Source organism: Aeromonas sp. S2(2024) (assembly GCF_041402505.1).
GTDB lineage: Bacteria > Pseudomonadota > Gammaproteobacteria > Enterobacterales > Aeromonadaceae > Aeromonas > Aeromonas media.
Genome location: NZ_JBGLRL010000010.1, coordinates 114681 through 172351, shown reverse-complemented (window position 1 = coordinate 172351; position 57671 = coordinate 114681). Strand labels below are relative to the sequence as shown.

Here is a 57671-nt window from a genome sequence, read left to right as displayed (position 1 = left end):
CCGATGCGCAAGGAGCTGACCGACCTGCTGACCTCTGCTTACGCCGCCACCGGTATCCCGTCTGGTGTTGCAAGTAAGATTGCCCGGAACATGATTGTTCGTGCAGCGGATAACGAAGGGCAGATTGACGCCAACATCTTCAACCAGATGGACGCGAAATCGACCGCTGAACTCAAGGCTTTCCTGACTCAGGCGAACGTGGATACCGATGAAATTGAGTCCCTGCTCAACCTCATCCACACCCAGAACGCCAAGAAGGCAGCCCCCGGCATGCTCAAGCGCCGTACTGACATTGACCTGTCCATGGGGAGTCAGAACTTCCAGCTTATCGACTTCGTTGATACGAATATCGAGCGAGTGATGCGGACGTACAACGTGGAAACCTCTGGCCGTGTTTCACTGGCTGCCAAGGGTATCCACAGTCGCGCTGATTGGGATGATATGGCTGCCGCTGTGGTGAATGACATCCACCGCAGCAACCCGAACGCCAGTATCAGCGACACCCAGCGCGCTCTTGAGGACGTATGGGAGGCATTCACTGGCTCCGCTGTCCGTGGAGGTATCAACAAGCATGCTGGCCGACTGATGGGCTGGACTCAGGTTGCTATGCTGGCAGGCTCCGGTCTGGCACAGCTAGGCGAAACCTCGAACATCATTGCTCGGCACATGGTCAACGGTGGTATGCGCAACATGCCAATCATTGGGGAGATGGCAGGACTAGCCCGAACGAAGCCTGACGCGCCGCTGCTCAAGAGCATCGCCGCTGCCGGTGGGCCGCTGTGGGACAACATGGCGCTACACAGCAACGACATCAGACTGGACTGGAACGGCACTATCTCAAACCAAGCCGGTAAGATTCTCGACCGTGCGCTGGCGCTGGGGCAGGGGACTATGTCCACTATATCCGGCCTGCGGGTTATCACCAGCTACCAACGCCGACTGGCTGCGGTGCTGGAAGCTGATGCGCTGGTTCGTCTAGCTAATGACGGTCTGCCAACTGACGACAAGGCTATCCGCCGACTGGAGACCATGGGCCTGACCTTTGGTTCTGGCGGTAACTGGGAGAGCATTGCCGAGGCTCTGCGCCTGCACGGTAAATTCGATGGTAAGGGTGTGCTGGAAGACATCGACTTCAACGCTATGCCGGAAGGCACCCGCGATGACATTCTGTTCATCATCAAGCGGGCAGTTGGTCAGCAGATTCAGGAGTCGTTTATCGGTGAAACCCCGACCGCAATGCACTCCACTACCGGCAAGCTGTTCAGCCAGTTCCGTAACTACCCGATGCTAGCCATGGATAAGCAGACCGCTCGCCAGTTCGCCATCGGTGACACGGAGGCGTACTTCACCGTGATGATGGGCCTGACCCTGAACGCCATGATTGCCCCTGCTCGTATGGCCCTTGCCGGACGCAGCGAGGAAATCAACACGGGCACCATCGCAGCTCAGGCCATCCAGTACCTGCCGTTCTCCGGTCTGCTGCCGGATGCGCTGAACGTCCTCGTGGCTCCGGGTTTCGTGCCTGATTCCATGTCCCTGATGAACTGGGGGCAGGAGCAGGAGCGGAATATCTCACTCGTGGACACCGTGGCCCCGGTCGGTATTCAGTACGGGTACAAGCTGCTCCGTGCTGCTGAAATTGCCGGTGAGCGGGCATCCCCTTGGACTGAGAAGGACGAGCTCTCGGCCTCTGACATCCGTGCCCTCCGTGGTGCAGCCCCTCTGGGGAGTCTGCCGGGTATCACACTGGCCACGTCCATGATGTTCCCGGCGAACAGCAACTAATAGCAGGAGTAAGACGCCCTTCGGGGCGCATCCTTTTTAATTCGCAGTCCTCTTGGCTGCTTTCTTCCACCTGCCCGAAATGAGTTTTCACCACCAAATTTTTTTTCTGAGGGTCGAACTTCTGGCAGGGAATCCAATTTATTTACCAAACAGGGCAAGGTACTGCTGCATGTACTCAGACGAGAGCATGCTCTCTACGGCCCGCAACTGATGGGGCAGGGTGTGCCCGGACGAGTACAATCCGTATGACAGCGTGAGCCCCTTGGTGCTATGCCCGACGAGCGGCGCAGTCACGTCCTCCGGTATCCCCGCCCGCTGGTAGCCAGTAATCGCCATCCCTCGCAGGCTGTGGAATCCTTTCACCCGGTCACGGCTGCCGGTCACTTTGGCCTTGACGACCCCGAACTTGTTCGACCATTGCGATGCATTGGTGTCCCCGTTCTGTAGGTGCCACAGCCTGCCGACGACCTGCGCCCGCAACTCTTCCCACAAAGGTTTCGGCAAGGGCAGGGAACGGATAGCGCTGGCAGTCTTACCCGCCCGGATTCTGAGCACATGCACTCCGTCCTCAATCTCAAAGTCAGCCTCACGCAGTCCGACTATCTCCCCGAGACGGCAGCCAGTGATTAAGCCAAACTTCACCAGCACCCGGAGCGCGGTGTCTGACTCCCTGACAATCCCAGACATCTCTTGCAGGCTCAGCGGCTCGTATGATTGCAGGTCGCCGGTAGACTTGAAGCCGGTGTTCTTGAATGGGTTGTCCCCGTCCACCATCCGCAGCAGATAGCAATGCTCCCACACGAGGGACATGGCGCTCAGGTACTTCTTCCGGGTGTTGTCGCTCTTCTCCCCAGCTAGCGATGCAATCCATAGGGTTACGTCCCGGCGCTCAATCTCTCCCAGCGCCTGCTTGCCAGTGAACTCGGCTATCCCCACGGACGCATTACGAACCCGGCTCAGTGTGCCCTCAGTTATCGGCTTGCCTTGGGCAGCTCTGCGCTCGGCTTCCTTGAGGAACTCAGCGGCTGCTTTCTGCACGGTCACGCCTTTGGATGTTGACTTCGGCTTGGCAGGCTTAGGGGTGGGCTTAGGTGCTGGCTTGGGGGTGGGTTTCCTGACTGGCCTGATGGGGGCGGGGGATGCAGTAGTCGCCCCGGCTACCGGGATACTGGCCCGTAACCCGGCGAGGTACTGCGAGAACTTCTGCGCTGCACTGGCTGCTTCGTTCGCTTCGGCTTCCAAGAGGTGCTGCCCGAAGGATGCAATGATGCTGTCCCGTCTGAGTTGGGCTTCTCGTAGGTCTCCGGTCTGGAGCGTCTTGGTGTAGAGCCTGCGGCCACTGAACAGGGGCAGGCATTGAATGCTCTTCGGTACGGCCCAGCTCAGATACCAAACATGGGCTTTCTTTTGGAGCGACCACGTAGGTCTTGATGTAGGTCTGGCAGTGGGGCTGGTTGTGGGTCTGGCTGTGCTTACTTTCATGGTGTCTCTCAGAGTCACCTAGTAAATCACCCTGTTTATCACCCTATAAGAAGTGTTTCGCATGCACCATCTAAGCCATTGAATTTCCTACACTTGGCGTCCGCATGCGCTTGCAGGATGGCATTGATGGTCATGTTTTGGTTCCGTTCATATGGGTAAAACGACCCGCGTGGGCGAGTCGCGCTAATGAGGGGGCGGAATATAGCACAAGTCCCTGCTTTTTGTCAGGCTACCAGCAAGGGGTGGGCGGATACGCTGGCGAGTGCTTTTTGATGGCAGATCGCTAGAATGAGCCTCCCTTTTGGATAGCAGGACAAGCTCACCGTGCTGGCTCACCGTTTTCGACAACTGGACTGCTTGCTGACCGACGAGAGACGCTGGTGGCAATATCAGCCCTATCATCATCTGAGCCTGGCCTTCGCCGATGAGGCCCCCGAGCTTGCCGCCTGCCTCAATGGCCTCGACCTTGACGAGATAGCGCGGCTCGACGCCGACATGGGCGCACTTTGCACCCTGCTTGCCCCCTGGATCCCGGCAGGGGCCGAGCTCCATGCCCTGAGCGAGCTAGACACCTTTGTCCCCGAACCCATTCACTGCGCCAGGACCATGGCGATGTACATGCCGGGGCGCAAACAGGCGCAGATAGAAGCCTTCACCGGCTGCCTGCCCGCCCATCAGGGCCCCTATCTGGAGTGGTGTGCCGGCAAGGGCCACCTGGGGCGCCTGGTCTCTCTGCACCGGGGGGCCGAGATCCTGAGCCTCGAATTGCAGCGCACGCTCTGCGAGGAGGGGCGACAGCTCGCGGCGCGCGATGGTGCCCGCATGCAGTTTGTGGAGGCCGACGCCTTCGCCGCCGAGTCGGGGGCGCTCATCGCCCCGCACCATCACGCCATGGCGCTCCATGCCTGTGGTGAGCTGCATACCCATCTGCTGGAGCAGGTGGCCGAGCGCGGTGCCCGGGGCGTGACCCTCTCCCCCTGTTGCTATCACCTGATCCGCACCTCTCATTACCGTCCCCTGTCGCAGGCCGCCAAGGCCAGCGCCCTGCACCTTGGCAAGAGCGACCTGAAGCTGCCGCTGCAGGAGACGGTGACCGGCGGCGCCCGCATCTCCCGCCTGCGCGAGCAGGAGGTGATCTGGCGTCTCGCCTTCGATTGCCTGCAGCGTGAGGTGCGCGGGGTGGATGAGTACCTGCCGGTGCCCAACCTGCAAAAGAGCCTGCTGGCGGGCAGTTTCGAGGCCTTCTGTGACTGGGCCGCCGAGCGCAAGGGGATGGTGCTGCCTGGGGCGATAGATCATGGAGATTTTCTCGCCAGGGGGGAGCGGCGCTTTGGGGACGTCGCCCGCATGGAGCTGGTGCGCCATCTGTTTCGCCGTCCGCTGGAGATCTGGCTCGCCCTGGATCGCGCCCTCTTCCTCGAGGAGCAGGGCTACCAGGTCGAGCTGGGGACGTTTTGCGACAAACCCATGACACCTCGCAATCTGCTGATCCGGGCGGTGCGTGTTCGCGGCGCATAAAAAGCGAGCACCTTGAGGTCAAAATGAGGCTGTTGTGCGGTTTCATCTGAGTGCAGAGTGAAATGGCTCACAAAATCGCCAAACTCTTAATTCTTGTCGTGAATTTAGTTGTCAGGATGCCTATGCTCGCCCTGACATTTTCAAGACAAGGATGGTTACCCATGTTCATGCTCAAGCGCACCGCCTGGCTGGTTGCGGGGCTCTGCGCCTCGCCAGCTTATGCGGCCATGACTATTCAGTCCGACCCACAAAATAGCGGTGGCTATGTGATTGCCGCCTCCGATGTAGCGGCCGTTGAAAAGGCCAAGACGGCCAACCCCATGTATGGCATCTGGTCAAAGGCATTGGCCACCCGCCCCAACATCCTGGTGGAGGCGATTGTGCCGAGACGAGCCGACAACCCGGACAACGTCAAACGGGTCGAGCGGGTATTTACCGAATCGGACTGGGACTTTCTGACCCAGATGGCGGCCCCTGAATATACCTATGAGCGCTTCTTGCGGGCGGTCGGCAAGTTCCCCGCCTTCTGCGGCGACTACACGGACGGGCGCAATGCGGACGCCATCTGCAAAAAATCCATCGTCACCGCCTTCGCCCACTTTGCCCAGGAGACGGGCGGCCACATCGCCAGGGAGAATGTCTCCGACAACCCGCTGGGGCTCGAGGAGTGGCAGCAGGCGCTGGTGCATGTGCGCGAAATGGGCTGGGCCGAGGGGCAACTCGGCTATACCACCGGCTGTGGCCAGAATGACTGGCAGAACAGGAAATGGCCCTGCAGCACGGGGCAGGGCTACTTTGGCCGTGGTGCGAAACAGCTCTCCTATCACTTCAACTACGGCGCCTTCTCCGAGGCGATGTTTGACGGCAACGCCACCGTGCTGCTGAACAACCCCGGCCTGGTGGCCGACTCCTGGCTCAACCTCGCCTCCGCCATCTGGTTCTTCCTGACGCCGCAAGCCCCCAAACCCGCGATGTTGCACGTCATCGACAGAACCTGGGTGCCCTCCCAGCGCGAGCTCGCGGCGGGCATCGGCTATGGCTTTGGCACCACCATCAACGTCATCAACGGTGGCATAGAGTGTGGCGAGCAGAACAAGAACAAAGGGCAGCCGGTCAACCGCATCCGTTACTGGGAAGGGTTGGCCGCCCATTACGGGATCCCGCTGCTCCCGGACGAGAAGAACACCTGCTGGCAGCAGACCCCCTATGGCAGCCTCAACCTGAACGGCGCCACCGACGTGCTCTACACCAACTGGGACGGCAACTGGAAATATTATGCCGACAGGCCAGGTGGCTACTCGTTCGAGTGCGAGCTGGTGGGATTCCAGACCGCCTATTCGGCCCTGGTGCCGGGGGATTACGAGAAGTGCGTGACCAACGTCTACGGCTCCCACGCCAACTGGCCCAAGGTACGGGTGGTCGCCAAACTCGATCCTGCGCCCGTTGATCCGACCGACCCGCCCGTGGGGGATGTGCCCGCCTGGGAGGCCAGCAAGGTCTACACCGCCGGCAACAAGGTGAGCCACAAGGGTGTCATCTATCAGGCCAAGTGGTGGACCCAGGGTAACGAGCCGGGCAAGGGAGATCCCTGGGCACCGGTGAACTGAGCCCGATGAGGGCGCGTCATCAGTCATGATGGGGAAGGGGGGTGATGGGTCTCTCTTCCTCTCTTTCATGAGGACGGGCCCGCAGGCACATGGAACAAGTCGAGGGTGTTCGGGTGCTTATCCCGCACAGAAGAGTGACAGATGAATATCGCCTCCACTTTGAAATCCCGGTGCAGGATCTGGAGAGGGCATCCGCTTCTGTGAGGGGGTCTTCGAGATAGCTCTCGAGCGGGTGCACATAGATGGCAACGAGATTGCGCTGTTCCCGCTCCTTGACGGGGTGGCGGGCTGCTCCGGCGCCCTGGCAAAGGGAAGAGTTATGTGCCTAGCCATGATGGCACCCGGGTCTATCTCCAGGTGACTAACATCGAAGGGGCCATGGCCCGGGCTCTCGCATCGGGCGGAGTATGCCTCTATCCCGTCACCCGGGTGGTGGAGCGAGTCCGGGTGGCGAAATTCAGGGATTGCGAGGGTAATCGCATCGCCCAGCAGGATCAGAACTGAACCTGATGCCGATGAGGGCATCCCTCGATGGGCTCGCCTGCCAGGTGGGGGGCAAGACCCCTCGGCAGTGGCGAAACCCCGGGGGAGCAGCTACTCATTTGATGCTAAATGCGGCCGGCATCCTGCCGACTCGGACCTTGAAGAGAGGAGCTGGATATGCAAGGAACCTGTCTGTGCGGTGGGATCACCGTCTCGAGCGGCGATAAGAACGAGGTGAGCCTGTGCCATTGCGCCATGTGCCGGCGCTGGTCGGGTGGGCCCATGTTCGCGGTGCATGGTGGCAAGGGGGTCAGTTTCAAGGGGCTCACCCCTGTGGCCTACCGCTCGTCCGAATGGGCGGAGCGCGGCTTCTGCCCCACCTGCGGCACCCACCTTTTCTACCATCTGCTGCCGACGGACGAGTACATCCTCTGTGCCGGCCTGTTTCAGGAACAGGGGTTCGAGCTCACCGGGCAGATCTTCATCGACGAGAAACCGGATTTCTACGAGCTGAAAAACGACACCCCGACCCTGACCGGGCAGCAGGTGTTCGAGCAGTTCGCCCCCAAGCCCTGAACCTGTCGCCACAACTCTGGAGAGCCAATCATGGATGAGCAACAGAAGGTGAGGGGGCCTGCCTCCTATTTCCCCTCCATCGAGAAAACCTATGGGCAGCCGATTGCCCACTGGCTGACCCTGCTGGCGGGGCGGGAGGAGCACAAACACATGGCGCTGGTGGCCTGGCTCAAGGCCGAGCACGGCATGGGACACGGCCATGCCAATGCCCTGGTGGCCCACTTTTTGGCGCAGGGCTGAACCGCCCGTATCGGCTCTGTCCGCTTTAGTGGGTCAGGGCTTTCGACCACGGCTGATGAAACAAGGATGAAAGATGGAACTGGTGGTGATCCGCCATGGCGAAACCCGGGCCAATGCCGAGGGGCGCTATCTGGGGGCGTTGGATATGGGGCTCAACGAAACAGGGTGGGAGCAGGTCGGCACGTTGGCGCAGGAGCTCGTCAGGGAGAGGCCGTTTCAGCGCCTGTTGAGCTCCCCCCTATTGCGTGCCAGACAGAGTGCCGAAGTGATTTCCCGTGCACTGGCATTGCCCGTTCAGGTTATCCCGGCCTTTCGTGAGCGGCACGTGGGGGTGTTCGAGGGACTGACGCAGGCAGAGGCGAGGATCCGTTACCCCGAGCTCTGGGCGCGCAACATCACCCGTCGTTGGGACGAGGCACCCACCGACGGTGAGTCGCTGGATGCCGTGATCGCACGGGTGTCGTCAGGGTTGATCACGCTCGCCGATGAGGCGCGGGGCGAGCGGGTATTGCTGGTGGCGCACGGGGTGGTGGCCAAGGTGATCCGAGCCCTCACGAGCTCAGGTTTTGCCGACTTCTTCGAGTGGCAACTGCATAACGGCGGCAGACTGGTGGTCAATATTCCCCAGGCTCAGTCACCGATCCGCTTTCACCGCCCAGCCGGGCAGGATTAACCCGCGTCTTGCCCTGCGCAGACGATAGGAGCCGACCATCTGTGGCCGGGCTTCACGGGAACAACCGTCAAGGGGCGACACCCATGCTTCACATGGGCGTCGGGAATCGAGGCAAGAGGAGAAGAGAGATGACGATAAGCGTCAGTGTCCGGGTCGAACGGCCAATCGCTCTGGTATGGGAGGGGTGGAATACCCCCGCCAGCATCATGGCATGGAATGCAGCCTCCCCCGAGTGGCACTGCCCCGGCAGCCGGGTGGATCTGCGGATCGGCGGGCGTTTCTGCCACCGTATGGCCGCCCGGGATGGCAGCATGGGGTTCGATTTCGAGGGCTCCTTCACCGAGGTGGTGCCGCCAACCTCCCTGGGTTACGTCATGGACGACGGTCGGGCCGTCAGGGTGAGGTTCGTGGAGGAACAGGGAGGCACCTGGGTGCACGAGGAGTTCGACGCCGAATCCGAACACAGCAGCGAGCAGCAGCGTGCCGGCTGGCAGAGCATACTCGACAACTTCAAACGCTATATGGAAAGCGCGCCCTGAGGCGCGCGTTTCGATCAACCATTTCCTGCCCGACGCCGGGTTACTCCTCGATATCCAGCAGCACCAGGATGGCGCTCTCGCCGCCCCATTCCCGCGGGGCCTGATGGAAGGCGCGCACATTGGGGTGCTGGGCCAGCCAGCTCGGGATGCGCTGCTTGAGCACGTGCTTGCCGATGCCGTGCATCACCGAGGCGACGTGAATGTTCTCTTTTTGGCACAGGGTGAGCAGGGCAGCCAGCTCCTGCTTGGCCTGGAGCTGACTCATGCCATGGAGATCCAGATAAATCTCCGGCGGATAGAGGCCGCGCTTGAGCTTTTTCAGCTCGAATTTTGACACGTCTTCACGCACAAAACGGGTCGGGCCCTCTTCGTCCAGATGAGGCTGGTACTCGTCGCTGAAAAAGTGGTCAACCCCAAGCTTTTCGCGGCTTTCACGCAGTTCGCGTTTCTGCTTGACCGGGCTTGAGGAGGCCCTTATGGTATCTTGCTTAATTTTCCGGGTACCTTTGACAGCATCACGAAACAGCAGGCTTTCCTCGTCTGTGGGTGAGGGCGTTTTTTTCATCAGGTACTCGTCTTGCTCGCTGTATAGAATTCTCGGGCCGGATATTACTCGACTTGGAGGTGGATTTGGACAAGATATTTATCGACGAGGTGGTTGCCGAGATGCACACCATCCAGGACATGTTGCGCTGGGCCATGAGTCGTTTCAACGACGCCGGGATCTTCTACGGACATGGTACCGACAACGCCTGGGATGAGGCCGTGCAACTGGTGCTGCCCGCGTTACATCTGCCGCCAGACGTGGATCCCGGCATGCGCCACTCCCGCCTGACCACCAGCGAGCGCCACCGCATCGCCGAGCTCATCATTCGCCGGGTGCAGGAGCGGGTGCCTGCCGCCTACCTGACCAACAAGGCCTGGTACGCGGGTTGGGAGTTCTACGTGGACGAGCGGGTGCTCATTCCGCGCTCCCCCATCGCCGAGATGGTGGCCAACCGTTTCGCCCCCTTCCTGAAAGAGGAGCCGACCCGGATCATGGACTTGTGCACCGGCTCCGGTTGCATCGCCATCATCATGGCCCACGAGTTCCCCCATGCGGAAGTGGATGCCATCGACATCAGCGTCGATGCCCTCAATGTGGCCGAGCGCAACATCAACGATCACGGCCTCGAGCAGCAGGTCATCCCGATCCGCTCCGATCTGATGCGCGATTTGCCCGCCGGCGACAAGTACGATCTCATCGTTTCCAACCCACCCTACGTGGACTCCGAGGACATGTCGGATCTGCCGGAGGAGTTTCGTCATGAGCCGGAGCTGGCCCTGGCATCGGGCTCCGACGGCCTCAAGCTCACCAAGCGCATCCTGGCCAATGCCGCGGACTTCCTCAAGGATGACGGCGTGCTGGTGGTCGAGGTGGGCAACAGCATGATCCACCTGGAAGCCCAGTTCCCCGAGGTGCCCTTCACCTGGGTCGAGTTCGAGAACGGCGGTCACGGCGTCTTCGTGATGACCAAGGCAGAGCTCGAGCAGTACCAGGCCCATTTCGCGATTTACAAGAGCTAAGCAGCAAGGAGCACCCATGGCAGGGAACAGTTTTGGCCAACTCTTTCGGGTCACCACCTTTGGCGAGAGCCACGGCCTGGCGCTTGGCGCCGTGGTCGACGGCTGCCCGCCCGGGCTGGAGATAAGCGAAGCGGATCTGCAAATCGATCTGGACAGACGCAAGCCCGGCACCTCCCGTTACACCACCCAGCGCCGCGAGGCGGATGAGGTACGGATCCTGGCCGGGGTGTTCGAGGGACGCACCACGGGCACCTCCATCGGACTGCTCATCGAGAACACCGATCAGCGCTCCAAGGATTACTCCGAGATCAAGGACCTGTTCCGCCCGGGCCACGCCGATTACACCTATCACCAGAAGTACGGCCAGCGTGACTACCGCGGCGGCGGCCGCTCCTCGGCCCGCGAGACCGCCATGCGGGTGGCGGCGGGGGCCATCGCCAAGAAGTACTTGAAGCAGATGCACGGCATCGAGATAGTGGGTTTTCTCTCCCAGCTCGGTCCCGTCAAGGCCGAGGCGTTTGACCAGAGCCAGATCGAGCAGAACCCCTTCTTCTTCCCCGATGCGGGCAAGCTGGAGGCCCTCGATGAGTACATGCGGGCCCTGAAAAAAGAGGGCAACAGCATAGGCGCCAAGGTGGCTGTCATTGCGCGCAACGTGCCGGTGGGCCTAGGGGAGCCCGTGTTTGACCGCCTCGACGCCGACATCGCCCACGCCATGATGGGCATCAATGCGGTGAAAGGGGTCGAGATAGGTGACGGTTTCGCCGTGGTGGAGCAAAAAGGCTCGGAGCATCGCGACGAGATGACCCCGGCCGGCTTTGCCAGCAACCATGCGGGCGGCATTCTGGGGGGCATCTCGTCCGGTCAGGATATCGTGGTGAGCATGGCGCTCAAGCCCACCTCCAGCATCACTGTGCCTGGCAAGACCATCAACACCAGCGGCGAGGCCACCGAAATGATCACCAAGGGTCGTCACGATCCTTGTGTCGGCATCCGTGCGGTGCCCATCGCCGAGGCCATGCTGGCCCTGGTGCTGATGGATCACCTGCTGCGCCATCGTGCCCAGAACCAGGATGTGCATACCCAGACCCCGCTGCTGCGCTGATCCGCAAACAGCGCTGTTAGCTGATCACCATGCTCGGCAAAAAGGCGACCCCAGGGTCGCCTTTCTCGTTTGTGCGGTGTCGTCAGGATCAGTCCTGAGTGCTTTCCTCCCGGGGCTGGCTGCCATCGAAACGGCACTCCGGCGGGGCAAATGCCGTGTCCAAAGGGGGGAGGGTGGCGATGGCCGCATCGATGCGGGCGAGCTCCTCTTCGCTGACCGTCTCCCTGGCCAACATCAAGCTGACCGGCTGCTGGTGCAACAGCACCTGACACGAGGTGAACCCCTCTGCTCCTAGTTGGGCCAGCCGATGCCGGGCGTATTGCCACTCGATGATGACTCCATCGAGTCGCCGTGCCAGCAGGAGGGCGATCAGCCTGTCGTCCGAGTTGTATTCGCTCGCCTGCCGAAGGGAGGGGCAGGCGTCGCTCAGGGGCAGGGGACGGGTGCCCCGCAGCTTGCCAAGGCGCAGCCCGGTCTGCTGGCACAGGTCCGCAAGATGCGTTATTCCCTGCCAGCGATCTGCGCTCCCGGGCGCAGGCTCATGGCTGAGCAGCACGAAGCTGGCGCGTCTGTAGGGGGCAGAGAAGCGAGCGAAACGCGCCCGCTCCGGGGTCTTCAGGGCCCCCATGGCGACATCCAGTTGCTGGCGTGCCATGAGGTGAAGGGCCCGGGCCCAGGGGAGGTTGCGAAACGCGGGCTCAAGATCGGCGCCACGGAGGATCTGGCGGGTCAGTGCCACGTCCAGCCCGCCGAGTTCGCCATCGGCCTCGATCTGGCTGAAGGGGGGCCAGTGGCTCCAGGCCACCGACAGTGTCTCTTTGGCGCCCAGAGGTAGGTTCGGTGCGAACAGCAGGCCGAGGCTCAATGCGCAGTGAATAGCGGTCTGGATATGTTTCCTGATCAAGCAGAACCTCCCTGTTCTGTGTCGTGGATCCCTGAGTACGCGTCCCAAGATGGGGCGGGCCCTGGCGAGCGCCATCATCGCCATTCTGCCCCGCCATAGTGGGCTTTTCCACCCAGGCTGGGAGGCGCATCACATTTTTCTCGTGTAACGGCGCCAACTCCGTTAGACTGCGCCTCTATTCTTTCCCCTTTGCTCTGCTCCCCGGGGAAATCGTTGTTTTCTCTATAGGCCCAGATCCTGTGAGATGGCATCGGCTCAGCAGAGGAGCCCCACCACAGATCCCCGGCGCCCCTATCCCTAGCAGGTAACTATGAGTTTTACTTCCCTCGGTCTGGCCGAACCCTTGTTGCGTGCCGTTGCCGAGCAAGGCTACGACACCCCGTCTCCCATCCAGCAACAAGCGATCCCGGCCGTCCTGGCTGGCCGTGACCTGATGGCCGCCGCCCAGACCGGGACCGGCAAGACCGCAGGCTTTACCCTGCCGATGCTGCAGCGCCTCACCGAGAGCAAGCGCAAAGTATCCCCGAACCGCATTCGCGCCCTGGTGCTGACCCCGACCCGCGAGCTGGCCGCCCAGGTGGGCGAGAGCGTGCGCAACTACGGCAAGCACCTGCCGATCCGCAGCCACGTCGTCTTCGGCGGCGTCAGCATCAACCCGCAGATGATGGCAACCCGCCGTGGTCTGGACGTGCTGGTGGCCTGCCCGGGTCGCCTGATGGATCTCTACAACCAGAACGCCGTCAAGTTCGACGAAGTGGAGATCCTGGTGCTGGATGAAGCGGACCGCATGCTCGATATGGGCTTCATCCGCGACATCCGCCGCATTCTGGCCCTGTTGCCGAAGAAGCGCCAGAACCTGCTCTTCTCCGCCACCTTCGCCGAGGAAATTCGCGAGTTGGCCACCGGCCTGCTGGATAACCCGGCGGTGATCGAAGTGGCGCCGCGCAACAGCACCGCCGAGCGTATCGAGCAGCTGGTGCACCCGTGCGACAAGGCCAACAAGATCGCGCTGCTGAGCCACCTGGTCACCAGCAACGACTGGCAGCAGGTACTGGTGTTCACCCGCACCAAGCACATGGCCAACCGTGTTGCCGAGACCCTCGACAAGAACGGCGTCAGCGCCGCCGCCATCCACGGCAACAAGAGCCAGGGTGCTCGTACCCGCGCCCTTGCCGGTTTCAAGGAAGGTAGCGTCAAGGTGCTGGTCGCGACCGACATCGCCGCCCGTGGTCTGGACATCGACAAGTTGCCGCAAGTGGTCAACTTCGAGCTGCCGAACGTGGCGGAAGACTATGTGCACCGCATCGGCCGTACCGGCCGTGCCGGCGCAGCCGGTCACGCCATCTCCCTGGTCGCCGCCGATGAAGGCAAGCTCATCAAGGCCATCGAGCGTCTGACCAAGCAGAACATTCCTTGCGAGCAGGTGGCCGGTTTTGAAGCCTCCCGCGAGACCCTCGACAACATCGCTCGTGGTATCGGCGCGCCGCTGCGCAAAGAGCCCCGCGATCCGAGTGAGCAGCGCCGTGCGCCGCGCCCGCAGGGTCAGGGCCAGCGTCAGGGTGCCGGTCGTTCTGCCTCCAATGGCAATGCAGGTGGTGCCCGTACCGGTAACGGTGGCAAACCCAAGCCGCAAGGTGGTCAGCGTCCCGCCGATGGCGCCGCCAAACCGGCCCAGGCTCGTCGTCCCCGCCGCGCCAGCCACAACCAGTAAGCGACTCGGGAGCCAGGCTCCCCAGTTATTCGCTGATAAAAAAGCCCCGCCATTCTGGCGGGGCTTTTGTTTTTCTGGCCGGCAGTGAAGCGGTCAAAGGAGGAGCGCCGTGATCAAGATGTACGCCGCACTTACCAGGATCACGCCGAAGGTCAGCCCCATCCCCACCACCCGGTAGCGGAAGTTCTCCGGTGTGCGGCTCATGCCAAAGGCGTGACAGAGGCGACCACACAGCAAGCTGGCCCCCAGCAGATGGATGAGCCAGGGTGTCTGGCTGGAGGTTTCGACAAAATAGATCAGCAGTAGGGCCAGGGGAACATATTCGGCAAAGTTGGCGTGCACCCGCATGGCCCGCAGCATGGCGGGATCATCGCCATGCCCCAGCGCCACTCCCCGACGGTGGCGGGTGCGAATGGTACGCTCGCCGAGCAAGACGAAGAGCAAGGCGAGCAGGGCCGCGTAGATGGGCACTATGGTCATGGTATCTGGCTCTCTGGTTGATGTGTTTGCCTGGATATTGCTTGGCGCCTCAATGGCTTGCCTCTGAGGGTAGCAGCAGGATGTGGCGAGTGGCGCAACCAGCTGCTGAGGGCGCCTGGGACCAGATCACAAAAAGCCCCGCCAACTTATGCTGGCGGGGCTTTTCAATGTGGGACATTCAAGGCGGGTAAGGATCAGAGCGCGGGCAGCATGCCGAGGCTGACGCTCACCTGGACACCGACGATCAGCACCCCCATGGCGCCGGCGAGACCCAGCGCAACCACGCCGCCCGGAACCCGGTAATGGTGCGCCTCGGCCTGCTTGCGGCTTTGCCACACCAGAGCCACCGGCAGCAGCACCGCCAGCACCGCCAGGGCGATGGCAGCATAACCCAACGCCATGATGAAGCCCTGCGGGAAGTAGAGGGCAAACAGCAGGGGCGGCACGAAGGTGATCATGCCGGTCTGGCTGCGGCCCTGCCAGTTGTCCTTGCGGCGGGTCACCTTGGCCATGAAGTCAAACAGCCCGAGCGTCACCCCGAGGAAGGAGGTGGCGAGCGCCAAGTCAGCAAAGAGATGCATCGCCTGATTGAAGGCGGGCCAGTTCACCAGGTTGCCGACGCTGGCGAGCAGGCTGTCGAGCGCCCCGCCGGTCTGGATCAGGCTCTGCTGGCCGAGCAGGCCCAGGATCGCCACCTGCCACAGCACGTAGAGGATAAGCGGCAGGGCAGAGCCCCACACGAAGACTCGGCGCAACTGCTTGGGGCAGTCGCCGAGGTAGAGCATGACGCTCGGGATGGAGCCGTGGAAACCGAACGAGGTAAAGATGACCGGCAGCCCCGCCAGCAGCAAGCCCTGGCCGAGCGGCATGGAGAGCAGGTGCTGCCCCTCGGCGCGGGGCAGCAGCAGCGCCAGCACCCCTACCATGATCACCAGTTTGACGGTGAACATCAGTCGATTGAGGTAATCCACCTGCTTGGTGCCCACACACACCATGCCACCGAACAGCAGGGTGAAGGCCCAGGCCGCTTGCTCCTGGCTGACGGTGGTGCCCGCATCCGCCAGCGCCTGGGCCAGCAGGCTGCTGCCGCCGCTGATGTAGGCGGAGGCCAGGGAGTAGAACAGCATCAATATGCAGAAGGAGGCGATGCGCTTGCCCCAGGGGCCGAGCAGGTGATCCGCCAGTTGGTGCAGGTACCACTTGCCGGTATTGAGGCTGGCCTCCACCTGCAGCATGGCGGTGAAGGCCATCAGGGCCCAGAGCCCGACCATCAGCGCCAGGGTGGCGGGGCCGCCCAGAGACGAGGAGGCCAGTGGCAGGGCCAGCATGCCGGCGCCTATGGTGGTGCCGGCTATCAGCAGCGTACAACCCAGGGTTTTGGTATTCATGGTGTCCATCCAGATAGAGAAACTGCGTAGTAAAAAAAGCGTGCCAGTGGCGGTGTCAGCCAGGTGCCTCCGGGGGCGGGACCGGAGGCTAGCAATATCGGAGTGGACGCATCGTTACGAAAAATCCGTGGGTTGTAAAAGATGGTTGCCACGTTAACGGATCAAAAAAGTGGAAACAAGCCTGTAAAGGCGGATTTTGTACTGCGAGGTGGCAATAGGTGGAAATAAAAGATGACAGCAGACGGTATTGACTGGTGGAAAAGCGCGCCGGCGTGGCAGGAGAGCGCCGGCACGTGAGGGGCGTCAGCGGCGACGCTTGAGGGTGCGGCTCACACAGTGCAGGCCAGCGCGGTAGTGGCCGTTGATGGCCTCGAAGGCGAGGGCAAGGGCCTGGGCAGCCAGGGCGTCGTGCTGCTGGGGCAGGGAGTTGATGCCAAAGGGGAGGAAGTCCAGCAGCCGATCGTCCCCGAAGGTGGCCATGGCAATCTGGCTCATGTCTGCTTCCTGCTCCAGCAGATAGTCGAGCACCCCCTCCATCAATATGTAGGAGGTGGCGACCAGCGCCTCGGGCAATTGGCCGAGGCGCTGGTGCAGTTCTTTGATCAGGCGATAGCCCTCGGCGCGGGAGAAGTGGGCCCCCTCGCAGACATGGGGTGTCAGCAGGGCGGCGCTGGCGTGGCTGCTCAGCGCCTGCTCGAAACCGGCGCGGCGCTCCTGGCTGATCGTGAGGCCTGGCAGCGCGGTGATCAGGGCCACATGGCGAAGGGTGGCGGTGAGCAGGGAGGCGGTGAGATCGCAGCTCGCCTTCTGGTTTTCACTCGCTACCGTGATGAAGTGGTCGGCGGCCAGGGCCCGATCGATGGCCAGGATTTGCACGCCATGGGCCTGCTGCTCTCGATAGAAAGGATCCGCTGGCGGCAGGCAGCTCGCCACCAGCAGCGCATCCACATGGCGGCTGACCAGCATTCTGGCCAGCTCCTTCTCGGTATCCGGCTCGTCTTCCGAGCAGACGATCAGCAGCTGATAGCCCTGAGCCCGCGCGCCCTGCTCGAGGCGCTTGGCGAGCTTGGCATAGCTGGCATTCTCAAGGTCCGGCAGGATGAAACCCAGGGTCCTGGTCTGGCCGCCGCGCAGGGAGGCGGCGCGGCTGTCCGGCTGATAGTTGTGGGCATGGACCACGGCCATCACCTTGTCACGGGTGGCCTGGCTGATGCGATATTGATCCGCCTTGCCGTTGATCACATAGCTGGCGGTGGTACGCGAGACACCGGCCAGGGCGGCGATTTCATCCAGTTTCATCATATTGGCTCTGTTTGAGTTGCAAGGCCCGCGACGGTTTCAGGTGGGGGCACCGAAAAGTGTGCGCGGGATCATATCATTGAAAAGCACTCTCCGTGGGATCTTGAACAATTGGCTGAAACGATTCAGTCTTAGTGTAAGTGAAACGATTCAGCTTGTCAGTAAGCGATGAATGTTCGACCAGGAAATGCCGAGATGGCCTACCAGGGGGGAGATTCCCGTCTATTGTCAGCAGGCAAATTACCCGAAATCCAAGTTGAGTTGAGCCGGTGTGCCGCGAGGCGAAGCCGGACCTGATGGAGAATCTCTATGTTGAAGTTGGCGCGACAGCAAATCCTGCTGGGACAATCGGTGGCAACCAAGGCGGACGCCATCGCCCTGCTGGCAGGCAAACTGACCGATGCGGGTCTGGTGGAGGCCGGTTATGTGGACGGCATGCTGGCGCGGGAAGCCCAGCACGCCACCTACCTTGGCAGCGGCATCGCCATTCCCCACGGCACCACGGACACCCGTCATCTGGTCAAGAGCACCGGCGTCATGGTGGCCCAGTTCCCTCAGGGGATCGAATGGGACGATGGACAGATTGCCTATGTGGCCATCGGCATCGCCGCCAAGTCGGACGAGCATCTGGGCATCTTGCGCCAGCTCACCCATGTGCTGGGTGACGAGCAGGCTGCCGCTCAATTGAGAGAGGCCACCGATGAAGAGACCATCATCAACATCCTGACCGGTGCAAGTGCGGCGAAAGAGGTGCAATACCTGACCCTGGCGGATTTCCCGGCCGACGATCGCGACCAGCTGCTGCTGGGGGCTGCCGCCCGCGCCAAATCTGCCGGTTGGGGGGAGGCCGCCATGGTGACCTCCCTGCTGGCAAGCGAGCCCGCCTATCTGGGGGAGGGGATCTGGCTGGCCCGTGCGCAAGCGGCCCAGACCGGCTGGGTGCTGGCGACCCCGAGCAGCGCGCTCAGTGCAGGGGCTCTGCCCGTCAGCGCCCTGCTGCTGCTGTGCGCCGCAGATAGCAGCCATCTGCCCCAACTGGAGAACCTGGCCAAGCTTGCCGCCGCCGGTCAGCTTGGGACGCTCGCAGGGAGCGACGGTCTGGCCATGCTGCAGGCAGGTCCGGCGAGCGGTCTCTCCGACACTTTCACCATCATCAACCCCCATGGCCTGCACGCCCGTCCGGGCGCCATGCTGGTCAAGGTGGCCAAGGAGTATGCATCCGACATTCGCGTGGCGAACCTGGATGGCAGCGGTGAAGCGGTCTCCGCCAAGAGCCTGATGAAGGTCATCGGTCTGGGTGTCAAGTGTGGTCACCGTCTGGCGTTTCGTGCCGAAGGGGCCGATGCCGAGGCGGCCCTCAAGGGGATAGGCGAGGCCATTGCCGCCGGTCTGGGCGAGGGGGCGCACTGATGGACATCGTTACCATCACCCTCAATCCGGCGCTGGATCTCACCACCCGTCTCGAGGCGATGAGCCTCGGCGAGGTAAACCTGGTGAGCGAAGCCAACTTGCGCGCCGCGGGCAAGGGGATCAACGTCGCCATGGTGCTCAAAGACCTTGGCCGTGACGTGGGCCTGACCGGCTGGCTCGGGACTGACAATCAGCAGAGCTTCGTCTCCCTGTTTGAAGCGCGGGCCCTGGACGATCATTTCGTGCGCGTGGCAGGCAGCACCCGGATCAACGTGAAGATCTCCGAGCAATCGGGCCGGGTCACGGATCTCAATCTGCCGGGGCTCACCGTGCATCAGGCAGAAGTGGCCGCGCTGGAGGCCGAGATAGAGAAGCTGGCGCCACGCGCCGACTGGTTCGTGCTGGCGGGCAGCCTGCCCAAGGGCGTCGAGCCTGGCTACTGCGCCCGTCTCATCAGCCTGCTCAAGGCCAAAGGCAAGCAGGTGATCTTCGATTGCAGCGGCGCGGCCCTCACCGAAGGGATCAAGGCTGCACCGACCCTGGTCAAACCCAATCTGGAGGAGCTTGAGCAGTGGGCCGGTCGCCCCGTCGAGACCCTCGCCGAGCAGGCCGAGTGTGCCCGTGCCCTGCAGGCCGCCGGGATCCCCCATGTGGTGATCTCCAATGGCGCTGACGGCCTGGTCTGGTTTGGCCCCGATGCCACCTGGCAGGCCATTCCGCCGCGCATGCAGGTGGTCAGCACGGTCGGTGCCGGCGACTCTCTGGTAGCGGGGCTGGCCCATGGCCTCAGCCTTGGCTGGGCGCCGGAGCAGACCCTGCGTCTGGCCACCGCCGTCTCTGCCTTGGCGGTGAGCCAGGTGGCGGTCGGCTTTGACGATATCAAGGTACTCACCCCCTTACTCGAGCTGGTGCGCGTACAGCGTCTGGATGACCTGGCACCGGCTCAATCCAACCCCCTTTCGATGACACACTCAGGAGATGCCCAATGAAAGCAATTCTGGTTACGGCTTGCCCGGCGGGCATTGCCACCAGCTTTCTCGCTGCAAAACGGATAGAACAGCAGGCCAAACTGGCGGGCTGGGAGCTTATCCTCGATGTCGGCTCCAGCGTACAACCTCGCCAGGTTCCCTCGAAAGAGCAGATTGCCGCCGCCGAACTGGTGCTGGTAGTCGCAAGTGCCCCGGTGGATCTCGCCGCCTATGACGGCAAGCGCCTCTATCAGGGCAGCATGGATCTGGCGCTGCAGGATCCTGCCGCCCTGCTGGAGGCAGCCGCGAGCGGTGCCAGCCTCTATCGCCACCAGGCCGCGCCCGCCGTTGCCAATGCCGCCGCCAAGGCGGCCAGCGGTGCCAAGCGCATAGTTGCGGTCACTGCCTGTCCGACCGGGGTGGCCCACACCTTCATGTCGGCGGAAGCGCTGGAGACCATGGCCAAGCAGCTGGGTCATCAGATCCGCGTCGAAACCCAGGGCTCGGTCGGTGCCCAGAACGCCCTGACCGCCGATGAGATCGCCGCCGCCGATCTGGTGTTCCTCGCCACCGACATCGAGGTGGACATGGCCCGCTTCGACGGCAAGCCCGTCTATCGCACCAGCACGGGCGCTGCCCTGAAGAAGACCCGCGCCGAGCTCGACAAGGCCTGGACAGAGGCGAAGACCTATCGTCACAGCGGCGCTGCCGCGGCCAAGAAAGAGGAGAAGGCCGGCCCCTACAAACACCTGCTGACCGGTGTCTCCTTCATGCTGCCCATGGTGGTGGCCGGTGGTCTCATCATCGCGCTCTCCTTCATCTTCGGTATCGAGGCGTTCAAGGAAGAGGGGACGCTCGCGGCGGCCCTGATGAAGATCGGCGGCGGCTCCGCCTTCGCCCTGATGATCCCGGTACTGGCCGGTTACATCGCCTACTCCATCGCCGACCGTCCGGGTCTCGCCCCCGGCATGATTGGCGGTATGCTGGCCAGCTCGCTCGGCGCCGGTTTCCTCGGCGGCATAGTTGCCGGTTTCCTCGCCGGTTACAGCGCCAAGTACCTGAGTGACAAGGTGCGCCTGCCGGTGACCCTGGAAGCGCTCAAGCCCATCCTCATCATTCCGTTGGTGGCCAGCCTGTTTACCGGTCTCGTCATGATCTACGTGGTGGGCGGCCCGGTGGCCGGCATCATGAATGCCATGACCGAGTTCCTGAACAACATGGGCTCCGCCAACGCCGTGCTGCTGGGTGTCATCATCGGCGCCATGATGTGCTTCGACATGGGTGGCCCGGTCAACAAGGCGGCCTATGCCTTTGGGGTCGGCCTGCTCGCCTCCAAGACCTATGCCCCCATGGCTGCGGTGATGGCCGCCGGCATGGTGCCGGCCCTGGGGATGGGGATCGCGACATTCCTGGCCAGCAAGAAGTTCATCAAAGCGGAGCAGGAAGCGGGCAAGGCCTCCTTCGTGCTGGGTCTGTGCTTCATCTCCGAGGGGGCCATCCCGTTTGCGGCCAAGGATCCGATGCGGGTCATCCCGGCCTGCATGGTGGGTGGTGCCCTGACCGGTGCGCTCTCCATGCTGTTCGGCTGCGAACTGGTGGCGCCCCACGGTGGCCTGTTCGTGCTCTTCATCCCGAACGCCATCAGCAACGTGCTGATGTATATCGTGGCGATTGCGGCGGGATCGCTGTTGACCGGCGTCTCCTACGCCATGCTCAAGCGCGGCGAGGAGCAGGCCAAGCTGGCAACGGCCTGATTGACGTCCATCCGATGAATGACAAGGCGGCCTGTAGGCCGCCTTTTGTTTTGGTGGGGTGCAGGGAAGGGGTTAAAAATCCCAGCCGGGCTGTGCTTGCGGTTCGCTGGGGGCACCTTCCTGTGCCTTGCGACGAGCGGCCTCGACCCGTGCCTTGCGGTTGCGGCACAGGCGCATCACCTCCTGCTGCTGGGCCGGGGTCATGGCGAGCCAGTTGAAGCGCTCTTCCCGACTGCGCAGGCACCCCTTGCAATATCCCTTGTTGTTCACTTCGCAGATCCCGACGCAGGGGCTCGTCAGGGGGAAGATTTCGAGCTGTTCCATCCACGCCCTCTCACATCTTGTCACCTTGTTATAACCCAGAAGATCCCCTTTGGAGAAATAGGGCGTCCGGGGGTGGATGGCGTTTGCTTTCCCCCGGCAAATTTGGCATCTTCCCCGCCGTGCAAGACGCTCGGTGTTATATGAGGACATATGAATAAACATGCGTACTGGCTGGCCGCCGCCGTGGTCGGGTTGGCCGGTTGTGCGGGCAACCCTGAACCGGTCAAGGTGCCCCAGAAGAAGGCGGGATCCGGATGTTTTCTGAACTGCGAGGTGCCGGAGAATCTGGGCAAGCAGTATCTGGATGGTGCCCTGCCAGGGGATCTGGTGCGGGTGGAGCGCGTCAACAGTCGCCAGCGTGCCGACTACAGCAAGTTCGGCCCCCAGAGTCGGCTGGTGCTGGAGCGCTCCGGCAAGATGACCCGTCGTTATGGTGAGCTCTATCGCCAGCTTTCCCGCTGGGTGGCCAATGGCGGTGATCCTGCCTACATCACCCAGTACGGTATCAGCCTGGCCCAGCTCGGCGGCGCCGATCGCATGGGCAACGTGCTCTTTACCGGCTACTACTCGCCGGTGCTGGAAGTGCGCCACCGCCCGGATGCCAAGTACAAGTACCCCATCTATGCCATGCCCAAGTGCGGTGGCCGTTGCCCGAGCCGTGCCGAGATCCACCAGGGAGCGCTGGCCAACCGGGGGCTGGAGCTGGGTTACAGCAAGTCTCTTATCGACAACTTCCTGATGGACGTGCAGGGTTCAGGCTTCGTGCACTACGGGGATGACGACCGGCTGCAATACCTGGGTTACAGCGGCAAGAACGGCCACGGCTACGTGAGTATCGGCCGGGTGCTGATCGACCGGGGAGAGGTGCCCAAGGAGCAGATGTCCATGAAGGCCATCAAGGAGTGGGCCAACAGCAAGCCGGAGGAGAGCGTCAAGGAGCTGGTAGAGCAGAACCCGTCTTATGTCTTCTTCGAACGTCGCCCCACCAATGATGTGATCGGCGCCGCCGGCATTCCGCTGCTGCCACTGGCGGCGGTGGCGGCCGACAAGACATTGCTGCCGATGGGCACGCCCATCCTGGCTGAGGTGCCGCTGCTCGACAAAGCCGGCAACTGGACCGGCAAACACCAGTTGCGGCTCTTGATCGCATTGGATGTGGGCGGCGCGGTGAAGAGAGGACACCTGGATCTCTACCACGGCATGGGGGAGAAGGCCGGTATGGCCGCGGGTCACTACAAACACTTTGGCCGGGTCTGGAAGCTGGGCCTGCACCACGGGCCGACCGCCGCCCCCTGGCTGTGATCCTTTGATGGTACGGGCGTCTGCACAGGGCGCCCTTAAGAGAAGTTCAAGAAGCAAAAAAGCCGCCGGATTTGCTCCGGCGGCTTTTTATTGGCTGTGATTTGCCAGCCCGTAGTGGCGTCAGCCCTTCTGGATGTCCAGCCGGATGGCACCCACCGGCTGGCAGCAGCAGGGCAGGCACTCTCCCTGCGAGACAAACGCCAGCGGCACGGCGGCGTAGTGCACCGAGCCTGCCAGCAAGGGCGTGCGGCAAGCGCCGCAATAGCCGCTGCGGCACTGGAACTCCACGTGATGACCGTGGCGCTCCAGAGTCTCCAGCACGCTCTCGCCGGGATGGGCGTGCAGCACGCCATCCTGGGTATGCACCCGTGGCGAGCCTGCTTCGCTCTGCGCGGGGACCGCGTGCGGGGCAGGGGTCAGCGTGCCGGTGGCATCACTCACAGCTCGAAGTCACCCAGGTCGTCTGCGTGCACTTCGCTGTCGATCTGGCCGACCAGATAGGAGCTCACCTCCACTTCCTGGGGCGCCACCTGCACGTTGTCGGAGGACAGCCAGGTGTTGATCCAGGGAATGGGGTTTTGCTTGGCACCAATGAAGGCGGGTTGCAGGCCGACCGCGCTCATGCGCAGGTTGGTGATGTACTCCACGTACTGGCAGAGGATGTCCTTGTTCAGGCCGATCATGGAGCCATCCTGGAACAGGTACTCGGCCCACTCTTTCTCCTGCTCGGCTGCTTCCTTGAAGATGTCGAAGCAGGCTTGCTCGCACTCGGCGGCAATCTCGGCCATCTCGGGATCGTCCAGGCCATTGCGCATCAGGTTCAGCATGTGCTGGGTGCCGGTCAGGTGAAGGGCTTCATCGCGGGCGATCATCTTGATGATCTTGGCGTTGCCTTCCATCAGTTCGCGCTCGGCGAAGGCAAACGAACAGGCGAAGCTGACGTAGAAGCGGATCGCCTCCAGGGCATTGACGCTCATCAGGCACAGGTAGAGCTTCTTCTTCAGGCCGCGCAGGTTGATGGAGACCTCGCGGCCCGCCACGCGGTGGGTACCTTCACCGTGCAGGTGGTAGAGCGCGGTCGCCTCGATCAGATCGTCGTAGAAGTGGCTGATGGAGCCGGCACGCTTGAGGATCTGCTCGTTGGTCACGATGTCGTCGAACACCTGCCCCGGGTTGTTGACGATGTTGCGGATGATGTGGGTGTAGGAGCGAGAGTGGATGGTCTCGGAGAAGGCCCAGGTCTCGATCCAGGTCTCCAGCTCCGGGATGGAGACCAGTGGCAGCAGCGCCACGTTCGGGCTGCGACCCTGGATGGAATCCAGCAGGGTCTGGTACTTCAGGTTGGAGATGAAGATGTGCTGCTCATGGGGTGGCAGGGCCTGATAGTCGATGCGATCGTGGGACACATCCACCTCTTCCGGACGCCAGAAGAAGGAGAGTTGCTTCTCGATCAGTCGCTCGAAGATGTCGTGCTTTTGCTGATCATAACGGGCCACGTTGACCGACTGGCCGAAGAACATCGGCTCCTTGAGCTGGTCGTTTTGGGTCTGGCAGAACGTTGAATAAGCCATGGTGATTTGAATGTCTTGAATGAGAGGAGACAGGAGGGCGGGAGCTTCATGCTCCCGCCCGGTTCATCAGATCGTGCAGCGACTTATATTTTACAAGCCCCGCCGGCGCAACCGTCGTCTTGCAGATCGGTCTGGGCATCGTCCGCACCATCACGGGTGTTGTGATAGTAGAGGGTCTTGAGGCCGTATTTGTAGGCGGTCAGCAAGTCCTTGAGCAGCTGCTTCATCGGGACCTTGTTGCCTTCGAAACGGGCCGGATCGTAGTTGGTGTTGGCGGAGATCGCCTGATCCACAAACTTCTGCATGATGCCGACCAGCTGCAGGTAGCCATCGACGCTCGGCTGTTTCCACAGCAGTTCGTACTGATCCTTCAGGCGGTGATACTCGGGCACCACCTGCTTGAGGATGCCGTCCTTGGAGGCCTTGACCGACACCAGGCCGCGCGGCGGCTCGATGCCGTTGGTGGCGTTGGAGATCTGGCTGGAGGTCTCGCTTGGCATCAGGGCGGTCAGGGTGGAGTTGCGCAGACCCACGGTCTTTATCTCTTCACGCAGGGTTTCCCAGTCCAGATGCAGCGGCTCGTTGCACAGCACATCGAGATCCTTTTTATAGGTATCGATGGGCAGGATCCCCTGAGCGTAGGTGGTCTCGTTGAAGGCCGGGCAGGGGCCGAATTCGCGGGCCAGCTGCACGGAGGCCTTCAGCAGGTAGTACTGGATCGCCTCGAAGGTACGGTGAGTCAGCGCCAGACCGGAACCGTCGGAGTAGCGGGCACCGTTCTTTGCCAGGTAGTAGGCGTAGTTGATGACGCCGATCCCCAGGGTGCGGCGGTTCATGCTGCCCTTCATCGCAGCCTTGAGCGGGTAGTCCTGATAGTCGAGCAGGGCATCCAGGGCGCGCACGGCGAGATCCGCCATCTCTTCCAGGTCTTCCAGCTTCTCGATGGCGCCGAGGTTGAAGGCAGACAGGGTGCACAGGGCGATCTCGCCCTCTTCGTCATCCACGTTGTTGAGCGGCTTGGTGGGCAGCGCAATCTCGAGGCAGAGGTTGGACTGACGCACCGGCGCCACGCTCGGATCGAACGGGCTGTGGGTGTTGCAGTGATCCACGTTCTGGATGTAGATGCGACCGGTGCCGGCGCGTTCTTGCATCATCAGGGAGAAGAGATCCACCGCCTTGAGGGTCTTCTTGCGAATGCTCGGATCCTGCTCGTATTTGACGTAGAGCTGCTCGAACTTGTCCTGATCCGCGAAGAAGGCGTCGTACAGACCCGGGGCATCGGACGGGGAGAACAGTGTGATGTCGCCGCCCTTGATCAGGCGCTGGTACATCAGCTTGTTGATCTGCACGCCGTAGTCCATGTGACGGACCCGGTTCTCTTCCACGCCGCGGTTGTTCTTCAGTACCAGCAGGCTTTCCACCTCGGTGTGCCACAGGGGGTAGAACAGGGTGGCGGCACCGCCGCGCACGCCGCCCTGTGAGCAGCACTTCACGGCAGTCTGGAAGTATTTGTAGAAGGGGATGCAGCCGGTGTGGAATGCTTCGCCGCCACGGATGGGGCTGCCGAGACCCCGGATGCGACCGGCGTTGATGCCGATGCCGGCACGCTGGGAGACGTAACGGACGATGGCGCTGGCGGTGGCATTGATGGAGTCCAGGCTGTCATCGCACTCGATCAGCACGCAGGAGCTGAACTGACGGGTCGGGGTGCGCACGCCGCTCATGATGGGGGTCGGCAGCGAGATCTTGAAGGTCGAGACCGCATCGTAGAAGCGCTTGATGTAGTCCAGGCGGGTATCTTTCGGATACTTGGAGAACAGGCAGGCCGCCACCAGGATGTAGAGGAACTGCGGGCTCTCGTAGATCTCGCCGGTGACCCGGTTCTGCACCAGGTACTTGCCTTCCAGCTGCTTGACCGCCGCGTAGGAGAAGTCCATGTCACGCCAGTGATCCAGGTAGCCGTTCAGCTCCTCGAATTCGGCCTGGGTGTAGTCGGTCAGCAGGTGCTTGTCATACTTGCCCATGTCCACCAGACGGGCGACGTGCTGGTAGAGGTGGGGCGGCTCGAACTGGCCGTAGGCCTTCTTGCGCAGGTGGAAGATGGCCAGACGGGCGGCCATGTACTGGTAATCCGGGCTCTGTTCGGAGATCAGGTCAGCAGCGGCCTTGATGACGGTTTCGTGGATGTCGGCGGTACGGATACCGTCATAGAACTGGATGTGGGACTTGAGCTCCACCTGGGAGACCGACACGTTGTCGAGCTTCTCGGCGGCCCAGTCGAGCACACGGTGAATTTTATCCAGATCGATGGGTTCTTTGTGGCCGTTACGCTTCGTCACAAACAAGTTCATTGGCTGATGACCTTTAGTTGATTCCCGAAAAACCATGGCGCCACGCATCCAGGGCGCCATTCTCGATGGTGGCCTGGGGGCGAAGTGCGCCATGAATCACAAGATATAGTGTTATTTTAAATTCGAACTACAAGATAGTGAGGTCGACACCGCATTGCAATCTGTGGATAACGCATTAGCTGTGGATAAATTGTGGGTGTTCGGGCCCGAGTTAGTGACTGCTCACAGTGAGTGGGTTTTCATCCGTCCGATCCGGCAAATGCAAGTCTGATGATCGAACATGGAAAATTTAAATAACTTTTTTTGCTTGCGAAAGGAGGGGGTTTTTACTAGCAAATTCAGCCTGGTTATCCCTTGTGCAGCCTGGGTCAAAAGCTGTCCGATCCCCGTTGGCACACGGTTGTCACCACCTCGAAAAAGGGGGCACATCAGCGCCCCCTGTCATGACCATAGCGTGGCTCCAGGAGTGAGCGTCGTGCTCATCTGGCCACCCCATGGCGTTAAAGTTGCCCCGATGATCCACCTATGCCGTGCCGTGTTCAGGTCAGTTCGTAGCGCAGCCAGTGGTGCAACGCCTGCACGGTGTCAAACTGCAGATCTGCGCCCCAGTCGGCGGGATCCTCGTCATCGCTCAGATAGCCCCAGCCCGCCACCGCAGTGCGCATGCCGGCGTTGCGTCCCGCCTCGATGTCACGCACGTGATCCCCCACGTAGAGGCAATGGGTGGCGTCGACGCCCAGTTGCTCGCAGGCAAAGTACATGGGGGCAGGGTCTGGCTTGCGCACCGGCAGGGTATCGGCACTGACCGTCACGCCGCAGCTGGCAAGCTCGGGCAGGGCGGCCAGCAGCGGCTTCGTGAGAAAGCCCGGCTTGTTGGTGACGATGCCCCAGGGCAGCTTCTTCTCATCGAGCCATTCGATGAGATCCAGCATCCCCTCATAGGGGCGGGTGCCGACACAGAGGTTGGCCGCGTAATGGTCGAGCAGGGCGGTGCGCAGGCGGCTTGCACCCAGCTCTTCCAGCAGATCCTCCCCCAGGCCTGCCTTGAGCAACCCGAGCGCCCCGTGGGAGGTGGTCTGGCGGATGATGGCTTCGGGCAGCGGGGCAAAGCCTTCGCTCACCAGCACATGGTTGACTGCGGCGCCGAGATCAGGGGCCGTGTCGAGCAGGGTGCCGTCGAGATCGAACAGCACGCAGCGCAGGGGGGCCTTGTCGGTGCTCATCAGCCTTGCTCCGGGCGCGCGAACGCCACCATGTAGTTGACGTCGACGTTCTTGCCGAGTTTGAAGCTGTTGGACAGCGGCGCGTAGTGAACGCCGCTCATGTCCCGTACCAGCAGGCCTGCGGCTTCCCCCATGCGACACAGCTCGGCGGGCGTGATGAACTTTTTGTGGTCGTGGGTACCCTTGGGCACCATTTTGAGCAGGTACTCGGCCCCCAGGATCATCATCAGGTAGGCTTTCGGGTTGCGATTGATGGTAGAGACGAACACCTTGCCGCCCGGTCGTACCAGGGTGGCGATGGCGCGCAGTACCGAGGCGGGATCCGGCACGTGTTCCAGCATCTCCATGCAGGTGACCACGTCATACTGGCCCGGGGCCTCGGCGGCATGAGCTTCGGCGGTCATCTGGCGATATTCGAGCTCTACACCCTGCTCCAGGGCATGAAGGCGGGCAACCCCGAGGGGCTCTTTGCCCATGTCGATGCCGGTCACACGAGCCCCCCGGCGGGCCATGCTCTCGGAGAGGATGCCGCCGCCGCAGCCGATGTCGAGCACGCGTTTGCCAAACAGGCCGCCGCTCTTGTCGGTGATCCAGTCAAGGCGCACCGGGTTTATCTGATGCAGGGGTTTGAACTCGCCCTCCATGTCCCACCAGCGGGAGGCGATGGCTTCAAATTTGGCGATTTCTGTCAGATCGACATTGGCATCACTGTTCATTTTTCGATGATCCTGTGGCAGGGCGCGCAGCGGGCAGGGCGCGCGCAATCTATTGTCCTGGCGGGCATTATAACGGACGGACTTGGTCACACCAGCCCGACGTGCTACCCGGATTTGTGGCTTAAGGTATTTGGCTCAGTGTGTTACCATGTCGCGCTGTTTAAGCCAAAGAACAACTAATTAGGGATTAAGGCTTTCTATGAGCGATCTGGCCAGAGAGATCACGCCGGTCAACATCGAAGAAGAGCTCAAGAGTTCCTATCTGGATTACGCCATGAGCGTGATCGTAGGACGAGCTCTGCCGGATGTGCGTGATGGCTTGAAACCGGTTCACCGCCGCGTTCTGTTTGCTATGAACGAGTTGGGGAACGACTGGAACAAGCCCTATAAGAAATCGGCCCGTGTGGTCGGTGACGTAATCGGTAAATATCACCCGCATGGCGACAGCGCCGTGTATGACACCATTGTCCGGATGGCGCAGGATTTCTCCATGCGTTACATGCTGGTCGATGGTCAGGGCAACTTCGGTTCGGTCGATGGCGACAACGCTGCGGCCATGCGTTACACCGAAGTGCGGATGGCGCGCATCTCCCACGAGTTGCTGGCCGATCTGGACAAAGAGACAGTGGACTGGGTGCCGAACTACGACGGCACCGAGATGATCCCGGCTGTCATGCCCACCAAGGTACCCACCCTGTTGATCAACGGCTCCTCCGGTATCGCGGTGGGCATGGCGACCAACATTCCTCCTCATAACCTCACCGAGATAGTCAACGGCTGTCTGGCGTTGATCGAGAATGGCGCCCTCACCATTGACGAGCTGATGACCTATGTCACCGGGCCCGATTTCCCCACCGGCGGCATCATCAACGGGCGCTCCGGCATCATACAGGCCTACCGTACCGGTCGCGGCTCCGTCTATGTGCGAGCCAAGGCCGAGGTGGAAGTGGACGAGAAGACGAGTCGCGAGACCATCATCGTTCACGAGATCCCCTATCAGGTGAACAAGGCGCGGCTGATCGAGAAGATCGCCGAGCTGGTCAAAGAGAAGAAGGTCGAGGGCATCAGTGCCCTGCGCGATGAGTCTGATAAAGACGGCATGCGCATCGTTATCGAGATCAAGCGCGGCGAGTCCGGCGAGATTGTGCTGAACAATCTCTACAAGCACACCCAGATGCAGACCACGTTCGGCATCAACATGGTGGCGCTCGATAACAACCAGCCCAAGGTGATGAACCTTAAAGAGATCCTGGATGCCTTCCTGCTGCACCGCCGTGAGGTAGTGACCCGCCGGACCGTGTTCGAACTGCGCAAGGCGCGGGATCGGGCGCACATCCTGGAAGGTCTGGCGGTGGCGCTGGCCAACATAGACCCCATCATAGAGCTGATCCGCCACAGTGCGACCCCGGCGGATGCGAAAGCGGGCCTGGTTGCCAAGGGCTGGGAACTCGGCAACGTGGCCGCCATGCTGGAAAAAGCGGGCGACGACGCGGCGCGGCCGGAGTGGCTGGAGCCGGAATTCGGTATCCGTGAAGGGCAGTACTTCCTGACCGAGATCCAGGCCCAGGCCATCCTTGACCTGCGTCTGCACAAGCTGACCGGCCTCGAGCACGAGAAGATCCTGGAAGAGTACCAATCTCTGCTGGATCTCATCGCCGAGCTGCTGTTCATCCTGGCAAGCCCGGAACGCCTGATGGAAGTGATCCGCGATGAACTGCTGGCAGTGCGCGAGCAGTATGGCGACGAGCGTCGCACCGAGATCAGCATGTCCAGTGCCGAGATCAACATCGAAGATCTGATCACCCCGGAAGACGTGGTCGTCACCCTGTCTCACCAGGGCTATGTGAAGTATCAACCGCTCTCCGACTACGAGGCCCAGCGCCGGGGTGGTCGTGGCAAGTCGGCCACCCGGATCAAGGAAGAGGACTTTGTGGAGCGTCTGCTGGTGGCCAACACCCACGACACCATTCTGTGCTTCTCCACCCGTGGCAAGGTCTACTGGCTCAAGGTCTATCAGCTGCCGGAAGCGTCCCGTGGCGCCCGTGGTCGTCCCATCATCAACCTGCTGCCGCTGGAAGAGGGTGAGCGCATCACCGCCATCCTGCCGGTGAAGGAATATGATGCCGAGAAGTACGTCTTCTTCGCCACCGCCAACGGTACCGTGAAGAAGACCAGCCTGTCCGACTTCAGCCGTCCGCTATCCTCCGGTATTCGCGCCATCAACCTCAAAGAGGGTGATGAGCTGATCGGGGTGGACATCACCGACGGCAGCAACGAGATCATGCTCTTCTCCGACGCGGGCAAGGTGGTTCGCTTCGCTGAAGGCAGCGGTCGCGCCGATGCGGATGCCAGCGATGAAGTCGAGACCGACGACGACGCCGGCAACGACGATGATGGCAGCGACAACGGTGAAGGCACTGAAGGTACCGAAGGCACCGAAAACAAGGGTACCTTCAAGGGCGTGCGTCCCATGGGTCGTACAGCTGCCGGTGTGCGTGGCATCAAGCTGGGCGCCGGTGACAAGGTGGTCTCCCTTATCGTTCCGCGCGGGATCGGGGCCATCCTCACCGCCACCGAGAACGGTTACGGCAAGCGTACCGCACTGGACGAATACCCGACCAAGAACCGTGGTACCCAGGGCGTTCGCTCCATCAAGGTGGACGAGCGCAACGGCAAGGTGATCGATGCGATCCAGGTCGAAGATACCGACCAGATCATGCTGATCACCAATGGCGGCACCCTGGTCCGTACTCGTGTTGCCGAGGTGAGCGTCATTGGCCGTAACACCGGTGGTGTCCGTCTGATCCGTACCGGTGAAGACGAGACAGTGGTCGGTCTGCAGCGCATCGCCGAGAGCGACGAGGAAGAGAACGACGCTCTGGTCACTGAGGGCATGGCCATCGACGGCGAGCTGGTGGAAGGTGCAGAGACTGCGCCAGACGCCGGTGCTGCCGACGATGCTGGCTCCAGCGAAGAGGGTGTGGCTGACGACGAATAATCGTTACCTGCCTCGATAAAAAAGAGCGGCCCCCGGGTCGCTCTTTTTGTTTCTCCCGCCTTGATGTCATCCCAGCCGCGCTGAACTACCCGATACTGCCGACGTTCATCTCCTGTGCTGGCGCCGGATTTTCCCGATAAGGGCTCTCTTGCTCATTCAATCCTTCATCCCGACGTCATCTGGCTGTCATCCCGGCGGGACAGACTGCGGCTGTTCAGGTGGGACAAGGGCACGACCATGCCCGAGCCCGGCGTTGGCAATATCATCCAGAAGGAGCAGGGTATGACCAGTTGGATCATGTGGGAAATCTGGTGGAGCCGGATGTGGGGAGAGGATACCAGGGCATTGTCACATGATGAGCAGGAGGAGGTGGCTTATGAGCCCTCGCGCCTGCCGGCGGAGCTGATCGCACAGGGCAAGCCGGTGCGCCCTCATCCGCCAAGGCCCTGGGGCTGAGCTGCGATAACCGCAGTCATCAGAACAGGCGCAGCTGCTCGTTGGGGCGAATGAAGGCAGAGGTGTTGAGCGCGATATGGCGCTTGCCCAGCTGCAGCCGCTTGCTGATGAGCCGAAAGCGCTGGGCGAGCAAGTCGGCGAATTGCCCCTCTCCGCGCATGCGAGTCCCGAAGGCGGGGCTGTTGAGCGCCCCCCCTCTGCTTGCCCGCAACTGGTTCAGGATGGCCTCCTTCTGGCCGGGGTAGTGCTCTTCCAGCCAGTCGCAAAATAGGGTGGTCAGCTCGTGGGGCAGTCTCAGCAGGATATAGTCGGCGCAGCCAGCGCCTGCCTCCACGGCGCCCTTGATGATCTGCTCCAGCTCGGGCTCGTTGAGCCGTGGGATCATGGGGGCCGCCAGCACTCCCACAGGTATCCCGGCCTGTGTCAGCCTCTCGATGACCTTGAGCCGACCCGCTCCCGTGCTGGCGCGGGGCTCCAGCTGTCGCCTCAGTGTCTCGTTCAGGGTGGTGACCGACACCATCACCTGGCAGAGCCCCTCCCGGGCCAGCTCGGCCAGCAGATCGAGATCGCGCAATATCATGGCGCTCTTGGTGATGATCCCCACCGGATGGCGATGAGCCAGCATCACCTCCAGCAGCGCGCGGGTGAGACGATAGTGGTGCTCTATGGGTTGGTAGGGATCGGTATTGGCCCCGAGCACTATGGTCTGCGGCTGATAGGTTGGTTTGGCAAACTCCCTGCGCAGCAGCGCGGCGGCGTTCATCTTGGCAAACAGCCGGGTCTCGAAATCCAGGCCGGGGGAGAGCTCCAGATAGGCGTGGCTGGGTCTGGCGTAGCAGTAGATGCAGCCATGTTCGCAACCTTGATAGGGGTTGATGGAGCGGCCGAAGGGGACGTCCGGTGAGAGGTTGTGGCTGATGATGCTCTTGGCCTGGATCTCCCGCACCTCGGTTCGGGGTTGGGACGCACGAAATGCCGCCTCCCATTCCACGGCCTGCCAGCCATCGTCGACGACATCGATCTGTGGGCCGCTGAAACGGTGCTCGATATTGTGGGTGCTGCCTCGTCCTGCCATCTCATCACACCGGATACTGTTTATACATACAGTTATTTTGCTCGAGATAGTGCCAAACATCAAGTCCGGCCACTCTTCCCTTATTTCACTCGGTCAAAGAACGGGATCTCCTGCTTGATCTGTCGCTACATTTCGTTTACATAGACAAAATGCGAACTAGATCACGGAAATCATCATGAGCCCCACCACTTACCGCTGGCTGTTTATCGCCGTCATTGCCCTGGTCGCCTGGCGTCAGCTCCCGCTCTCCACCGAGCAGGAGCTGGCGGCGGCCAACCGCGCCTGGCGTGTGGGTCACTTCGAGCAGGCGACCGGTATCTGGCAGCCGCTGGCCGAGCAGGGCCAGCCCAGGGCGCAGGCACTGATGGGATGGAGCCATGAGCTGGGGCAGGGGAGCGAGCAGGATCTGGTGCAGGCCATCCGCCTCTATCGCCAGTCCGCCGAGGCGGGAGATGCATTTGGCCAGTACCGGCTGGCGGAGCTCTATCTGCGCGGGGTAGGGGTGCCACGGGATCTGCGTATCGCCTTTCACTGGATGGAGCGGGCGGCCCGCAACGGGGACGTGCCCGCCATGCTCAAAGTGGGGGTGCTCCATCTGATGGGGGCCAACGGTCGGGTCGACATGGCCGAGGCCAAGCAGTGGCTCTATCAGGCCTCACAAAAAGGTAACAAGTTGGCGTTGACGGTATTGCAGGAGTTGGCGCTGGCCGAAGAGGGTCGCAGCGCCTTCGATTTCAATGGCCAGTCACTGCTGGGGGAGGGTTAACCCCTCAGCGGCTGGCGGTGATCTTGCCCGGTGTCACGTCGGTGACATAGAGGGTGCTGCGATCGGCGCTGTGCACTATGCTGCATACCTCGCGCTTGCTGCCATCGCTCAGGATCACCAACTCCCCGAGATGGACGGGGCAGTGTGTCGTCAACAGGTGATCCGGGTGGATAATCTTCTCCGCATGCTCCGGAAACGAAATGTCATAGGTGTACATCATGTTCTCCTTGTTCAGGCAGACGCCTCACTGGAACCCTAGCACACAGAGGGCGAGGTGGGACCCACATCGCATGTGCATCGTTCCAGTGCCTCTGTTGACGCCTCTCCTCGCTTCCACTTTCCATGGTATACAAAATCGGCAAGGCAACTTGTCTGAGTCGTGACGTCTGATACAATCCTCCGCTGTACCTGTCCATTGATGGCCTTGCACACCCAAGAGGGTGTGTACCATTTCTGCGTACCAACCGTATTGTGAACGGTGAAACTCGGGAGTGAACTGCTTGAAATGAAAGGTTTTCTCCAACCTGCATGTGCCCTTTGGTAGGGGGCACCACTGTATAAGGAAACACCGAATGCCAATCATTACTCTGCCTGACGGCAGCCAACGTCAATTTCCCCACGCCGTTTCCGTCATGGACGTCGCCGCTGACATAGGTCCGGGCCTCGCCAAGGCGTGCATTGCCGGCCGTGTGAACGGTGAACTGGTGGATGCTTGCGAGCTGATCGAAGCCGATGCCTCCCTAGCCATCATCACCGCCAAAGACGAAGACGGTCTGGACATCCTGCGCCACTCCTGTGCTCACCTGTTGGGTCATGCCATCAAGCAACTCTGGCCCCAGACCAAGATGGCCATCGGTCCTGTCATCGACAACGGTTTCTACTACGACGTCGATCTCGACCGCACCCTGACCGATGAAGATCTGGCTGCCCTTGAAGAGCGCATGCTGGCGCTGGCCGCCAAGGATTACGACGTCGTCAAGAAGAAGGTCTCCTGGCAGGAGGCGCGCGATGTGTTCGAGGCCCGCGGCGAGACCTACAAGGTCGAAATCCTGGATCAGAACATCGCCCGCGATGATCAGCCCGGTCTGTATCATCACGAAGAGTACGTCGACATGTGCCGCGGCCCCCATGTGCCGAACATGCGTCACTGCCACCACTTCAAGCTGCAGAAGATGTCCGGTGCTTACTGGCGTGGCGACTCCAACAACAAGATGCTGCAGCGCATCTACGGTACCGCCTGGGCCGACAAGAAGCAGCTCAAGGCCTACCTGCAGCGTCTCGAGGAGGCCGCCAAGCGCGACCACCGCAAGATTGGCAAGCAGCTCGACCTGTACCACATGCAGGAAGAAGCCCCCGGCATGGTGTTCTGGCACAACGATGGCTGGACCATCTTCCGCGAGCTGGAAACTTTCATCCGCGGCAAGCTCAAGGAGTACGATTATCAGGAGGTGAAAGGCCCCTTCATGATGGATCGCGTGCTGTGGGAGCGTTCCGGCCACTGGGAAAAATATGCCCAGGCCATGTTCACCACCCAGTCCGAGAATCGCGAGTACGCCATCAAGCCGATGAACTGCCCGGGTCACGTGCAGATCTTCAACCAGGGCCTGAAGTCCTACCGGGACCTGCCCCTGCGCATGGCCGAGTTCGGCTCCTGCCACCGCAACGAGCCCTCAGGCTCCCTGCACGGTCTGATGCGGGTGCGTGGCTTTACCCAGGATGACGCGCACATCTTCTGTACCGAAGATCAGATCATGGAAGAGGTGTCGGCCTGCATTCGCATGGTCTATGACGTCTACGGCACCTTTGGCTTCGAAAACATCGTGGTCAAGCTCTCCACTCGTCCCGAACAGCGCATCGGTTCCGATGAAGCCTGGGATCGCGCGGAAGCCGCCCTGGCGGAAGCCCTGGTGCTCAACGGCCTGAAGTACGATCTGCAGCCGGGGGAGGGGGCTTTCTACGGTCCCAAGATCGAATTCACCCTGCACGATTGTCTTGATCGTGCCTGGCAGTGTGGTACCGTGCAGCTCGATTTTGCCTTGCCGGGCCGTCTTGGCGCCACTTATGTGGGCGAAGACAACGAACGTCACGTACCCGTGATGATCCACCGGGCCATCCTCGGGTCTCTTGAGCGTTTCATCGGTATCCTGACCGAAGAATACGCTGGACTGTTCCCGACCTGGCTGGCACCGACTCAGGCCGTGATCATGAATATCACGGATAATCAGGCCGATTATGCGGTGAAAGTTGCCAAGGCATTGAATGATGCGGGCCTTCGCGCAAAAGCGGACTTGAGAAATGAGAAGATTGGCTTTAAAATCCGCGAGCATACTTTGAAGCGAGTGCCTTTCATGCTGGTCTGCGGCGATAAAGAAGTAGAAGCCGGCAAGATTGCAGTACGGACTCGTAAAGGGGCTGACCTGGGTTCTTATCCTGTTGAAGAGCTGATAGCTCTGTTAACCCAGGAAGTTCAGACCCGCGGACAAAAGAAAGTGGAGGAATAAGCTATAAAAGGCGGAAAAAAACTGGGCAAGCAACCGCAAGCCCGCGCTCACCGGATCAATGAAGAGATCCGTCTGAAAGAAGTTCGTCTGACTGGTTTGGACGGTGAGGCCATTGGTATCACCACCATCCAGGATGCCCTGAACTTGGCCCTTGAAGCCGGAGTGGATCTGGTCGAGATCAGTCCTAACGCTGAGCCGCCCGTTTGCCGAATCATGGATTACGGCAAATTCCTCTACGAAAAGAGCAAGACCACCAAAGAACAGAAGAAAAAGCAGAAAGTCGTCCAGGTCAAGGAAATCAAATTCCGTCCTGGCACTGACGAAGGCGACTATCAGGTAAAACTACGCAACCTGGTTCGCTTTCTGGAAGACGGGGACAAGGCGAAGGTCACCCTGCGCTTCCGTGGTCGTGAAATGGCCCACCAGGATCTTGGTATCAAGGTTCTGGAGCGAGTCAAGAACGATCTGGAAGAGTTGGCCGTAGTCGAGTCGTTCCCGAAAGTCGAAGGCCGTCAAGCTGTGATGGTCCTCGCACCCAAGAAGAAATCTTAAGGCCCACAAGAAATTGACTCATGGGTTCGCCCCATGAGTCGGTTCGCCTTGCGATTTTGTTGTCACTCACAATGCGGAGTATGAAATGCCGAAGATGAAAACCAACCGGGGTGCTGCAAAGCGCTTCAAGAAGACTGGCTCAGGTCGCTTCAAGTGCAAGCACAACCACCTGCGTCACATCCTGACCAAGAAGAGCAGTAAGCGTAAGCGTAAGCTGGGGCCGAAGTTCATGGTTTCTGCTGCCGACCACAAACGTGTTGTCGCTTGTCTGCCGTACGCATAAGGGGGATGTGAAAAATGCCAAGAGTTAAACGTGGTGTGACTGCTCGCGCTCGTCACAAGAAAGTAATGAAAGCCGCCAAGGGTTACTACGGCGCCCGTTCCCGTGTCTACCGCGTAGCGGTACAAGCGGTAACCAAAGCTGGTCAGTATGCCTACCGTGACCGTCGCCAGAAGAAGCGTCAGTTCCGTCAGCTGTGGATTGCGCGTATCAACGCTGCAGCCCGCCAGAACGGTCTGTCCTACAGCCGTCTGATCGACGGTCTGAAGAAGGCTTCCATCGAGATCGATCGCAAGATCCTGTCCGATATCGCCGTTCACGACAAGCTGGCTTTCACCGCCCTGGTTGAAAAGGCCAAAGCAGCTCTGGTTTAATCCGGTTCTGTTATGAAAGATAAAAGGAGGCTCAGGCCTCCTTTTTTGTTGCCCGTTTTTTACATTCGACCCTGTTTGCCACACAGCGCATCAGCTGTGGTTGCTGACGTGAAAATGTCTGATATGCCAACAAACTGCTACAGATATTCAATATTTTAAGCGAGTGAGAAGGACGACTTGAGACTCGCTTGATATAACAAAATGATTTATAGGGAGAAAAGCCCGCCGTAACTATGGTCAGCGAAGGGGCTTTTTTTGTATTATTCCCCTCTTGACCTTATTTAGCCTACAGGCTCCTGTTTCGGGAGTGGTGACGAGGAAGACATGCAACAGCTTGAAGAAGTAGTCGGCCAGGCCAAGGCCGAAATTGAGGGCGTGAGCGACATCGCCGCCCTCGACGAAATCCGGGTCAAATATCTGGGTAAAAAGGGCTTTTTTACCGAGCAGATGAAGGGACTGGGTGCTCTGTCTGCTGAAGAGCGTCCCGCCGCGGGCGCCGTGATCAACCAGGCCAAGCAGCTGGTTCAAGATGCCTTGAACGCGCGTCGTGACGCCCTCGAAGTTGCCGTGCTGAACCAGAAGCTGGCCGCCGAGACCATCGACATCAGCCTGCCGGGTCGTCGCATCGAGAACGGTGGCCTGCACCCGGTGACCCGCACCATTGAACGCATCGAGCGCCTGTTTGGCGAGATGGGTTTCAAGGTCGAGCGCGGTCCCGAGATTGAAGATGGCTTCCACAACTTCGATGCGCTGAACATTCCGGCTCATCATCCGGCGCGTACCGATCACGATACCTTCTACTTCAATCCTGATCTGATGCTGCGTACCCACACCTCCGGTGTGCAGATCCGCACCATGCAGCAGCAACAGCCGCCGATCCGCATCATAGCGCCGGGCCGTGTCTATCGTAACGACTACGACATGACCCACACCCCGATGTTCCACCAGGTCGAAGGCCTGCTGGTCGACGAGCATGCCAGCTTTACCGAGCTGAAGGGCATCCTGCACGACTTCCTGCGCAACTACTTCGAGGAAGACCTGACCATTCGCTTCCGTCCTTCCTACTTCCCGTTCACCGAGCCGAGCGCCGAAGTGGACGTGATGGGCAAGAACGGCAAGTGGCTGGAGGTGTTGGGCTGCGGCATGGTGCACCCGAACGTGCTGCGTTCGGTCGGCATCGATCCGGAAAAATACTCCGGCTTTGCCTTCGGCATGGGCGTTGAGCGCCTCACCATGCTGCGCTACGGGGTCAATGACCTGCGTGCCTTCTTCGAAAACGACCTGCGCTTCCTCAAGCAGTTCAAGTAAGGGCGAGAGAACATGAAATTCAGTAAATCCTGGGTGATGGAGTGGGTCCGCACCGAGTTGAGTGACAACGCACTGGCCGAGCAGATCACCATGGCCGGTCTGGAAGTGGATGCCGTGGAAGCGGTGGCTGGCCAGTTCAACAATGTGGTCGTGGGTGAAGTGGTCGAGTGTGCCCAGCATCCGGACGCCGACAAGCTGCGGGTGACCAAGGTCAACGTGGGCGAGGCCGAGCTGCTGGACATCGTCTGCGGCGCGCCGAACTGCCGCGCCGGCCTGAAAGTGTGCGTGGCCAAGGTCGGGGCGACCCTGCCGGGCGATTTCACCATCAAGAAGGCCAAGCTGCGTGGCCAGCCGTCCCACGGCATGCTCTGCTCCTTCAGCGAGCTGGGTATCGACGTCGAAGCCGATGGCATCATCGAGCTGCCGCTTGATGCGCCCATCGGGACCGATATTCGCGAATACCTCGCACTCAACGACGTCAGCATCGACGTGGATCTGACCCCGAACCGTGCCGACTGCCTCGGTATCGCGGGGCTTGCCCGCGAAATCGGCGTGCTCAACAGCGTGGATGTGGTCGAGCCGACCTGGGCGCCGGCTGTTGCAACTATTGATGCGACCTTCCCGATCCGGGTTGAAGCAACCGCCGATTGCCCCCGTTATCTGGGCCGCGTCATCAAGGGGCTGAACCTGCACGCCCAGAGCCCGCTCTGGATGCAGGAGAAGCTGCGCCGTGGCGGTATCCGCTCCATCGACGCCATCGTCGACATCACCAACTACCTGCTGCTGGAATACGGTCAGCCGATGCACGCCTTCGATCTGGCCAAGCTGGAAGGGGAACTGGTGGTGCGCCGCGCCCGTAGCGATGAGCCGATGACTCTGCTCGATGGCAACGAGGTGAAGCTCAAAGAGACCACGCTCGTTATCGCAGACGCCCAAGGCCCTGCCTGCATGGCCGGCATCTTCGGCGGCGATCGCACCGGTGTGTCCGAGACCACCACCGACATCCTGCTGGAGTGCGCCTTCTTCGCGCCGCTCTCCATCACAGGCCGTGCCCGTGCTTACGGTCTGCACACCGACTCCTCCCACCGCTTCGAGCGCGGGGTGGATCCCGAGTTGCAGGCCAAGGTGATGGACCGTGCTACCCGTCTGCTGCTGGATATCTGCGGTGGTGAAGCCGGTCCGGTCATCGAGGTCAAATCCGATGCCCATCTACCCAAGTCTGCCCCCATCAAGCTGCGTCGCGCCAAGCTCGACAAGGTGATCGGCATCAGCGTGGCAGATGCACAGGTGGTCGAGATCCTGACCCGTCTCGGCATGCAGGTCACAGTGGATGCTGACGGTTGGACCGCGCTGGCGCCCTCCTGGCGTTTCGACATCGCCATCGAGGAAGACCTCATCGAGGAAGTGGCCCGCATCTACGGCTATAACAACATCCCGAACCTGAAACCGGCGGCCTCTCTGGCCATGGTTGAGCAGGCAGAAGGGCAGGTGACCCTGAAGCGGGTGCGCGACCTGCTGGTCGATCGCGGTTTCCAGGAAGCGATCACCTACAGCTTCGTGGATCCCAAGGCTCAGCAGACCCTGTTCCCCCAGAGCGACGCCATCGTGCTGCCGAACCCCATCTCGGTCGAGATGTCCGCCATGCGCGTGTCTCTGTTCCCGGGTCTGGTGCAGGCCGTCGTCTACAACCAGAACCGCCAGCAGGGTCGTGTGCGTCTGTTCGAGCAGGGCCTGCGTTTCATCAAGGACGAAAGCGCCGAAAACGGCATCCGCCAGGAGCCCATGCTGGCCGGCATCATCACCGGCAACCAGAGCGACGAGCACTGGGACGTCAAGAGCCGTGGCAGCGACTTCTTTGATTTGAAAGGGGATCTGGAAGCGGTATTGGATCTCACCGCCGAAGGGGCCACCTTCAGCTTCGAGCGTACCGAGCACAGCGCCCTGCACCCGGGTCAGAGTGCCGCTATCCTGCGCAATGGCGCCGTCATCGGCCATATCGGCGTGATCCACCCTAGCCTCGAGAAGAAGCTGGGACTCAAGAGCCGCGCCGTGATGTTCGAGCTGGAGCTGGACAAGCTGACCCCTGCCAAGGTGCCGGTTGCAGCCGAAGTATCCCGCTTCCCGGCCAACCGTCGTGATATCGCCGTGGTGGTAGATCGTCAAGTTCTGGCAGGCGACGTACTGGCAGTAATTAAAAAAGTTGGCGGAAATCAGTTAGTTGGAATAAACTTGTTCGACGTATACCAGGGTGCTGGTATGGCAGAGGACAAGAAGAGCCTGGCCATCAGTCTAGTGTTGCAAGACACCCAGCGCACCCTGGAGGAGAAAGAGATTGCCGAGACCGTAGACAATGTCGTGCGGGCCCTTGGTGAAGAGTTGAATGCATCCTTGAGGGATTGATCTATGGCGCTTACCAAAGCCGACATTGCAGAGCACCTGTTCACCCAGCTCGGGATGAGCAAGCGTGAAGCCAAAGACATGGTGGAAGCCTTCTTTGAGGAAATCAGACAGGCGCTCGAGCGCGGTGAACAAGTCAAAATTTCAGGCTTCGGTAACTTTGATCTTCGTGAGAAGAACCAGCGTCCTGGACGTAACCCAAAGACGGGTGAGGATATTCCCATCAGCGCCCGTCGTGTGGTGACCTTCCGGCCTGGCCAGAAGCTCAAGGCCAGGGTAGAAAATGTTGAACCCAACGAGTGATAAAAAGCCAGGCAGATGCCTGGCTTTTGCGTTTCTATGATAAAGACCCTATTTCTGCTCGGTGCGCTGCTGGCTCTGCCGCTGCGTGCCGCCATGCTCCCTCTGTCAGCCGAGACCCAGGCGTATGCCGATACGCTCACCGAGCTGACTTTCTGTTACCCGGTCCTGCAGCGTCCTCCCTATCTGGAGGAGCAGGGGGGGTTGCTCATCGATCAGATGAAACGACTGGCCCTGCAACTGCCGGTGCCGCTGCGCTTCGAAAAATTGCCAAACTGGACGGCAACTCTGCAGGGCTTGCAGCGTGGGCAGTGCGATCTCATCCCCCATGTGGGACCTGCCAGGGAGACCCTGCCCGGTACGGCCTTGAGCCGTGCCATGCTGGAGGCGGAGTCCGCCATCCTTTATCGGGGGGAGCTTGAGCAGGCGACCTTCCTGGTCTCGCCCATCTGGCAGGCAGAGGAGACCCTGCAGCGGCTCTATCCCCACTCCTCCCAGTTGCGCCTGACGGATGCGGAGAACTGGTATGGGGCTCTGGTGGCGGGCAGAGGCAGCGCCTACCTCGGCGACTATCTGCAACTGCGCTATCTGATGCGGGAGTTTCCGGATGAGGGGCTGCGCCTGCGGCGGTTGCGCAGCGACGATCTGGTGATCAGCTACCGGCTGATGATGGGCGACAGGCCGCAATTGCACGAGCTGATAGACACGGCGATCCGCTTCCTGCCACCGGGTAACCTCTACCGGGATCTGGGGCGCTATCTGCCCCAGAGCGAGCAGGACATCAATCCCTTGCACTTCACCGACAAGGAGCAGGCCTGGCTGGTCGGTAGCGCGCGCACCATCAAGCTGGTGGCGGATCCCGGCTTCATGCCCTATAGCGGCGTCAATCAGCAGGGTGAGCTCGTCGGCTGGAGCGGCGATGTGCTGCGGGAAGTGAGCCGCCAGACGGGGCTGAATTTCGAGCTCATCCCCGTGACAAGCAAGGAGGAGGCGCTGGCCAGGTTGCGCAGCGGTGAGGCCGCCATGATGGCCGGTCTGCTGGAGTCTCCGACCCTGCACGAGGAGTTCGAGTTCACCCGTGCGGTGGCAACCAGTCGCTATGCACTGGTCAGCCGCAAGCGGGGGGCTTATCAAGCCCTTGCCGAGGTCAAGGGCAAGGTGGTCGTGCCTCGTATGCTCTACGACACCAGCCTGCTGGCCCGGTTCGGGCAACACGACTGGGCGGTGACCGACAACCTGCAGCAAGGGTTGGCTGCGGTGCAGAGCGGTGAGGCCGATGCCATGCTTGCCGAGCTCTATCAACTGCAATATCCGCTGCGCAACAACCAGCTGAGTGAGCTGAGCATCACGGAGCTGCCGGAGGTGTTTGGCCTCGGCTTTGCCATCAGGCGGGATCAGCCAAGGCTCGCCGGGGTGCTGGAGCAGAGCCTGATGACGATTAACGACAGGCAGGTGAGCGAGCTGGTACAACGTTGGCGGCGCCTCGTCCTGAACCAGCAAGAGGGGGTCAGTTACGGATTCTGGCTTGGCTCTGTCCTGTTGGCGCTCTTGATCAGCGCGGCAGTGATCTGGTCAGTCTGGCGCTCCCGTCAGCAGCTGGCCCAGGAGGCGCGCGAGCGTCATAAGGCCGAGCAGGCGTTGGCGCTGGAGAGCAAGTTCAGGGAGTCCCTGTTCCAGGCGTTGCCCGTTCCCGTGTTTTTGCGCAATGACAAGGGGGAGGTGATCAAGCGCAACAAGCGGGCCAAACGGATGGAGGCGCGTTACGCCACCGATCTCGTCCTGCCGTCTCCCCAGTTGCAAGGGGCTGAAGGGGAGATCGCCTTGCGAGATCAGGTTTACTCCTATGCCCAGATCCCGCTGCGCCTGGGACCCCAGGCGCCCGCCGGGGACCTCATCGCCCTGTCCGACATCAGCGCCTTGCGCGAGCGCACCCGCTTGCTGCGCCAGGCGGAGCGCCGCCTGCGGGCCCTCACCAATACGGTGCCCGGAGTGGTGCTGCAGTTCACCCTGCTCGGAGGGGCCATCACCCGGGTGGAGTTTGTCAGTCGCGGCAGCCATGAGCTGCTGGGGCTGGCCAGTCAGCAGATCCGCCTCAATCCCAACGAGGCGCTCACCCGCATCTCGCACCAGGACAGGCGGGAGATGCGGGCTCCCATGCTGGCCATGTTGCAGGCCGGGCGCCCCTTCTCCCAGCTGCTGCGCTACCAGCATCCGGGCAAGGGCACGCGCTGGCTGCAGTTCTCCGGCAGAGGGCGCCGGCAGGGGGAGGGGTGGCGTGTCTTTGGGGTGGTGCAGGATGTGACCAACCGGGTCGAGCAGGAGCACTCCCTGCAACTCTCCCACGAGCAGGCCCAGCAGGCCGTGCTCGCCAAGGGGCGCTTCCTCGCCGCCGTGAGCCACGAGATCCGCACCCCCATGAACGCCATCCTGGGTCTGCTGGAATGGCTGGATCAGACCGAGCTCTCTGCGGAGCAGGCCTCGGTGCTGGCGCACGTCAGGCAGGCGGGCAACGAATTGCTCGGGCTGCTCAACGACGTGCTCGACTTCAGCCGCAACGAGAGTCGCCAGCTGCGGCTCTCCCTGCAGCCGACCGATCTGGTGGAGCTGTGCGAGCATGTGGCGGCGGTGCACTGGTCCAAGGCGCGTTCCAAACGTCTGCAACTGCGTCTCAACCTGGACCCGACGCTGCCCGCCCTGATGGCGCTGGACCCTCACCGGGTGCAGCAGGTGCTGCACAACCTGCTCTCCAACGCCATCAAGTTCAGCGAGCGGGGCGAGGTGGTGCTGTGGGCCCGCCGGCACGGGGAGTCGATCTGGTGCGGGGTAGATGACGAGGGGCCCGGCATCAGTGCCGAGTTGTTGCCTCGGCTGTTCCTGCCCTTCGAGCAGGGGGAGGAGCTGGGACAGCTCAGGGCCCAGGGTACTGGTCTCGGGCTGGCCATCTGTCGTCAGTTGATGGAGCAGATGGGAGGGAACATCCGGTTCGAGCCGGTGGCCACCGGCGGCAGCCGCTTCATTTGCGCCTGGCCACTCAGGCAGGTGCAGGAGAAGGCGCCCTGGCAGCCAAGGTTCAAACAGATTTCTCTGCAGCTCCCCCCCGAGGCGCTGGCATACATGCGGGCCTGGCTCGCCGAGTTTGGCGTGACCGAGGAGGCGATGGCGCCCGTTCTTGCCGTCACCCTGGATGAGCAGGGGTTGAGTGCCTGGTCCTGGCAGGGAGAGCCCTGGATCCCGGGCTCTGTGGTGAGCCTGCTGCAACCCAGGTTGGTTCAGGGGGGCGGGGAGGTCGCGGATCTGCCGGGAGCCGGTATGCGTGTCCTCTTGGTGGAAGATCACGAGGTGAACCGGGTGTTGATCAGCATGCAGCTGAGTCAGCTGGGAGCCCGGGTATTGAGCGCCGCCAATGGCCGTCTGGCGCTGGACATCCTGCAATCGGAATCGGTGGATCTGGTGCTGACCGACCTGCAGATGCCGGTGATGGACGGTGCCGAGCTGTGCCGGCAGTTGCGGGCTTCGGCGCGCTGGCAGCAGTTGCCCGTCTATGTGATCACCGCCGATCTCAGCGAGCAGGCGGCGCAACGTTTGGCCGATTGTGGTTGCCAGGGCCATCTGGACAAACCCGTCCTGTTGAAGGAGCTGGCCACCTTGCTGCGCACCGTCTCGGGTCGCAGCAGTGTGCCTCTGGCGGAGGAGGCGGCCGTCAATGCCACACCCATGACGACCCTGCTCAATCCGGCACTCATCAATCTCTACCTGGTGTCGGCTCGCCAGGATCTGGCCGACATTGAGGGGTGCGTCACGGCAGGGGATGAAGGCGCCCTCAATACGGCTTTACACAAGATGAAGGGGGCCGCCAAAATGGTGGGGGCCGCCGCCTTGGTTCAGGTGATCGAACGCTGGCAGCGAGCCCCCGGGCAACCCCTGGTGGAAGAATTGAAGCAGGCCGTGGAAGAAGTCTGCCGGCAACTGGGCGAGAGAGCATGAGATGATCATCACAGATGAAGAGTTATTGGCGTTGCTGGAGTCTGATGTCAGCCAGGAACCCGTATTTCACCCCGTCAGCGTCTATGCTCTGGACGCTGTCTCACACCGGGCGGCAAAGGAAGCAGGCTTGCCGGCCTATGCCAGCCTGCACCGTACCCGACCCGACGCGAGCTGGCAGTGGGAAGGGTTGTTCGCCGCCGGGGCCATCGCCCTGTTCGATCCCGCCTCCCATGCGGGAGCCGACTATCTGCCGCGGCTGCAGACCCCAGGGGTGGGGATTTATCGCCTGTCGGATCCCTGGCTTGAGGGGGTGGAGGCTCGGGAGCAGGGGTGGCGGGAGTGGCTCGCCCAGCTCCAGATCCTGCTGCTCGAGGATCATCCCTTCCAGGGAGCCTGCATCCAGCAGGAGATCCAGGCGCTTGGACTGCCCTGCCACTGGGTGCAGGACGGCGAGGGCTGCCTGCAGGTGCTGGAAGAGGGGGACGTGGGACTGCTGGTCTGCGATCTCAGTCTGGCGGAGCAAGATGCCATCAGTCTCTTGATGAACCACCCCCAGTACCGTCGTTTGCCCATCATATTGCTGTCCGCCCACGATCAGACCCTGATTGACGGGGCCAGACGCCTGCTGCACGACGCCGGCTTCAACGTGCTGGCCGCGCTGGCCAAACCGCTGCAGAGCGACGATCTGCTGCGTCTGCTCAAGACGCTCTATCTGGGGCCGCAGCGTCAACGCAGACTGGGTGGCTTGAAGCGTACCATTCGCAGCTGGCAGGGAGAGGCGCGGGGTCAGCTTGGTTTGCTGGCGGATGCGGCCTCTTGCCCTCTGCCGGTCTGGCTGGCCGTGAGCAGCCTGCCCCCGCACTGGGAGCCCCTCAAGGCATGGCTGGAGCAGCATGGCCGGCAGGCGAGCGAGCTGACCCTGGTCATCCACCGGCGGGATCACCTGCTGAGCCAGGCGGATCGCTTCGCCCTGGTGTTGCAGGCGAGTCTGGCGGGGGCCAGGCTCGCCCTGCTGCTCGACAGTGCCCAGCATCTGCCTTTCGATCAACTGGAGCGATTGCCGCTCCAGAGCCTGCTGCTGGGGCAGCATCTGTTGCCGGAGCTGGAGGCCATGGCTGCGGACTCCCTGCTGGCCCGTTTCATCCAGCGGGCCCGCGAACTGGGCATGGCTCTCTATCTCGACGATCCCTTCAACCTGCAGGATGCCGCCCAGTGGCAGGATCGCGGCATGGCGGGGCGCTGGTAGCCCGTGCCGCGCTATCTTTGCTGGCCTCCCGATGAGGCGCGCCTGCACCGGGCCCTGGCGGGTTGGGTGCATCCCGGCTCACGGGCATCCTTGCCCTTGATGATGGACGTGGGCGGCATCCCCTGCCGGTTGCAGGAGCTGGCAGGGTCCGATCCCGAACGCTTGAAGGCGGCCTATGAGGCGCTGAGCGAACAGAGTGTCTACCTGCGTTTCATGCGCGCCAAACAGCCAGTCACCGCCGAGCAGCTCGCCTTCTTTCTCGACTATCCCAGAGCGCCCCAGATAGGGCTGCTGCTCACCGACGAACAGGGGCGGCCGCTGGCCATGGCCCAGTCCATCCGACGGCGCCTGCATCCCGACAGGGCTGAGTTCTCCTGTATTGTTGCGGATCATTTTCAGCATCGGGGCGCCGGGCGCCGCCTCTTGCTGGCGCTGGCCCTGCTGGCGCGCGGGGAGGGGATCCGCGAGTGGACCGCTGAGGTGCTCGGACAGAATCGTCCCATGCTGGCCCTGCTGAAGGGGTTGGGGCTCCCGCTCACCCTGGTGACGGGCCGGGAGATGGTGTTTGTCCGGCTGGACTTGAGCGTCCTCGATACCCTGATGCCCCGACATGCATAAGACCAAGGGCGAATGTGCCGGGCCGACCTGCTGTGCTAAGGTCAGCCTGTCACCCGTTGGAGGAAATCAACCATGGTGCAGTCAGCCAAACATATCGTGATCCTCACCGGCGCCGGCATCTCGGCCGAATCCGGTATCAAGACCTTTCGGGCCAGCGACGGCCTGTGGGAGGAGCACAGGGTGGAAGACGTGGCCACCCCGGAGGGCTACGCACGGGATCCTGAGCTGGTGCAACGCTTTTACAACGCACGGCGCCATCAGTTGCAACGAGTCGAGATCCACCCCAATCCCGCCCATTATGCCCTCGCACGCCTCGAGCGCCTGCTGCCGGGTCGCGTGACCCTGGTCACCCAGAACATCGACAACCTGCACGAGAGCGCCGGCAGCAAGAACCTCATTCACATGCACGGAGAGCTGCTCAAGGCCCGTTGCCCGTTTTCCGGGCAGGTGATCGAGTGGCGCGGGGAGCTTCATCAGGAGGAGCTCTGCTCCTGCTGCCAGTTGCCCCAGCCGCTGCGGCCTCATGTGGTCTGGTTTGGCGAGATGCCACTCGGACTGGATCGCATCTACTCGGCGCTGGCGCAATGCGATCTCTTCATCTCCATCGGCACCTCGGGTGCCGTCTATCCAGCGGCGGGGTTTGTGCATGAGGCGGGCCTCAACGGTGCTCACACGGTCGAGCTCAACCTGGAGCCGAGCGAGGTTGGCAGCCAGTTTGACGAGAAGCGCTATGGCCCTGCCTCCCTGCTGGTGCCGGCTTTCGTGGACGAATTGTTGCAAAGTTGCGGCATACACCAGCCCAAACAGATCGACGGTCATAACTGGATGGAGATGCGTGGACCATAGCCTATTGAGTCACAACATAGTTGCATTGGCTCAATGAAGCCGCCACACTGACCCGTAAAATAGAGGACGCAGCTGGCGCAAGGTATATGGACATTTTCAAGCGTGGGACCGTTTTTCTTCTGCTGGTGCTGACAACGTTCAGCACTCAGGCCGCCGCTTCCTCACCTCTGTTGCTGCTGATCCTGCCAGACAAGCGGGAGATCCCTCTGGATGAGGCGACACTGGCCGCCTTGCCGCAGACAGAGTTCGAGACGGCGACCCCCTGGACCGTCGGGGTTCACCGTTATCGTGGCCCGACCCTGAAGGCGATGCTGGTGGCTCAGGGGCTCAAGGATGTCACTCAAGTCCGGGTGACCGGCCTCAATGACTATCAACAACAGTTCAATCTTGCCCGGTTTGCCCAGGTGCCGCTGACTCTGGTGCGCTATCAGGATGACAAGCCGTTGACCCGTCGCAACAAGGGGCCAGTCTGGCTGCTGATGCCCTTCTCGGAATATCCTGAACTCGATGTCTCCTCCATCCACAGCTACATGGTGTGGCAACTGGTGCGCATCGAGGTCATCCCGTGACTCGTCGACAGCGCCACAATCTGCTGCTCGCGGCCATCTCTCTGCTGTTTCTCTTTTCTTCCGTCTGGGGGCTGTTGCTGCAGAATCGGCACGAGCAACTGGTCGATATGTTCTATCGCAACACCCACTGGAACATCAGCCAGGTCATGCTGGAATCCCAGCGTTTCCTTTACGATTTGCGCCTCTATCGGGCGGGAGCCCTCGAGATGGAGACCCTGAGCCTGGATTACGATCTGCTGTGGAATCGGCTGGATGTGTTTCTGGTCAGCAGCGAAACCGCCGATGCGCGCACTCGTCATGGATTGGGAAGCGTGTTGGCCAGGTTGTTTGAGGAGGTCAAGGCACTCGAACCCCAGATGCAGGCCGGTAAGCTGCAAGAGGGCGAGGCCCTTGTCCGTTCGCAGGCCCGGATTGCAGCACTGACCCGCCAGGTGGAGCAGATAGGGGATCATATTCTCTCCGGGCAGGAGCGGGAAGCCTCGCTCAATCAACTGCGCCAGAGCCTGTTCTGGATCCAGATCTGGCAATTGATCCTGCTGGTGATGGGGGGCGTGCTGGTGTTTGCCCTGATCCGCACCAATCTGCAGAATCGCCGCCTCTCCCTGCTCGACCCCATGACCCGGCTTGGCAATCGCCGCGCCTTGCAGGGACAGCTCAGACAATCCCTGCAACGCAATCATGCCCAGGCCCTGGTGGTGCTGGATCTGAAACGGTTCAAGCAGGTCAATGATCTGCTCGGTTACCAGGTCGGCGATCGCCTGCTGCAGGCGGTCTCCGCCCGGCTGCGGCAAGCCTATCCTGGTCGGGCTTACCGGCTGGGGGGGGACGAATTTGCGGTGGTCCTGGCCGGCGAGCAGCCCGGCCTCGAATCCCAGATGGATACCATGGTGAGCCTGTTGCAGTTCGAGTTCGTGACCCGGGAGAGCAGCTTCGATCTTGCCTGTCGTTTCGGGGTAGCCAGGGCTATGGAAGGGGAGGACGCGGATCAGCTGCTGGAGCAGGCCATACTGGCACTGAATCAGGCCAAGCGGGACAATGCGACCCTGATCTGGTTCCAGCCGGCGATGAAGGCCTCCCTGAGCATGAGTCAGCGTCAGCTGCATCAGTTGCGGGAGTGGTTGGCAGGGATGGCACCCTCGCCGCTGGAGACGATATCACAGACCCTGGAGGATGAGCGGGGGCAGCGGGTGCTGAACATCAGCCTGCGCTGGCGGGTGGGACAGCAGGGGTGCGACATGGACTGGATGCAGGAGCGCGGTGTGCTGGGACAAGTGGTGGCCCGATTGCTGACGGACGTCGAGCATCAGCAGCCGTTGCTGCTGGTGCTCCATCAGCAGTCTCAGCTGGCTCATGTCCTGGCCTACCTGCCCCCCTTGGAAGAGAAAGTGCTCATCCTGGCGCTGCCGACCCTGACGGAGGATGCCGCCCTGCTGGAAAAAGTCAGCCAGCGCGGCTGCGTACTGGCATTGCGTGAGCTGGGCAGTCGCGCCCCCGCACTGTTGCGCGCGGGCTGGCCGGTGCGCTACTGGCTGCCCGACCCCTCGGATCACGATGTCTTGTTGCAGCCCCTGGCGCGGCAATTGGGGCTGTTGCGTCTGGGTCGCTCGGCAGAAGAGCAAGAAGGGGAGATGAGGAGACAGCGGGAGCCTTGTTGACTCGGTGGCGATGAAGAAAAACGACAAGGGCGGCCCGAGGCCGCCCTTGTCGTTTTGAGCAAATCACTGCGGGTGGAGGGCCGCGGGGGGCGGGAAGGGGGCGCAGGAGTCTCTGATCACCAGATCTGGGTCCACGGTGATCATGCGATTATCTATCCGTTCACCGTTGATCCGCGCCAGCAAGCGTGTGACGGCGAGGCGACCCAGCTCCTCTTTCGGTTGATTGACCGTGGTCAGCGAGGGGGACATAAACTCGGCCAGTGCCACGTTGTCATACCCGACGAGGGAGAGATCCCGCGGTATGACGAGCCCGGCTCGATGGGCGGCACTGATGACCCCCATCGCCATCATGTCATTGCAGACGAAGAGGGCGGTGGGGCGTGCAGGCAGGGCAAGCAGGCGGGTCATGGCGGCAAAGCCGCTGGCGCAGTCGAAATCCCCCTCCTGGATCCAGGCCGGATTGATGGCCCGTCCGGCCTCCTGCATGGCCTGCTCGAAGCCAGCCAGGCGCTGGTTGGCTGGGGCGCGGCGGTGGGGCCCGGTGATGCAGCCTATGTCGGTATGACCGAGTGAAAGGAGATGGCGGGTGGCGAGATAGCCGCCGCGATGGGAGTTGTCGGCGATGAGATCCACCTCCTTGCTCTCCATGCCCCAGTCCATCACCACCACCGGCAGGCTCTTGAGCCAGTCGAGCTGGTTGAACACCTCCTGCTGTCCTTCGCTGCACATGATGAGCAGACCGTCGACCCGTTTGCGCAACATCATTTTCAGGTAGGAGAGGGCCGTCTCGGCCTGCCCCTCGGTGTTGCCCAGCATCAGGTTGTAGCCCTGCTCGAAGCAGTAGCGCTCCACCCCGCGCACCACCTCGGCGAAGAAGGGGTTGCTGGAGGTGGTGACCAGCATGCCGATGCTGTTGGTCTCCTTCACCTTGAGGCTGCGGGCCACCAGGCTGGGGGCGTAGTTGAGATCGCGCATGGCACTGAAGACCCGCTCCCGGGTCTCCTCGGCCACGAAGCGGGTCTCGTTGATGACGTGAGAGACGGTGGTGGTGGAGACGCCCGCTCGCGCCGCCACCTCCTTGATATTGGCCATCAGTGCCCCTGCGCCGCTTGTGCCTGCAGGAAGGTGTCGACCTCCTGCTTGCTCGGAATGGAGCTTTGGGCGCCGAACCGGGTGACGGAAAGCGCCGCCGCTCCGTGGGCGAAGCGCACCGCCTCATGGAAGTCAGCGCCAGCCAGCTCCGCCGCCAGCAGGGCGCCGTTGAAGGTATCTCCGGCGGCCGTGGTGTCCACCGCCTCGACTCGAAAGCCTGGAATGAGCGCCTGTTGTCGGCCGTTGCTGCAATAAACGCCCTGAGAGCCCAGGGTGATCATCACCTCCCCAATGCCCATCTGGTGGAAGCGGGCGGCCGCCTGTGCCGCACTCGCCTCGTCACTCACCTTGACCCCGGTCAGCAGCTCGGCTTCGGTCTGGTTGGGGGTGATGAGATCCACCAGCGCCAACAGCTCGGCCGATAGCGGCCGGGCGGGCGCCGGATTGAGTACCACCCGGGTGCCGTGGGTGCGGGCCAGACGGGCAGCCTCTAAGACGCTCTCCAGCGGTACTTCCAGTTGCAGTAGCAGGGTGTGGGCGTCCGCAATCAAGGCTTCGTGGCATTTCACCACGGCAGGAGTGAGGGCGCCGTTGGCCTCGGCGGAGATGCCGATGCTGTTCTCCCCCTCGTCACTCACATAGATGATGGCGATGCCGGTGGGGAGGTGCTCGTCCTGCGCCACTGCGCTCACGTCGATGCCATCGTTGGCGAAGCCCGCCTTCATCTGGCGGCCGATGGCGTCGTCGCCGATGCGGGCGATAAAGGAGACGGCAGCACCGAGGCGAGCGGCGGCCACCGCCTGATTGGCCCCCTTGCCGCCGGGCACCACCTGATAGCTGTGACCGGTCAGGGTTTCACCCGGGCGAGGAAAGTGGGGAACGCGCAGCACATGGTCTGCATTGACACTGCCCAGAACGACGAGACGATTCATGTTGACTACTCCTGATGCATCTTGGTTTGGACGCTCGGGTTGGAGCACCCAGGCCGGGAGGCATGGTAAGAGAGCGGGGGAGGCGAGCCTCCCCCGTCATGCTTACTTGCTGACGATTTGCAGCGGTACCGGGATGGACTGCTCCACCGGCTGGCCCTTGAGCACCTTGTCGGCGGTTTCCACGCCGATGGCACCGATCAGCGCCGGCTGCTGGGCCACGGTGGCGGCCAGTTTACCCTTGGCCACGGCGGCCTTGCCATCGTCGGTGCCATCGAAGCCGACGATCATCACCTCTTTGCCGGCGGCTTGCACGGCGCGGATGGCACCCAGCGCCATCTCGTCGTTCTGGGCGAACACCGCCTGTACGGTCGGGTGGGCCGCCAGCAGGTTCTCCATGACGTTCAGACCCTTGGTGCGATCGAAGTCGGCGGGCTGGGATGCCAGCACCTGCAACTTGTTGGCGGCCACGGCCAGGGCGAAGCCCTCGCCACGGTCACGGGCGGCAGAAGTGCCGGCGATCCCTTCGAGCTGGATCACCTTGGTGCCGGCACCCAGCTTCTCGGTGATGAAGTCACCAGCCAGCTTGCCACCGGCCACGTTGTCGGAGGCGATGTGGGCCTTGACCTCCCCCTGGGCCGCGCCGCGGTCCAGGGTCAGCACCGGGATGTTGGCCTTGTTTGCCAGGCGGATGGCGTTGCCCACCGCTTCTGAGTCGGTCGGGTTGATCAGGATGGCGTTGACCTTGCGCACGGTGAGATCTTCCACGTTGGAGAGCTCCTTGGCCGGGTCATTCTGGGAGTCCAGCACCACCAGCTCGTAACCAAGCTCCTTGGCCTTGGCTTCGGCACCCTCCTTCATGGTGACGAAGAAGGGGTTGTTGAGGGTGGAGACCACCATGGCCAGCGTCTGATCGGCGGCCTGGGCGGTACCCAGCACGGACATGATGGCGGCAGCGAGCAGGGTATTGAGCTTTTTCATCATTTCATTCCTTGTGTGTGCTTACTTGCTTTTGTTATCGATCATCACGGCGAGCAAAATGACGCTGGCCTTGGCGATCATCTGGTAATAGGAGGATACGTCGAGCAGGTTGAGGGCGTTGTTGAGGAAGCCGATGATCAAGGCACCGATCAGGGTACCCATGATGCGGCCCTTGCCGCCCATCAGACTGGTGCCACCCAGCACCACGGCGGCGATGGCATCCAGCTCGTAACCCATGCCGGCAGTCGGCTGGGCCGAGGAGAGGCGGGAGGTGACGATGAGCCCCGCCAGCGCCGACAACATGCCGCACAGACCATAGACCGCGAGCTTGACCCTGGCCACGTTGATGCCGGAGAGGCGGGTGGCCGATTCGTTGCCGCCGAGGGCATAGATGTAGCGACCGAGGCGGGTGTGGTTGAGCAGGTACCAGGCCAGCAGGAAGACGATGGCCATCAGCCAGATGGGCACCGGCAGGCCGAACAGGTAACCGGTCCCCAGCCAGGCGAAGTGATCGGCGCCGTCACTGAAACCGGTGGAGATGGGACGCCCCTCGGTGTAGACCATGGTCACGCCGCGCAGGGCGGTCATGGTGACCAGGGTGGCGATGAAGGCCTGTACCTTGCCCTTGGCAATGATGAGGCCGCTGACGCCGCCGAGCAGGGCACCGGCCCCCAGGGTGAGGGGTACTACCAGCCAGATGGGCAGCTCCATGGCCACCATGGTGGCTGCCAGGGCGCCGCACAGGGCCAGCACAGAGCCGACCGACAGATCGATACCGGCGGTGAGAATGACCAGCGTCATGCCGACCGCCATGATGGCGTTGACCGAGGTCTGACGCAGTATGTTGAGCAGGTTGTCGGCGGTGAAGAAGTTCGGGCTCAGGAAAGAGACGACGCCGATCAGCACCAGCAGCGCTACCAGGGATTTGTTCTCGATCCACCAGGCCTTGCTCATGACGCCACGGCGGGAAAGGGTTTGGGTTGTCATTGTGCTGCCTCTTGCTCTGCTTGCCACTGTTTGCCGACTGCCGCCGCCATCAGTTTCTCCTGATTGGCCTCGCGGGTGTTGAACTCTGCGCTGATGCGCCCTTCGTGCATCACCAGGATGCGATCACTCATGCCGAGCACTTCCGGCATCTCGGAGGAGACCAGGATGATGCTCATCCCCTCCTTCTTGAACTGGTTGATGAGTTGATAAATTTCCTTCTTCGCCCCCACGTCGACGCCGCGGGTCGGCTCGTCGAGGATCAGCACCTTGGGCCTTGTCAGCAACCCCTTGGCGATGGCCACCTTCTGCTGGTTGCCGCCGGAGAGGAGCTTGATCAGCTGATCCTGACTCGGAGTCTTGATGTTGAACAGGCGCACATAGTCACCCACCGCCTGGCGCTCGGCCTTGCCGTCTATCTTGCCGTGAGTGATGAACTCGTCGAGGGCGCACAGGCTCATGTTTTCGCGTACCGAGAGCTCCAGCACCAGGCCATCCCCCTTGCGATCCTCGGAGATGTAGGCGATACCGGCGGCCAGACCGTCGGCGGGGGTGCGTGGCACCAGCACCTTGCCATCGACTTCGACCGCGCCGCTGCTGATGGGGCTGGCGCCGTAGATGAGCTTCATCAGCTCGGTGCGCCCGGACCCCATCAGGCCGCTGAAGCCGAGAATTTCCCCCTGGCGCAGGGAGAAACTCACCCCGTGCACGCCGGGGCCGGCCAGATCCTTCACTTGCAGGCTGACGGGGCCGAGCTCGCGCGCGAGGCGCGGGTATTGCTCCTCCAGCCGGCGACCCACCATCATCTCGATGATCCTGTCTTCGTCGAGCTCGCTCACCGCCTGCTCGCCTATCCACTTGCCATCGCGCAGCACGGTGACCCGGTCGCAGATCTGGAAGATCTCCTTGAGGCGGTGGGAGATGTAAACGATGCCGCAACCCTGCTCGCGCAGCTCGCGGATGACCACGAACAGCTGCTCTGTCTCGGTGTCGGTCAGGGCGTCGGTGGGCTCGTCCATGATGATGACGCTGGCATCGAATGACAGCGCCTTGGCGATCTCCACCATCTGCTGCTCGCCGATGGAGAGATCCCCGAGCCGGGTGTCCGGCCCGTGCTTGACGCCGAGGCGTGCCAGGAGGGTGCTGGCCCGCTCGCGCAGTTGCTTGTGGTCAATGCTGCCAAAGCGGGTGCGCGGCTCACGGCCGAGGAAGATATTGGCTGCAATCGACAACTCCGGCAGCAGATTCAGCTCCTGGTGGATGATGCTGATCCCCTGATCCTGGGAGTCGCGCGGTCCCTTGAAGTGCACCGGCTGACCGCGATAGCTGACGGTGCCAGCATCGGCCTGATAGATGCCGGTCAGCACCTTCATCAGGGTGGATTTGCCGGCGCCATTCTCACCGAGCAAGGCCATCACCTGACCCGGGTAGACTCGCAGACCCGCTTCGTCGAGAGCGCGCACCCCGGGGAAGGTCTTGACGATCCCGGTGAGCTCAAGAATGGGCGAGGGGGGCGTGTTAACGCTCCCGGTGAGCCCAACAAGGGGTGAGAGGGGGGAGGTTGTGCTCATTTGCAGCTTCCTTGAAGAGGCTTAAAACGCCACACCGGCGCAGAGAATAATATTGGCGTAGGGGGTGACCTCGCCGCTGCGCACGATGGCCTTGCTCTGGTGGGAGCGGGCTTTGAACGCCTCGTGCAGGCAATATTCGACGGCGATGGGTTTGCCCTGGGCCAGGGCGTGAGCCTCGATCTGCGCAACCAGCGCCTGATGGGCATCCGGGCTGATCAATTTTATTTCGCTCGCCATGATCACCTTCTCCACCACCAGATCGGTGAGCAGAGCGGTCAGCACGGTGTCCAGGCTGGGAGTGCCCGCCATCAGTGCCAGATCGATGCGCTCAGGCCCCGCCGCAATGGGCAGGCCTGCATCGCAGACGGTGATCTCGTCGGTGTGACCCATTCGTGCCACCAGAGCACTCAGGGGAGCATTGAGCAGCTTGCCTCGTTTCATACAACACCTCGGCGGCCTGTGACCGCATCGTCGATATTTATCTGGGCAACCGGTTACGCAACCGGTTGCGTCGTTGAGGTGAAAGATAGGCGCTAACCGTTAACGGGTCTAGGAACAGATGACGAAAATGTGAAAACGATCTCAATGAAGTGGCTGACAGCAGGAAAACGGGTGCCAGAAGAGCACCCGTACAACCAGAGGAGGGGATCAGAGAATCAGGGCCTCCTGCACGGCGGGGCGTGCCAGCATGCGTCGGGTATGGGCCGCCACCTTGGGAAACTCGTCGATGGCGACCCCGTCGCTCGCGAGCCAGCTGGCCACCACGAACAGGTAGATATCGGCCAGGCTGAAACGTTCCCCCAATACCCAGGGACCGGCCAGATAGTGGTGCTCTATCTCGGCGAAACCGTCGCGCATGTTTTGCGGCATCCTGGCCTTCATGGCAGCGATGGCGTGTTCATCATCCGCCCAGCGGCTACCGCGACGGCCATGGGCATGGGCGACGTGCACCGTCGAGGCGAGGAAGCTGTGCACCTCCTGCATTCTGGCCAGCAGGAAGGGGTCATCCAGGGGCGCCAGCCCGGCATCCGGGAAACGCTGGGCCACGTACAGCAGCAAGGCCGGGGTTTCGGTCAGTACGCCGCGCTCGGTCACCAGGGCCGGCACCCGCCCCTTGGGGTTGATGGCAAGATAGGCGGGGGTGCGTTGCTCCCCGGCGGCGAGATCGAGGCGCTTGATCCGGTGCGGGGCACCGGCTTCCACCAGGGCGATGC

At 61.8% G+C, this 57671-nt stretch carries 52 protein-coding genes (2 of these 52 cut by a window edge); 31 read left to right on the top strand and 21 right to left on the bottom strand.

Going from position 1 to position 57671, the window contains the following annotated elements; genetic code table 11:
• Positions 1-1785, top strand: the 3' portion of a protein-coding gene (locus ACB039_RS12690; RefSeq protein WP_371165796.1) for a hypothetical protein. Its footprint begins 1770 nt before the window's first position; the window shows 1785 of its 3555 coding nt (coding positions 1771-3555); the start codon falls outside the window, past its left edge; the stop codon is at positions 1783-1785.
• 138 nt (positions 1786-1923) lie between these two features.
• Here the strand turns inward: ACB039_RS12690 and ACB039_RS12685 are convergent, their stop codons facing one another.
• Positions 1924-2823: a tyrosine-type recombinase/integrase gene (locus ACB039_RS12685; RefSeq protein ID WP_371165795.1), complete on the bottom strand. Its 900-nt coding sequence runs from the start codon at positions 2821-2823 to the stop codon at positions 1924-1926.
• Between the two features lie 768 nt (positions 2824-3591).
• Between ACB039_RS12685 and ACB039_RS12680 the strand changes: the two genes are divergently transcribed.
• The 7 genes from ACB039_RS12680 to ACB039_RS12650 all read left to right on the top strand — a co-directional run bounded on the left by ACB039_RS12680 (position 3592) and on the right by ACB039_RS12650 (position 8903).
• Positions 3592-4785 (top strand): methyltransferase, encoded by a 1194-nt coding sequence (locus tag ACB039_RS12680; RefSeq protein WP_139750842.1) that lies wholly within the window; start codon positions 3592-3594, stop codon positions 4783-4785.
• Between the two features lie 161 nt (positions 4786-4946).
• Complete coding sequence (locus tag ACB039_RS12675; RefSeq protein WP_371165794.1) at positions 4947-6392, top strand: chitinase; 1446 nt, start codon at positions 4947-4949, stop codon at positions 6390-6392.
• 321 nt (positions 6393-6713) lie between these two features.
• Positions 6714-6896, top strand: a complete 183-nt coding sequence (locus ACB039_RS12670) for a VOC family protein (protein WP_232092260.1) — start codon at positions 6714-6716, stop codon at positions 6894-6896.
• Between the two features lie 156 nt (positions 6897-7052).
• The gene (locus ACB039_RS12665) at positions 7053-7451 is read left to right on the top strand and encodes a GFA family protein (protein ID WP_139751401.1); all 399 of its coding nucleotides are present in this window, start codon (positions 7053-7055) and stop codon (positions 7449-7451) included.
• 30 nt (positions 7452-7481) lie between these two features.
• Positions 7482-7691 (top strand): DUF4287 domain-containing protein, encoded by a 210-nt coding sequence (locus ACB039_RS12660; RefSeq protein ID WP_139751400.1) that lies wholly within the window; start codon positions 7482-7484, stop codon positions 7689-7691.
• A 73-nt stretch (positions 7692-7764) separates the two neighbouring features.
• The gene (locus ACB039_RS12655; RefSeq protein WP_139751399.1) at positions 7765-8364 is read left to right on the top strand and encodes a histidine phosphatase family protein; all 600 of its coding nucleotides are present in this window, start codon (positions 7765-7767) and stop codon (positions 8362-8364) included.
• Between the two features lie 128 nt (positions 8365-8492).
• Complete coding sequence (locus tag ACB039_RS12650; protein WP_139751398.1) at positions 8493-8903, top strand: SRPBCC family protein; 411 nt, start codon at positions 8493-8495, stop codon at positions 8901-8903.
• 40 nt (positions 8904-8943) lie between these two features.
• Here ACB039_RS12650 and smrB read toward each other — a convergent pair whose 3' ends face one another.
• Positions 8944-9468 carry an endonuclease SmrB gene (smrB, locus tag ACB039_RS12645; protein WP_042650147.1) on the bottom strand — a complete coding sequence of 175 codons (525 nt, stop codon included), beginning with the start codon at positions 9466-9468 and terminating at the stop codon, positions 8944-8946.
• Between the two features lie 65 nt (positions 9469-9533).
• Between smrB and prmB the strand changes: the two genes are divergently transcribed.
• Together prmB and aroC are read left to right on the top strand one after the other, a co-directional pair.
• On the top strand, positions 9534-10469 hold the full coding sequence (gene prmB, locus ACB039_RS12640; RefSeq protein ID WP_041206945.1) for a 50S ribosomal protein L3 N(5)-glutamine methyltransferase: 936 nt from the start codon (positions 9534-9536) through the stop codon (positions 10467-10469).
• Positions 10470-10485: 16 nt separating this feature from the next.
• Positions 10486-11574: a chorismate synthase gene (aroC, locus tag ACB039_RS12635; RefSeq protein ID WP_139751397.1), complete on the top strand. Its 1089-nt coding sequence runs from the start codon at positions 10486-10488 to the stop codon at positions 11572-11574.
• Positions 11575-11662: 88 nt separating this feature from the next.
• Here the strand turns inward: aroC and ACB039_RS12630 are convergent, their stop codons facing one another.
• Positions 11663-12475, bottom strand: a complete 813-nt coding sequence (locus ACB039_RS12630) for a substrate-binding periplasmic protein (protein WP_371165808.1) — start codon at positions 12473-12475, stop codon at positions 11663-11665.
• Positions 12476-12788: 313 nt separating this feature from the next.
• Here ACB039_RS12630 and ACB039_RS12625 point away from each other — a divergent pair, with 313 nt between their 5' ends.
• Positions 12789-14189, top strand: coding sequence for a DEAD/DEAH box helicase (locus tag ACB039_RS12625; protein ID WP_005326024.1), 1401 nt, complete (start codon positions 12789-12791; stop codon positions 14187-14189).
• Positions 14190-14282: 93 nt separating this feature from the next.
• On the opposite strand, the gene ACB039_RS12620 is transcribed toward ACB039_RS12625, so the two are convergent.
• The 3 genes from ACB039_RS12620 to cra form a co-directional block, all read right to left on the bottom strand.
• Positions 14283-14669: an MAPEG family protein gene (locus tag ACB039_RS12620; RefSeq protein ID WP_171269815.1), complete on the bottom strand. Its 387-nt coding sequence runs from the start codon at positions 14667-14669 to the stop codon at positions 14283-14285.
• Positions 14670-14863: 194 nt separating this feature from the next.
• A complete protein-coding gene (locus ACB039_RS12615; RefSeq protein ID WP_139751395.1) occupies positions 14864-16057 on the bottom strand; it encodes an aromatic amino acid transport family protein in 1194 nt (397 codons plus the stop codon).
• A gap of 303 nt (positions 16058-16360) precedes the next feature.
• Positions 16361-17359: a catabolite repressor/activator gene (gene cra / locus ACB039_RS12610; RefSeq protein ID WP_180345009.1), complete on the bottom strand. Its 999-nt coding sequence runs from the start codon at positions 17357-17359 to the stop codon at positions 16361-16363.
• A gap of 306 nt (positions 17360-17665) precedes the next feature.
• Between cra and fruB the strand changes: the two genes are divergently transcribed.
• Genes fruB through fruA form a run of 3 tightly spaced genes read left to right on the top strand, consistent with a single transcriptional unit; the run spans position 17666 to position 21488 of the window.
• A complete protein-coding gene (gene fruB / locus ACB039_RS12605) occupies positions 17666-18766 on the top strand; it encodes a fused PTS fructose transporter subunit IIA/HPr protein (RefSeq protein WP_139751393.1) in 1101 nt (366 codons plus the stop codon).
• The gene (gene pfkB, locus ACB039_RS12600; RefSeq protein WP_371165793.1) at positions 18766-19755 is read left to right on the top strand and encodes a 1-phosphofructokinase; all 990 of its coding nucleotides are present in this window, start codon (positions 18766-18768) and stop codon (positions 19753-19755) included. The genes fruB and pfkB overlap by 1 nt, the downstream gene beginning before the upstream one ends.
• On the top strand, positions 19752-21488 hold the full coding sequence (fruA, locus tag ACB039_RS12595; protein ID WP_182785519.1) for a PTS fructose transporter subunit IIBC: 1737 nt from the start codon (positions 19752-19754) through the stop codon (positions 21486-21488). The genes pfkB and fruA overlap by 4 nt, the downstream gene beginning before the upstream one ends.
• 72 nt (positions 21489-21560) lie before the next feature.
• Here fruA and ACB039_RS12590 read toward each other — a convergent pair whose 3' ends face one another.
• Positions 21561-21812, bottom strand: coding sequence for a DUF1289 domain-containing protein (locus ACB039_RS12590; RefSeq protein ID WP_371165792.1), 252 nt, complete (start codon positions 21810-21812; stop codon positions 21561-21563).
• A 150-nt stretch (positions 21813-21962) separates the two neighbouring features.
• On the opposite strand from ACB039_RS12590, the gene mltA reads away from it, so the two are divergent.
• Positions 21963-23114: a murein transglycosylase A gene (gene mltA / locus ACB039_RS12585; RefSeq protein WP_005329718.1), complete on the top strand. Its 1152-nt coding sequence runs from the start codon at positions 21963-21965 to the stop codon at positions 23112-23114.
• 120 nt (positions 23115-23234) lie between these two features.
• Here the strand turns inward: mltA and yfaE are convergent, their stop codons facing one another.
• The 5 genes from yfaE to ubiG all read right to left on the bottom strand — a co-directional run bounded on the left by yfaE (position 23235) and on the right by ubiG (position 28975).
• Positions 23235-23555: a class I ribonucleotide reductase maintenance protein YfaE gene (yfaE, locus tag ACB039_RS12580; RefSeq protein WP_041205821.1), complete on the bottom strand. Its 321-nt coding sequence runs from the start codon at positions 23553-23555 to the stop codon at positions 23235-23237.
• The gene (gene nrdB / locus ACB039_RS12575; RefSeq protein ID WP_043131768.1) at positions 23552-24685 is read right to left on the bottom strand and encodes a class Ia ribonucleoside-diphosphate reductase subunit beta; all 1134 of its coding nucleotides are present in this window, start codon (positions 24683-24685) and stop codon (positions 23552-23554) included. The genes yfaE and nrdB overlap by 4 nt, the downstream gene beginning before the upstream one ends.
• 83 nt (positions 24686-24768) lie before the next feature.
• A complete protein-coding gene (gene nrdA, locus ACB039_RS12570) occupies positions 24769-27036 on the bottom strand; it encodes a class 1a ribonucleoside-diphosphate reductase subunit alpha (RefSeq protein WP_161507202.1) in 2268 nt (755 codons plus the stop codon).
• A gap of 539 nt (positions 27037-27575) precedes the next feature.
• Entirely contained in the window at positions 27576-28259 is a 684-nt protein-coding gene (locus ACB039_RS12565) for an HAD family hydrolase (protein ID WP_371165791.1), read from the bottom strand.
• On the bottom strand, positions 28259-28975 hold the full coding sequence (ubiG, locus tag ACB039_RS12560) for a bifunctional 2-polyprenyl-6-hydroxyphenol methylase/3-demethylubiquinol 3-O-methyltransferase UbiG (RefSeq protein ID WP_041205817.1): 717 nt from the start codon (positions 28973-28975) through the stop codon (positions 28259-28261). Before ubiG ends, ACB039_RS12565 begins: the two co-directional genes overlap by 1 nt.
• Positions 28976-29174: 199 nt before the next feature.
• Between ubiG and gyrA the strand changes: the two genes are divergently transcribed.
• Both gyrA and ACB039_RS12550 read left to right on the top strand, forming a co-directional pair.
• Complete coding sequence (gyrA, locus tag ACB039_RS12555; protein ID WP_371165790.1) at positions 29175-31973, top strand: DNA topoisomerase (ATP-hydrolyzing) subunit A; 2799 nt, start codon at positions 29175-29177, stop codon at positions 31971-31973.
• 282 nt (positions 31974-32255) lie between these two features.
• Positions 32256-32429 (top strand): hypothetical protein, encoded by a 174-nt coding sequence (locus ACB039_RS12550; RefSeq protein ID WP_200877894.1) that lies wholly within the window; start codon positions 32256-32258, stop codon positions 32427-32429.
• Positions 32430-32448: 19 nt separating this feature from the next.
• On the opposite strand, the gene ACB039_RS12545 is transcribed toward ACB039_RS12550, so the two are convergent.
• The gene (locus ACB039_RS12545) at positions 32449-33504 is read right to left on the bottom strand and encodes a PA0069 family radical SAM protein (RefSeq protein ID WP_371165789.1); all 1056 of its coding nucleotides are present in this window, start codon (positions 33502-33504) and stop codon (positions 32449-32451) included.
• A 175-nt stretch (positions 33505-33679) separates the two neighbouring features.
• Between ACB039_RS12545 and ACB039_RS12540 the strand changes: the two genes are divergently transcribed.
• Complete coding sequence (locus ACB039_RS12540) at positions 33680-34270, top strand: tetratricopeptide repeat protein (RefSeq protein ID WP_042648224.1); 591 nt, start codon at positions 33680-33682, stop codon at positions 34268-34270.
• A 4-nt stretch (positions 34271-34274) separates the two neighbouring features.
• Here ACB039_RS12540 and ACB039_RS12535 read toward each other — a convergent pair whose 3' ends face one another.
• Positions 34275-34487, bottom strand: coding sequence for a hypothetical protein (locus ACB039_RS12535; protein WP_041205815.1), 213 nt, complete (start codon positions 34485-34487; stop codon positions 34275-34277).
• Positions 34488-34842: 355 nt separating this feature from the next.
• On the opposite strand from ACB039_RS12535, the gene thrS reads away from it, so the two are divergent.
• From thrS to ACB039_RS12470, 13 genes are all read left to right on the top strand, one after another.
• A complete protein-coding gene (gene thrS, locus ACB039_RS12530; RefSeq protein WP_371165788.1) occupies positions 34843-36771 on the top strand; it encodes a threonine--tRNA ligase in 1929 nt (642 codons plus the stop codon).
• Between the two features lie 21 nt (positions 36772-36792).
• Complete coding sequence (gene infC, locus ACB039_RS12525) at positions 36793-37323, top strand: translation initiation factor IF-3 (protein WP_205597183.1); 531 nt, start codon at positions 36793-36795, stop codon at positions 37321-37323.
• 85 nt (positions 37324-37408) lie between these two features.
• Entirely contained in the window at positions 37409-37606 is a 198-nt protein-coding gene (rpmI, locus tag ACB039_RS12520) for a 50S ribosomal protein L35 (RefSeq protein WP_005315535.1), read from the top strand.
• Between the two features lie 14 nt (positions 37607-37620).
• A complete protein-coding gene (gene rplT, locus ACB039_RS12515; RefSeq protein WP_010674800.1) occupies positions 37621-37977 on the top strand; it encodes a 50S ribosomal protein L20 in 357 nt (118 codons plus the stop codon).
• A 324-nt stretch (positions 37978-38301) separates the two neighbouring features.
• A complete protein-coding gene (pheS, locus tag ACB039_RS12510; RefSeq protein ID WP_005329694.1) occupies positions 38302-39285 on the top strand; it encodes a phenylalanine--tRNA ligase subunit alpha in 984 nt (327 codons plus the stop codon).
• 12 nt (positions 39286-39297) lie between these two features.
• Positions 39298-41685, top strand: coding sequence for a phenylalanine--tRNA ligase subunit beta (gene pheT, locus ACB039_RS12505; protein ID WP_043131787.1), 2388 nt, complete (start codon positions 39298-39300; stop codon positions 41683-41685).
• 3 nt (positions 41686-41688) lie between these two features.
• Positions 41689-41985 carry an integration host factor subunit alpha gene (gene ihfA / locus ACB039_RS12500; RefSeq protein ID WP_005300715.1) on the top strand — a complete coding sequence of 99 codons (297 nt, stop codon included), beginning with the start codon at positions 41689-41691 and terminating at the stop codon, positions 41983-41985.
• Between the two features lie 54 nt (positions 41986-42039).
• Positions 42040-45966 carry a response regulator gene (locus ACB039_RS12495; protein ID WP_371165807.1) on the top strand — a complete coding sequence of 1309 codons (3927 nt, stop codon included), beginning with the start codon at positions 42040-42042 and terminating at the stop codon, positions 45964-45966.
• Between the two features lies 1 nt (position 45967).
• The gene (locus ACB039_RS12490) at positions 45968-47212 is read left to right on the top strand and encodes a response regulator (RefSeq protein WP_371165787.1); all 1245 of its coding nucleotides are present in this window, start codon (positions 45968-45970) and stop codon (positions 47210-47212) included.
• Positions 47213-47215: 3 nt separating this feature from the next.
• A complete protein-coding gene (locus ACB039_RS12485) occupies positions 47216-47830 on the top strand; it encodes a GNAT family N-acetyltransferase (protein WP_041205810.1) in 615 nt (204 codons plus the stop codon).
• Positions 47831-47902: 72 nt separating this feature from the next.
• The gene (gene cobB, locus ACB039_RS12480) at positions 47903-48676 is read left to right on the top strand and encodes a Sir2 family NAD+-dependent deacetylase (protein ID WP_371165786.1); all 774 of its coding nucleotides are present in this window, start codon (positions 47903-47905) and stop codon (positions 48674-48676) included.
• 86 nt (positions 48677-48762) lie between these two features.
• A complete protein-coding gene (locus tag ACB039_RS12475; protein WP_005329679.1) occupies positions 48763-49245 on the top strand; it encodes a hypothetical protein in 483 nt (160 codons plus the stop codon).
• Positions 49242-50900, top strand: coding sequence for a diguanylate cyclase domain-containing protein (locus tag ACB039_RS12470; RefSeq protein ID WP_371165785.1), 1659 nt, complete (start codon positions 49242-49244; stop codon positions 50898-50900). The genes ACB039_RS12475 and ACB039_RS12470 overlap by 4 nt, the downstream gene beginning before the upstream one ends.
• Positions 50901-50963: 63 nt before the next feature.
• Here ACB039_RS12470 and ACB039_RS12465 read toward each other — a convergent pair whose 3' ends face one another.
• From ACB039_RS12465 to ACB039_RS12435, 7 genes are all read right to left on the bottom strand, one after another.
• Positions 50964-51992 (bottom strand): substrate-binding domain-containing protein, encoded by a 1029-nt coding sequence (locus ACB039_RS12465; protein ID WP_171273833.1) that lies wholly within the window; start codon positions 51990-51992, stop codon positions 50964-50966.
• Positions 51992-52924, bottom strand: a complete 933-nt coding sequence (gene rbsK, locus ACB039_RS12460) for a ribokinase (RefSeq protein WP_371165784.1) — start codon at positions 52922-52924, stop codon at positions 51992-51994. The genes ACB039_RS12465 and rbsK overlap by 1 nt, the downstream gene beginning before the upstream one ends.
• Before the next feature lie 102 nt (positions 52925-53026).
• On the bottom strand, positions 53027-53902 hold the full coding sequence (gene rbsB / locus ACB039_RS12455) for a ribose ABC transporter substrate-binding protein RbsB (protein WP_041205808.1): 876 nt from the start codon (positions 53900-53902) through the stop codon (positions 53027-53029).
• A 21-nt stretch (positions 53903-53923) separates the two neighbouring features.
• Positions 53924-54889, bottom strand: coding sequence for a ribose ABC transporter permease (rbsC, locus tag ACB039_RS12450; protein ID WP_041205806.1), 966 nt, complete (start codon positions 54887-54889; stop codon positions 53924-53926).
• A complete protein-coding gene (rbsA, locus tag ACB039_RS12445) occupies positions 54886-56457 on the bottom strand; it encodes a ribose ABC transporter ATP-binding protein RbsA (protein ID WP_283941240.1) in 1572 nt (523 codons plus the stop codon). Before rbsA ends, rbsC begins: the two co-directional genes overlap by 4 nt.
• A gap of 21 nt (positions 56458-56478) precedes the next feature.
• A complete protein-coding gene (gene rbsD, locus ACB039_RS12440; RefSeq protein ID WP_139750710.1) occupies positions 56479-56898 on the bottom strand; it encodes a D-ribose pyranase in 420 nt (139 codons plus the stop codon).
• A 207-nt stretch (positions 56899-57105) separates the two neighbouring features.
• Positions 57106-57671 carry the 3' portion of a glutathione S-transferase family protein gene (locus ACB039_RS12435; protein WP_218408562.1) on the bottom strand. The gene runs 52 nt beyond the window's last position, so only the last 566 of its 618 coding nucleotides appear in the window; the start codon falls outside the window, past its right edge — the gene reads right to left on this strand; its stop codon occupies positions 57106-57108.

Coding starts and splice junctions, on each gene's coding strand:
- ACB039_RS12650 (WP_139751398.1), top strand. CDS start 8,493: ATGACGATAAGCGTCAGTGTCCGGGTCGAACGGCCAATCGCTCTGGTA.
- ACB039_RS12550 (WP_200877894.1), top strand. CDS start 32,256: ATGACCAGTTGGATCATGTGGGAAATCTGGTGGAGCCGGATGTGGGGA.
- ACB039_RS12615 (WP_139751395.1), bottom strand. CDS start 16,057: ATGAATACCAAAACCCTGGGTTGTACGCTGCTGATAGCCGGCACCACC.
- mltA (WP_005329718.1), top strand. CDS start 21,963: ATGAATAAACATGCGTACTGGCTGGCCGCCGCCGTGGTCGGGTTGGCC.
- rbsA (WP_283941240.1), bottom strand. CDS start 56,457: ATGAGCACAACCTCCCCCCTCTCACCCCTTGTTGGGCTCACCGGGAGC.
- rplT (WP_010674800.1), top strand. CDS start 37,621: ATGCCAAGAGTTAAACGTGGTGTGACTGCTCGCGCTCGTCACAAGAAA.
- ACB039_RS12545 (WP_371165789.1), bottom strand. CDS start 33,504: ATGGCAGGACGAGGCAGCACCCACAATATCGAGCACCGTTTCAGCGGC.
- pheT (WP_043131787.1), top strand. CDS start 39,298: ATGAAATTCAGTAAATCCTGGGTGATGGAGTGGGTCCGCACCGAGTTG.
- rbsC (WP_041205806.1), bottom strand. CDS start 54,889: ATGACAACCCAAACCCTTTCCCGCCGTGGCGTCATGAGCAAGGCCTGG.
- ACB039_RS12465 (WP_171273833.1), bottom strand. CDS start 51,992: ATGGCCAATATCAAGGAGGTGGCGGCGCGAGCGGGCGTCTCCACCACC.
- ACB039_RS12590 (WP_371165792.1), bottom strand. CDS start 21,812: ATGGAACAGCTCGAAATCTTCCCCCTGACGAGCCCCTGCGTCGGGATC.
- pheS (WP_005329694.1), top strand. CDS start 38,302: ATGCAACAGCTTGAAGAAGTAGTCGGCCAGGCCAAGGCCGAAATTGAG.
- cobB (WP_371165786.1), top strand. CDS start 47,903: ATGGTGCAGTCAGCCAAACATATCGTGATCCTCACCGGCGCCGGCATC.
- ACB039_RS12655 (WP_139751399.1), top strand. CDS start 7,765: ATGGAACTGGTGGTGATCCGCCATGGCGAAACCCGGGCCAATGCCGAG.
- cra (WP_180345009.1), bottom strand. CDS start 17,359: ATGATGAAACTGGATGAAATCGCCGCCCTGGCCGGTGTCTCGCGTACC.
- thrS (WP_371165788.1), top strand. CDS start 34,843: ATGCCAATCATTACTCTGCCTGACGGCAGCCAACGTCAATTTCCCCAC.
- rbsD (WP_139750710.1), bottom strand. CDS start 56,898: ATGAAACGAGGCAAGCTGCTCAATGCTCCCCTGAGTGCTCTGGTGGCA.
- ihfA (WP_005300715.1), top strand. CDS start 41,689: ATGGCGCTTACCAAAGCCGACATTGCAGAGCACCTGTTCACCCAGCTC.
- fruA (WP_182785519.1), top strand. CDS start 19,752: ATGAAAGCAATTCTGGTTACGGCTTGCCCGGCGGGCATTGCCACCAGC.
- ACB039_RS12565 (WP_371165791.1), bottom strand. CDS start 28,259: ATGAGCACCGACAAGGCCCCCCTGCGCTGCGTGCTGTTCGATCTCGAC.
- pfkB (WP_371165793.1), top strand. CDS start 18,766: ATGGACATCGTTACCATCACCCTCAATCCGGCGCTGGATCTCACCACC.
- fruB (WP_139751393.1), top strand. CDS start 17,666: ATGTTGAAGTTGGCGCGACAGCAAATCCTGCTGGGACAATCGGTGGCA.
- rbsB (WP_041205808.1), bottom strand. CDS start 53,902: ATGAAAAAGCTCAATACCCTGCTCGCTGCCGCCATCATGTCCGTGCTG.
- ACB039_RS12535 (WP_041205815.1), bottom strand. CDS start 34,487: ATGTACACCTATGACATTTCGTTTCCGGAGCATGCGGAGAAGATTATC.
- ACB039_RS12540 (WP_042648224.1), top strand. CDS start 33,680: ATGAGCCCCACCACTTACCGCTGGCTGTTTATCGCCGTCATTGCCCTG.
- ACB039_RS12620 (WP_171269815.1), bottom strand. CDS start 14,669: ATGACCATAGTGCCCATCTACGCGGCCCTGCTCGCCTTGCTCTTCGTC.
- ACB039_RS12660 (WP_139751400.1), top strand. CDS start 7,482: ATGGATGAGCAACAGAAGGTGAGGGGGCCTGCCTCCTATTTCCCCTCC.
- nrdA (WP_161507202.1), bottom strand. CDS start 27,036: ATGAACTTGTTTGTGACGAAGCGTAACGGCCACAAAGAACCCATCGAT.
- smrB (WP_042650147.1), bottom strand. CDS start 9,468: ATGAAAAAAACGCCCTCACCCACAGACGAGGAAAGCCTGCTGTTTCGT.
- ACB039_RS12665 (WP_139751401.1), top strand. CDS start 7,053: ATGCAAGGAACCTGTCTGTGCGGTGGGATCACCGTCTCGAGCGGCGAT.
- ACB039_RS12490 (WP_371165787.1), top strand. CDS start 45,968: ATGATCATCACAGATGAAGAGTTATTGGCGTTGCTGGAGTCTGATGTC.
- nrdB (WP_043131768.1), bottom strand. CDS start 24,685: ATGGCTTATTCAACGTTCTGCCAGACCCAAAACGACCAGCTCAAGGAG.
- rpmI (WP_005315535.1), top strand. CDS start 37,409: ATGCCGAAGATGAAAACCAACCGGGGTGCTGCAAAGCGCTTCAAGAAG.
- ubiG (WP_041205817.1), bottom strand. CDS start 28,975: ATGAACAGTGATGCCAATGTCGATCTGACAGAAATCGCCAAATTTGAA.
- rbsK (WP_371165784.1), bottom strand. CDS start 52,924: ATGAATCGTCTCGTCGTTCTGGGCAGTGTCAATGCAGACCATGTGCTG.
- aroC (WP_139751397.1), top strand. CDS start 10,486: ATGGCAGGGAACAGTTTTGGCCAACTCTTTCGGGTCACCACCTTTGGC.
- ACB039_RS12675 (WP_371165794.1), top strand. CDS start 4,947: ATGTTCATGCTCAAGCGCACCGCCTGGCTGGTTGCGGGGCTCTGCGCC.
- ACB039_RS12625 (WP_005326024.1), top strand. CDS start 12,789: ATGAGTTTTACTTCCCTCGGTCTGGCCGAACCCTTGTTGCGTGCCGTT.
- ACB039_RS12475 (WP_005329679.1), top strand. CDS start 48,763: ATGGACATTTTCAAGCGTGGGACCGTTTTTCTTCTGCTGGTGCTGACA.
- gyrA (WP_371165790.1), top strand. CDS start 29,175: ATGAGCGATCTGGCCAGAGAGATCACGCCGGTCAACATCGAAGAAGAG.